Annotated in this window: 60 protein-coding genes, 6 pseudogenes and 1 riboswitch (2 of these 67 running past the window's edge); of the genes and pseudogenes, 25 read left to right on the top strand and 41 right to left on the bottom strand. The window is 69.3% G+C overall.

All coding sequences use genetic code 11. From position 1 onward, the window contains the following. Positions 1-16 carry the 5' portion of a GNAT family N-acetyltransferase gene (locus AC1UKG_RS08325; protein ID WP_029124549.1) on the bottom strand. Its footprint begins 872 nt before the window's first position, so 16 of the gene's 888 nt are visible here — the first part of the coding sequence; it begins with the start codon at positions 14-16; the stop codon falls past the left edge of the window. Between the two features lie 185 nt (positions 17-201). Here AC1UKG_RS08325 and AC1UKG_RS08320 point away from each other — a divergent pair, with 185 nt between their 5' ends. The 3 genes from AC1UKG_RS08320 to AC1UKG_RS08310 are packed head-to-tail and all read left to right on the top strand — an operon-like array spanning position 202 to position 1,414. Next, a complete protein-coding gene (locus tag AC1UKG_RS08320) occupies positions 202-537 on the top strand; it encodes an ArsR/SmtB family transcription factor (RefSeq protein ID WP_018724890.1) in 336 nt (111 codons plus the stop codon). Beyond that, the gene (locus tag AC1UKG_RS08315) at positions 537-1,280 is read left to right on the top strand and encodes a cation efflux transmembrane domain-containing protein (RefSeq protein ID WP_018742470.1); all 744 of its coding nucleotides are present in this window, start codon (positions 537-539) and stop codon (positions 1,278-1,280) included. The genes AC1UKG_RS08320 and AC1UKG_RS08315 overlap by 1 nt, the downstream gene beginning before the upstream one ends. Beyond that, the gene (locus AC1UKG_RS08310; protein WP_482642582.1) at positions 1,280-1,414 is read left to right on the top strand and encodes a hypothetical protein; all 135 of its coding nucleotides are present in this window, start codon (positions 1,280-1,282) and stop codon (positions 1,412-1,414) included. The genes AC1UKG_RS08315 and AC1UKG_RS08310 overlap by 1 nt, the downstream gene beginning before the upstream one ends. Before the next feature lie 9 nt (positions 1,415-1,423). Here AC1UKG_RS08310 and AC1UKG_RS08305 read toward each other — a convergent pair whose 3' ends face one another. After that, positions 1,424-1,693, bottom strand: coding sequence for a hypothetical protein (locus AC1UKG_RS08305; protein ID WP_482643199.1), 270 nt, complete (start codon positions 1,691-1,693; stop codon positions 1,424-1,426). Between AC1UKG_RS08305 and AC1UKG_RS08300 the strand changes: the two genes are divergently transcribed. The 4 genes from AC1UKG_RS08300 to AC1UKG_RS08285 all read left to right on the top strand — a co-directional run bounded on the left by AC1UKG_RS08300 (position 1,602) and on the right by AC1UKG_RS08285 (position 4,047). Continuing rightward, positions 1,602-1,832 (top strand): methyltransferase family protein, encoded by a 231-nt coding sequence (locus AC1UKG_RS08300; RefSeq protein ID WP_482643198.1) that lies wholly within the window; start codon positions 1,602-1,604, stop codon positions 1,830-1,832. The two genes, AC1UKG_RS08305 and AC1UKG_RS08300, sit on opposite strands and share 92 nt — an antisense overlap. 299 nt (positions 1,833-2,131) lie before the next feature. Beyond that, positions 2,132-2,740 (top strand): NADAR family protein, encoded by a 609-nt coding sequence (locus AC1UKG_RS08295; protein ID WP_482642583.1) that lies wholly within the window; start codon positions 2,132-2,134, stop codon positions 2,738-2,740. Between the two features lie 559 nt (positions 2,741-3,299). After that, a complete protein-coding gene (locus AC1UKG_RS08290; RefSeq protein WP_018742466.1) occupies positions 3,300-3,668 on the top strand; it encodes a cyclic-phosphate processing receiver domain-containing protein in 369 nt (122 codons plus the stop codon). A gap of 166 nt (positions 3,669-3,834) precedes the next feature. Continuing rightward, positions 3,835-4,047 carry a hypothetical protein gene (locus AC1UKG_RS08285; RefSeq protein ID WP_482642584.1) on the top strand — a complete coding sequence of 71 codons (213 nt, stop codon included), beginning with the start codon at positions 3,835-3,837 and terminating at the stop codon, positions 4,045-4,047. Between the two features lie 83 nt (positions 4,048-4,130). Here AC1UKG_RS08285 and AC1UKG_RS08280 read toward each other — a convergent pair whose 3' ends face one another. Further along, positions 4,131-4,511: a hypothetical protein gene (locus AC1UKG_RS08280; RefSeq protein ID WP_482642672.1), complete on the bottom strand. Its 381-nt coding sequence runs from the start codon at positions 4,509-4,511 to the stop codon at positions 4,131-4,133. On the opposite strand from AC1UKG_RS08280, the pseudogene AC1UKG_RS08275 reads away from it, so the two are divergent. Next, positions 4,398-5,124, top strand: a pseudogene (locus AC1UKG_RS08275) (hypothetical protein). The gene AC1UKG_RS08280 and the pseudogene AC1UKG_RS08275 sit on opposite strands and share 114 nt — an antisense overlap. Before the next feature lie 246 nt (positions 5,125-5,370). On the opposite strand, the gene AC1UKG_RS08270 reads toward AC1UKG_RS08275, so the two are convergent. Next, entirely contained in the window at positions 5,371-5,568 is a 198-nt protein-coding gene (locus AC1UKG_RS08270; RefSeq protein WP_018742463.1) for a hypothetical protein, read from the bottom strand. 30 nt (positions 5,569-5,598) lie between these two features. Here AC1UKG_RS08270 and AC1UKG_RS08265 point away from each other — a divergent pair. Then, positions 5,599-6,309, top strand: a pseudogene (locus AC1UKG_RS08265) (IS3 family transposase); the annotation flags it as partial. Between the two features lie 85 nt (positions 6,310-6,394). On the opposite strand, the gene AC1UKG_RS08260 reads toward AC1UKG_RS08265, so the two are convergent. Further along, entirely contained in the window at positions 6,395-7,624 is a 1,230-nt protein-coding gene (locus tag AC1UKG_RS08260) for a chorismate-binding protein (protein ID WP_080641879.1), read from the bottom strand. A gap of 97 nt (positions 7,625-7,721) precedes the next feature. Between AC1UKG_RS08260 and AC1UKG_RS08255 the strand changes: the two genes are divergently transcribed. Then, positions 7,722-7,922 (top strand): DUF5999 family protein, encoded by a 201-nt coding sequence (locus AC1UKG_RS08255; RefSeq protein WP_012013604.1) that lies wholly within the window; start codon positions 7,722-7,724, stop codon positions 7,920-7,922. A 123-nt stretch (positions 7,923-8,045) separates the two neighbouring features. On the opposite strand, the gene gcvP is transcribed toward AC1UKG_RS08255, so the two are convergent. From gcvP to clsA, 11 genes are all read right to left on the bottom strand, one after another. Further along, entirely contained in the window at positions 8,046-10,862 is a 2,817-nt protein-coding gene (gene gcvP / locus AC1UKG_RS08250; RefSeq protein ID WP_018742461.1) for an aminomethyl-transferring glycine dehydrogenase, read from the bottom strand. Positions 10,863-10,933: 71 nt separating this feature from the next. Further along, a riboswitch (glycine riboswitch) is annotated at positions 10,934-11,033 on the bottom strand. 86 nt (positions 11,034-11,119) lie between these two features. Continuing rightward, complete coding sequence (locus tag AC1UKG_RS08245; protein ID WP_482642585.1) at positions 11,120-12,022, bottom strand: NAD-dependent protein deacetylase; 903 nt, start codon at positions 12,020-12,022, stop codon at positions 11,120-11,122. Between the two features lie 37 nt (positions 12,023-12,059). After that, entirely contained in the window at positions 12,060-12,620 is a 561-nt protein-coding gene (locus AC1UKG_RS08240; RefSeq protein ID WP_026271098.1) for a MerR family transcriptional regulator, read from the bottom strand. A gap of 199 nt (positions 12,621-12,819) precedes the next feature. Then, positions 12,820-13,284, bottom strand: a complete 465-nt coding sequence (locus tag AC1UKG_RS08235; RefSeq protein WP_018724884.1) for a bifunctional nuclease family protein — start codon at positions 13,282-13,284, stop codon at positions 12,820-12,822. Between the two features lie 182 nt (positions 13,285-13,466). Continuing rightward, positions 13,467-14,162: a transcriptional regulator FtsR gene (ftsR, locus tag AC1UKG_RS08230; protein ID WP_018742458.1), complete on the bottom strand. Its 696-nt coding sequence runs from the start codon at positions 14,160-14,162 to the stop codon at positions 13,467-13,469. Between the two features lie 50 nt (positions 14,163-14,212). Next, positions 14,213-14,665, bottom strand: coding sequence for an oxoglutarate dehydrogenase inhibitor Odhl (odhI, locus tag AC1UKG_RS08225; protein WP_018742457.1), 453 nt, complete (start codon positions 14,663-14,665; stop codon positions 14,213-14,215). Positions 14,666-14,881: 216 nt separating this feature from the next. Further along, on the bottom strand, positions 14,882-15,262 hold the full coding sequence (gcvH, locus tag AC1UKG_RS08220; RefSeq protein WP_018742456.1) for a glycine cleavage system protein GcvH: 381 nt from the start codon (positions 15,260-15,262) through the stop codon (positions 14,882-14,884). Between the two features lie 61 nt (positions 15,263-15,323). Further along, the gene (locus AC1UKG_RS08215; RefSeq protein ID WP_482642586.1) at positions 15,324-16,268 is read right to left on the bottom strand and encodes a DUF881 domain-containing protein; all 945 of its coding nucleotides are present in this window, start codon (positions 16,266-16,268) and stop codon (positions 15,324-15,326) included. Positions 16,269-16,277: 9 nt separating this feature from the next. Beyond that, positions 16,278-16,610 (bottom strand): small basic family protein, encoded by a 333-nt coding sequence (locus AC1UKG_RS08210; protein WP_018732229.1) that lies wholly within the window; start codon positions 16,608-16,610, stop codon positions 16,278-16,280. Then, positions 16,607-17,518 carry a DUF881 domain-containing protein gene (locus tag AC1UKG_RS08205; protein WP_475888946.1) on the bottom strand — a complete coding sequence of 304 codons (912 nt, stop codon included), beginning with the start codon at positions 17,516-17,518 and terminating at the stop codon, positions 16,607-16,609. The genes AC1UKG_RS08210 and AC1UKG_RS08205 overlap by 4 nt, the downstream gene beginning before the upstream one ends. Further along, positions 17,515-18,123, bottom strand: coding sequence for a cardiolipin synthase ClsA (gene clsA / locus AC1UKG_RS08200; protein WP_482642587.1), 609 nt, complete (start codon positions 18,121-18,123; stop codon positions 17,515-17,517). Before clsA ends, AC1UKG_RS08205 begins: the two co-directional genes overlap by 4 nt. 367 nt (positions 18,124-18,490) lie before the next feature. Between clsA and AC1UKG_RS08195 the strand changes: the two genes are divergently transcribed. The 3 genes from AC1UKG_RS08195 (at position 18,491) to AC1UKG_RS08185 (ending at position 20,998) form a co-directional block, all read left to right on the top strand. After that, the gene (locus AC1UKG_RS08195) at positions 18,491-19,372 is read left to right on the top strand and encodes a universal stress protein (protein WP_482642588.1); all 882 of its coding nucleotides are present in this window, start codon (positions 18,491-18,493) and stop codon (positions 19,370-19,372) included. Positions 19,373-19,515: 143 nt separating this feature from the next. Beyond that, positions 19,516-19,983 carry a hypothetical protein gene (locus AC1UKG_RS08190; RefSeq protein WP_482642589.1) on the top strand — a complete coding sequence of 156 codons (468 nt, stop codon included), beginning with the start codon at positions 19,516-19,518 and terminating at the stop codon, positions 19,981-19,983. 322 nt (positions 19,984-20,305) lie between these two features. Beyond that, positions 20,306-20,998 (top strand): hypothetical protein, encoded by a 693-nt coding sequence (locus AC1UKG_RS08185; RefSeq protein WP_482642661.1) that lies wholly within the window; start codon positions 20,306-20,308, stop codon positions 20,996-20,998. Between the two features lie 4 nt (positions 20,999-21,002). Here AC1UKG_RS08185 and AC1UKG_RS08180 read toward each other — a convergent pair whose 3' ends face one another. The 3 genes from AC1UKG_RS08180 to AC1UKG_RS08170 form a co-directional block, all read right to left on the bottom strand. Continuing rightward, positions 21,003-21,161, bottom strand: coding sequence for a hypothetical protein (locus tag AC1UKG_RS08180; RefSeq protein ID WP_018732235.1), 159 nt, complete (start codon positions 21,159-21,161; stop codon positions 21,003-21,005). Positions 21,162-21,253: 92 nt separating this feature from the next. Next, entirely contained in the window at positions 21,254-21,451 is a 198-nt protein-coding gene (locus tag AC1UKG_RS08175) for a hypothetical protein (protein ID WP_018215551.1), read from the bottom strand. Positions 21,452-21,935: 484 nt separating this feature from the next. After that, positions 21,936-23,084, bottom strand: coding sequence for a geranylgeranyl reductase family protein (locus tag AC1UKG_RS08170; RefSeq protein WP_482642590.1), 1,149 nt, complete (start codon positions 23,082-23,084; stop codon positions 21,936-21,938). A 218-nt stretch (positions 23,085-23,302) separates the two neighbouring features. Here AC1UKG_RS08170 and AC1UKG_RS08165 point away from each other — a divergent pair, with 218 nt between their 5' ends. From AC1UKG_RS08165 to AC1UKG_RS08155, 3 genes are all read left to right on the top strand, one after another. After that, positions 23,303-23,539 (top strand): hypothetical protein, encoded by a 237-nt coding sequence (locus AC1UKG_RS08165; protein WP_018742448.1) that lies wholly within the window; start codon positions 23,303-23,305, stop codon positions 23,537-23,539. A 39-nt stretch (positions 23,540-23,578) separates the two neighbouring features. Beyond that, positions 23,579-25,051 carry an MFS transporter gene (locus AC1UKG_RS08160; protein WP_026271101.1) on the top strand — a complete coding sequence of 491 codons (1,473 nt, stop codon included), beginning with the start codon at positions 23,579-23,581 and terminating at the stop codon, positions 25,049-25,051. Between the two features lie 88 nt (positions 25,052-25,139). Next, positions 25,140-26,762: an alkaline phosphatase D family protein gene (locus tag AC1UKG_RS08155; RefSeq protein WP_018742446.1), complete on the top strand. Its 1,623-nt coding sequence runs from the start codon at positions 25,140-25,142 to the stop codon at positions 26,760-26,762. Positions 26,763-26,807: 45 nt separating this feature from the next. Here the strand turns inward: AC1UKG_RS08155 and AC1UKG_RS08150 are convergent, their stop codons facing one another. The 4 genes from AC1UKG_RS08150 to AC1UKG_RS08135 form a co-directional block, all read right to left on the bottom strand. Next, positions 26,808-27,611, bottom strand: coding sequence for a hypothetical protein (locus AC1UKG_RS08150; protein ID WP_018742445.1), 804 nt, complete (start codon positions 27,609-27,611; stop codon positions 26,808-26,810). A gap of 298 nt (positions 27,612-27,909) precedes the next feature. Beyond that, entirely contained in the window at positions 27,910-28,101 is a 192-nt protein-coding gene (locus AC1UKG_RS08145; RefSeq protein ID WP_482642662.1) for a hypothetical protein, read from the bottom strand. A gap of 153 nt (positions 28,102-28,254) precedes the next feature. After that, positions 28,255-29,184, bottom strand: coding sequence for an SDR family NAD(P)-dependent oxidoreductase (locus tag AC1UKG_RS08140; RefSeq protein WP_018742443.1), 930 nt, complete (start codon positions 29,182-29,184; stop codon positions 28,255-28,257). Further along, positions 29,177-30,661 (bottom strand): flavin-containing monooxygenase, encoded by a 1,485-nt coding sequence (locus tag AC1UKG_RS08135; RefSeq protein ID WP_482642591.1) that lies wholly within the window; start codon positions 30,659-30,661, stop codon positions 29,177-29,179. The genes AC1UKG_RS08140 and AC1UKG_RS08135 overlap by 8 nt, the downstream gene beginning before the upstream one ends. A gap of 170 nt (positions 30,662-30,831) precedes the next feature. Here AC1UKG_RS08135 and AC1UKG_RS08130 point away from each other — a divergent pair, with 170 nt between their 5' ends. Further along, entirely contained in the window at positions 30,832-31,272 is a 441-nt protein-coding gene (locus AC1UKG_RS08130; protein WP_029124455.1) for an archease, read from the top strand. Between the two features lie 42 nt (positions 31,273-31,314). Here the strand turns inward: AC1UKG_RS08130 and AC1UKG_RS08125 are convergent, their stop codons facing one another. The 3 genes and pseudogenes from AC1UKG_RS08125 to AC1UKG_RS08115 form a co-directional block, all read right to left on the bottom strand. Then, entirely contained in the window at positions 31,315-32,733 is a 1,419-nt protein-coding gene (locus AC1UKG_RS08125) for an RtcB family protein (protein WP_482642592.1), read from the bottom strand. A gap of 28 nt (positions 32,734-32,761) precedes the next feature. Further along, positions 32,762-33,364, bottom strand: a complete 603-nt coding sequence (locus tag AC1UKG_RS08120) for a GNAT family N-acetyltransferase (RefSeq protein WP_018732244.1) — start codon at positions 33,362-33,364, stop codon at positions 32,762-32,764. Positions 33,365-33,487: 123 nt separating this feature from the next. Beyond that, a pseudogene (locus AC1UKG_RS08115) lies at positions 33,488-33,640 on the bottom strand (Gfo/Idh/MocA family oxidoreductase); the annotation flags it as partial. 95 nt (positions 33,641-33,735) lie between these two features. On the opposite strand from AC1UKG_RS08115, the pseudogene AC1UKG_RS08110 reads away from it, so the two are divergent. From AC1UKG_RS08110 to AC1UKG_RS08095, 4 genes and pseudogenes are all read left to right on the top strand, one after another. After that, positions 33,736-34,215: pseudogene (locus AC1UKG_RS08110) on the top strand (DUF5753 domain-containing protein); the annotation flags it as partial. Then, on the top strand, positions 34,208-34,408 hold the full coding sequence (locus tag AC1UKG_RS08105) for a DUF397 domain-containing protein (protein ID WP_482642593.1): 201 nt from the start codon (positions 34,208-34,210) through the stop codon (positions 34,406-34,408). The pseudogene AC1UKG_RS08110 and the gene AC1UKG_RS08105, both read left to right, overlap by 8 nt. 304 nt (positions 34,409-34,712) lie before the next feature. Beyond that, complete coding sequence (locus AC1UKG_RS08100) at positions 34,713-36,047, top strand: hypothetical protein (protein ID WP_482642594.1); 1,335 nt, start codon at positions 34,713-34,715, stop codon at positions 36,045-36,047. Then, entirely contained in the window at positions 36,044-36,613 is a 570-nt protein-coding gene (locus AC1UKG_RS08095) for a flavoprotein (RefSeq protein ID WP_482642595.1), read from the top strand. Before AC1UKG_RS08100 ends, AC1UKG_RS08095 begins: the two co-directional genes overlap by 4 nt. Here AC1UKG_RS08095 and AC1UKG_RS08090 read toward each other — a convergent pair. After that, positions 36,558-37,016 carry an NUDIX domain-containing protein gene (locus tag AC1UKG_RS08090; RefSeq protein WP_482642596.1) on the bottom strand — a complete coding sequence of 153 codons (459 nt, stop codon included), beginning with the start codon at positions 37,014-37,016 and terminating at the stop codon, positions 36,558-36,560. The genes AC1UKG_RS08095 and AC1UKG_RS08090 overlap by 56 nt on opposite strands. A gap of 545 nt (positions 37,017-37,561) precedes the next feature. Between AC1UKG_RS08090 and AC1UKG_RS08085 the strand changes: the two genes are divergently transcribed. The 3 genes from AC1UKG_RS08085 to AC1UKG_RS08075 are packed head-to-tail and all read left to right on the top strand — an operon-like array spanning position 37,562 to position 41,435. Then, positions 37,562-38,287, top strand: a complete 726-nt coding sequence (locus AC1UKG_RS08085; RefSeq protein WP_482642597.1) for an NUDIX hydrolase — start codon at positions 37,562-37,564, stop codon at positions 38,285-38,287. After that, positions 38,284-39,438 (top strand): 5'-methylthioadenosine/S-adenosylhomocysteine nucleosidase family protein, encoded by a 1,155-nt coding sequence (locus AC1UKG_RS08080; RefSeq protein ID WP_482642598.1) that lies wholly within the window; start codon positions 38,284-38,286, stop codon positions 39,436-39,438. Before AC1UKG_RS08085 ends, AC1UKG_RS08080 begins: the two co-directional genes overlap by 4 nt. After that, positions 39,435-41,435 (top strand): hypothetical protein, encoded by a 2,001-nt coding sequence (locus tag AC1UKG_RS08075; protein WP_482642599.1) that lies wholly within the window; start codon positions 39,435-39,437, stop codon positions 41,433-41,435. Before AC1UKG_RS08080 ends, AC1UKG_RS08075 begins: the two co-directional genes overlap by 4 nt. Before the next feature lie 54 nt (positions 41,436-41,489). Here the strand turns inward: AC1UKG_RS08075 and AC1UKG_RS08070 are convergent. From AC1UKG_RS08070 to amcA (AC1UKG_RS08035), 8 genes and pseudogenes are all read right to left on the bottom strand, one after another. Then, positions 41,490-41,720: pseudogene (locus AC1UKG_RS08070) on the bottom strand (hypothetical protein); the annotation flags it as partial. Positions 41,721-41,753: 33 nt separating this feature from the next. Further along, a complete protein-coding gene (locus AC1UKG_RS08065; protein ID WP_482642600.1) occupies positions 41,754-42,482 on the bottom strand; it encodes a coenzyme F420-0:L-glutamate ligase in 729 nt (242 codons plus the stop codon). A 99-nt stretch (positions 42,483-42,581) separates the two neighbouring features. Then, entirely contained in the window at positions 42,582-43,151 is a 570-nt protein-coding gene (locus AC1UKG_RS08060) for a kinase (RefSeq protein WP_029124729.1), read from the bottom strand. 15 nt (positions 43,152-43,166) lie between these two features. Further along, the gene (locus AC1UKG_RS08055) at positions 43,167-43,829 is read right to left on the bottom strand and encodes a pentapeptide repeat-containing protein (protein ID WP_029124728.1); all 663 of its coding nucleotides are present in this window, start codon (positions 43,827-43,829) and stop codon (positions 43,167-43,169) included. Between the two features lie 58 nt (positions 43,830-43,887). Continuing rightward, a pseudogene (gene amcA, locus AC1UKG_RS08050) lies at positions 43,888-44,070 on the bottom strand (multiple cyclophane-containing RiPP AmcA). Continuing rightward, the gene (gene amcB / locus AC1UKG_RS08045; RefSeq protein WP_482642601.1) at positions 44,067-45,203 is read right to left on the bottom strand and encodes a cyclophane-forming radical SAM peptide maturase AmcB; all 1,137 of its coding nucleotides are present in this window, start codon (positions 45,201-45,203) and stop codon (positions 44,067-44,069) included. The pseudogene amcA (AC1UKG_RS08050) and the gene amcB overlap by 4 nt, the downstream one beginning before the upstream one ends. Beyond that, positions 45,200-45,547 (bottom strand): hypothetical protein, encoded by a 348-nt coding sequence (locus AC1UKG_RS08040; protein WP_482642602.1) that lies wholly within the window; start codon positions 45,545-45,547, stop codon positions 45,200-45,202. The genes amcB and AC1UKG_RS08040 overlap by 4 nt, the downstream gene beginning before the upstream one ends. Further along, complete coding sequence (amcA, locus tag AC1UKG_RS08035; RefSeq protein WP_482642603.1) at positions 45,544-45,708, bottom strand: multiple cyclophane-containing RiPP AmcA; 165 nt, start codon at positions 45,706-45,708, stop codon at positions 45,544-45,546. The genes AC1UKG_RS08040 and amcA (AC1UKG_RS08035) overlap by 4 nt, the downstream gene beginning before the upstream one ends. A gap of 368 nt (positions 45,709-46,076) precedes the next feature. On the opposite strand from amcA (AC1UKG_RS08035), the gene AC1UKG_RS08030 reads away from it, so the two are divergent. Then, positions 46,077-47,303 (top strand): helix-turn-helix domain-containing protein, encoded by a 1,227-nt coding sequence (locus tag AC1UKG_RS08030; protein ID WP_482642604.1) that lies wholly within the window; start codon positions 46,077-46,079, stop codon positions 47,301-47,303. Positions 47,304-47,309: 6 nt separating this feature from the next. Here AC1UKG_RS08030 and AC1UKG_RS08025 read toward each other — a convergent pair whose 3' ends face one another. From AC1UKG_RS08025 to AC1UKG_RS08000, 6 genes are all read right to left on the bottom strand, one after another. Then, positions 47,310-47,990, bottom strand: a complete 681-nt coding sequence (locus AC1UKG_RS08025; protein WP_482642605.1) for a YdcF family protein — start codon at positions 47,988-47,990, stop codon at positions 47,310-47,312. Positions 47,991-48,306: 316 nt separating this feature from the next. Continuing rightward, positions 48,307-49,176, bottom strand: a complete 870-nt coding sequence (locus AC1UKG_RS08020) for a carbohydrate ABC transporter permease (protein ID WP_033662556.1) — start codon at positions 49,174-49,176, stop codon at positions 48,307-48,309. Positions 49,177-49,244: 68 nt separating this feature from the next. Then, positions 49,245-50,300 (bottom strand): ABC transporter ATP-binding protein, encoded by a 1,056-nt coding sequence (locus AC1UKG_RS08015; RefSeq protein ID WP_482642606.1) that lies wholly within the window; start codon positions 50,298-50,300, stop codon positions 49,245-49,247. Further along, a complete protein-coding gene (locus tag AC1UKG_RS08010; protein ID WP_482642607.1) occupies positions 50,297-51,622 on the bottom strand; it encodes an ABC transporter substrate-binding protein in 1,326 nt (441 codons plus the stop codon). The genes AC1UKG_RS08015 and AC1UKG_RS08010 overlap by 4 nt, the downstream gene beginning before the upstream one ends. Beyond that, positions 51,619-52,482, bottom strand: coding sequence for a carbohydrate ABC transporter permease (locus AC1UKG_RS08005; RefSeq protein WP_018813293.1), 864 nt, complete (start codon positions 52,480-52,482; stop codon positions 51,619-51,621). Before AC1UKG_RS08005 ends, AC1UKG_RS08010 begins: the two co-directional genes overlap by 4 nt. A gap of 25 nt (positions 52,483-52,507) precedes the next feature. Beyond that, a protein-coding gene (locus AC1UKG_RS08000) for a WD40/YVTN/BNR-like repeat-containing protein (RefSeq protein ID WP_475889136.1) crosses the window boundary here: on the bottom strand, positions 52,508-54,545 show its 3' portion. Its footprint extends 758 nt past the window's final position; the window shows 2,038 of its 2,796 coding nt (coding positions 759-2,796); its start codon lies off the right edge, out of view; it ends in the stop codon at positions 52,508-52,510.

The raw sequence follows: 54,545 nt of genomic DNA, 5'->3' as shown, positions 1-54,545 counted from the left end.
TCAGAATGATGCTCATGGTGCACCCAAACCCAAAGTGCGGCCTGGCACCTTCGATTTTCGAAGCAGCCGGCGATCGTCACGGTCGCGGAATGTCCGTGTCCAGGTCGTCACCAGGGCTGAGCGGCTGCTGGGGGTTCCTGGGGGTTCCCTGTGAGGCAGTACGCATCCCACTGCCGTTAGTACAGCATCTGATGTACTGTTGTGGGTGTGGAGACGTTGACGTACGGGCAAGTGCTGGCCCGCTTCGGCCACGCGCTGTCGGATCCGATCCGGGCGCGGCTGCTGCTGGCGCTGCGCGACGGGCCCGGATATCCGGCGGAGCTGGCCGAGCTGCTGGGCACGACCCGGCAGAACCTGTCCAACCATCTCACCTGCCTGCGTGGCTGCGGCCTGGTGGTCGCCGCGCCGGAGGGCCGACGTACCCGCTACGAGTTGGCCGACCCGCGGCTGGCGCACGCCCTGGGTGACCTGCTCGGCCTGGTCCTGGCCGTGGACCCGGCCGCGTGCCCGGACTCCGACTCGAAGGGCTGCTGCTGATGAGCCTGCCCCTGATCCAGCTCACCCCGGCCGGACCGACACGCACCCGGCGGGCGGTGCTCGCCCGCCGGGTGCGGCTGTTCGTCGCCGCGACGATCAGCTACAACGTGATCGAGGCGGTCGTGGCGATCACCGCCGGCACCCTCGCCTCGTCGACGGCGCTGATCGGCTTCGGCCTGGACTCGATCATCGAGGTGGCCTCCGCGGCCGCGGTGGCGTGGCAGTTCGCTGGCCGAGACCCCGAAGCGCGGGAGAAGACAGCGCTGCGCATCATCGCCGTGTCGTTCTTCGTCCTCGCCGCGTACATCACCGTGGAGTCGGTACGCGCGCTGCTCGGTGGCGCCGAGGCTGAGCACTCCAGCGTCGGCCTGGTGCTGGCCACGGTGTCGCTACTGGTGATGCCGGTGCTGTCGTACGCGCAGCGCCGGGCCGGCCGCGAACTCGGTTCCCGCACGGCGGTGGCCGACTCCAAGCAGACCCTGCTGTGCACCTACCTGTCCGCGGTCCTACTCGTCGGCCTGGCGGTCAACAGCCTGTTCGGCTGGTCCTGGGCCGACCCGATCGCCGCCCTGGTTATCGCCGCCGTCGCCGTCAAGGAAGGCCGCGAGGCGTGGAAGGGCGACACCTGCTGCGCGCCCAACGCCGCCCTGCACGCCACCCCGGCCGTCGCTACCACTGGTGACGCGACCGCCGGTGGCTGCGGCGACGGCTGCGGCGACACGACCGAGCCCGGGGCGCGGTGATGGCCGCAGCCGCTCTGAGCATCTACCTGGCCGGGCTGGCGCTGGCGTTCGGATGGCGCATCGTCGTGCAATGGCGCCGCACCGGCGACACCGGGCTGCGCCTGGACGCTGGGCCGGCCGGCACCCTCCGATGATGGGCGAAGCTACTGTTCGCCGCCGCGTTGCTGCTCGGCCCGGCTGGCTCGGTCGCCGCGATCGCAGGCCTGCCCCCGCTCGGCGTGCTCGACCGCCGGGTGGCGGCCACAGCCGGACTTGTCCTGGCTGTGGCCGGGGTGCTGGCCACCCTCGTCTCGCAGTTGCAGATGGGGCACCTCCTGGCGCATCGGGGTCGACCCCGGCGAGCGCACCGCGCTCGTCACCACCGGCGTCTTTGCCCTCGCCCGCAACCCGATCTTCACCGCGATGACCGTCACCAGCCTCGGCATCACCCTGATGACGCCCAACTTGATCTCCCTAGCCGCCACACTGATGCTGGTCGTGTCGGTGCAGCTGCAGGTCCGCGCCGCCGTTGATTTTCGGTCGATTACTACAACCGCCGCGTATTCAGTCTGATGCGAAAACAAGACAGTCTGCGTGCTACCTATGGCCAAGGTTGGCGCTGCTGGTCGCGCGAGTAGCGGTTTCGACGACTGTAGACCTGGTGGAGATGGCTCCCTGCTGCGAGGGGGGGGGCGAATCCGCCCACCCTGACCTGCATGTTCGATAGGTGGGTCGCATCGGATGTGAGATGCGGGAGGTTACCGGGCCCACCGCACCCGTCCTGAGCTGCAAGATCAGCTTGGAAGGGGCTCAGTGGCTCCTACTGCGGGAACGGGTACGCAGCCTGGAGACACGCATGGCAGGCAAACCTGATGGCGCGTGACCGCCCGAATCTGGCACCCTGCGGGACATGCCCGAAGACCGCCTCCCCGCCGCGGAGCCTGTCTGAGTTGCGGGCGCGCGCCGCTGCGGGCGGTCGGGTCAAGTACCTGTTGTTCTGGGGGCACCAGCCCCAATCGGACGGCAGCATCGGACCGGGGTGCCTGAGCCAGTGGTGGCTGGCTCCATTCGTCGTCGACGGGATCCGGTACGCCACGGCCGAGCACTACATGATGGTCGGCAAGGCCCGCCTGTTCGGCGACGAAGCGATTGCCGCGCGGATACTCACGACGCCGCACCCGGGGGCGGTCAAGGCTCTGGGCCGGCAGGTCCGCGGCTTCGACCAGGCCACCTGGGATGCGCACTGCTTCGACCTGGTCGTCGCCGGCAACGTGGCCAAGTTCAGCCAGCACCCTGACCTCGGGCAGTACTTGTCTCGCACGGGCAACCGGGTACTGGTGGAAGCCAGTCCGGTGGATCGTGTCTGGGGCATCGGCCTGTCCGCCACGGACCCCCGCGCACACGATCCTGCCCGATGGCGTGGGCGCAACCTTCTCGGGTTCGCGCTGATGCACGCACGCACGCAGCTCGCCACCGGATAACCCTCAAGGTCCGGGTACATCAGGGACGGCTCGGCACCGAACAGTACCGCGTCATCCGCCCAGCCAACCCCGTGACCGGCCCGGTGCTGGGCTACAACCCATGGTTCGTCCTGGGAACTCAACGCCGACGCCGCGTTGACGTCCTGTTCGCCATGCTCCGCGACAAGGTCCCCTACCAGCACAGACCCGTAACCGCCCTAACATCGCCAGCGTGATGGAACTGGACCTCGACGACTTCGCCGCCACCGTGGACGCCCGCGCCCCGCAACTGCACAACATTGGCATCCAATGGCATCGTGGATGCAGATTTCGCTGCCAGCACCATACTCGGCGTAACTCACCGTGATTACTGGACGAGCCCTAACACGAATACAAGACACTTAGTTTACGCGACCCTGCCAGTCGACTAGGCCGACGAGGACGACGAGGACGACCTCGAACCGCTGTGAGAGAGCACGGCCCCGGACCCGCGCGGCCACACAGCGCGTGACGCTACGTAGCGAGCGGATCGCGGCAGATCCGGATGGCGGATCGTGACGGTGTCAGTCATCATCATCGCGTGGACGCCCGCCGAACGATCGTTCTGGTCGATGACCTTCGTTCGTTCGTGGATGGTCGCGAAGCGGAGGTGGCCCGTACGAGTGCAGCCGGAGTCAAGCTCCTCGGCCGGTACCGGGACGGGCGCCTGGACGAGCTGTGGCTGGACCACGACTTGGGCGGTGACGACACGATCTGGCCGGTCGTGAGGATCCTGGAACAGGCCTCCTTCGAGAAGCGCCCCTTCGACATCGGCGTTGTCAATGTCCATTCCTCCAACCCGGGCGGCGCTGCGAAGATCGCACAGGTCTTACGGCACTGGGGCTATCGCGTCCATGTCGCATCGGGTTCCGCGGAGGTCGGCTATCTCGACGGCCCTGCGGTGAGCTGATCGGTTCGAACACGTCGTCGGCCGGCCACCACACTCGGCCTGCGGCAGAAGAGTGCACCTGGCAGTGCTCTCGACCGGGTCGTCCGTGCCTCCGTGATCTATTGTGCGCACCGCCACGAATCGTGATTCCCCCTGGCTGTTCCCCGGCCGCCGCGCCGGCCAGCCATTGACCACAAGCACGATCGGGCCACTCATCCGAGACCTCGGCGTCCCCTCCATTCCCGGTCGCCTGGCGGCACTACACCAACTTGTCCTCCAGGCCCCGGCACCGGTCGTCGCCCACGCCCTCGGCTTCCACTACACCACCACCCACCGCCATCACGCCGCCGCTGGCGGAACCTGGAACCGCTACACCGGAGGCCGTAACGCTGAACCGTAACCCGCCTGCTCAAACGATGTCGATCGCCTACTGTCCCACGGTGGTCTCGGTCGTCATCTGGCGTCTCTCCCTTGATCGGTCGATCAGCCGTTAGTTGTTGTACACACCCGCAGGTGGAGATCGAGATTCGGCCCTACACCAACGACGACGACTAGGATGCGATCGCGCGCATTCACAACGCCGCCGGTCTCGATGCTGGTCGGACCAGGGCTGACGATGCCGACCGGCGGCATGGTGGTAAGTGACAGCAGTAATTCGATAGGGAGCGATTTGTGGCGAAGTCCAAGCCGTTGTTCGGGATGCAGGCGATGCTCCGGCTGGAACGCGGCACCGCGAGCGCCATCGAAACGCTGCGGCGATACGCCCCCCTCGCCGACGAGATCGGCGCCGACGGGATAGATGTCGATGACGAACGCGCGTACCTGCTGCTGTCGGAATCTCTCGTCGCGGTGAGCGAGGAACACGCCATGCACGCCATGGCACGCCCACTACTGCACCGCTTCGGCTGGGCTGAACAGGACTTCGTCTACTCGCCGAACGTCCGCTACGCGAAGACCTACGTCCGGCCCGCCGGCCACCCGCCTGGTGATCGACCGAGCCGACCAGGAGATGGGCTGGGAAGGCGCCACCCACGGCACCGGCCGCACCCCCGACCGCACCCTGGACATCGGGCCGGCCGAATCCGACATTGTCGGCCGGCTCTTCGTCACCGTCCCGGCCACCACCATCACCGGAACCGTGGCGGCGCTGGAGCCGTGGCTGCCCCACGTCGAGCCCAGCGGCGCCTGCGTGGATCCGGGCCGGGCCGCCCTGCTGCATGTCGCCCGCAGCGGCCTACGAACCGAGGCGGAGCGGCTCGGCCTGGGCCCGGTCGAGACCGGCCGCATCGAGGGGGACGCCGACCATGTCATCGAGACCGCGACGGCCGCCGACGGCACGACCCTCTGGCTACGCCGTGGCACCGACCCGGTCGACCGACGCTGGCCCGGAATCATCGAGATCCAGGAGATGGACCCTCCGTTACCTTGTTATGGTCCCGACTGGCCGGGGCCTGCTCGGTCGCCCGGCCCGGTATGACCTACCGCCCTGTCGTTCGGATGATCCGGGGGTGCTGTCGCCGGGTCAGGATGTCCGGCAGGGCACCCGCCACGTCATGAACCGTCACCGGCACATCTAACCTCGACGAGCTCACCACCCGCCGCCGGCACGAAGAGTCACCAAGCCTTGGCTCGTTGATCGGAATACCAGACGGTTGGATTACACGACTCTGCCAGTCGGACAGGCCTCTACGGATGGCCAGCCGGGGGAACTGCGGAAACTCGGCTACCGGGTAGGGCTGCTGGGCAGCCGATCCAGGTCGCTGTCGCAGTCGACACTGCGCACGACGGTGTCCGCTCGTAGGTAATGGAGAACCTGATCGAGTAGGCCGTTCAGGTCGTTCGCCTGTTCGGGGATCGTTACTCGGTTGGCGGCCTCCCAGAATGCTCGGTTGTCCCGAGCCCCCTGGTCGGGTCTGTGCATCGTGAAGCCGTCGCGGTGGTCGTAGTGGGGTACGGAGCGCCACGGGTCACCGCCGAACTCCGCGACGCCGGCCTGGCGATCAACCGTAAACGGGTCGTACGGGTGATGCGCCGCTTCGGCGTGCAAGGACTACGGCTACGCCGACGAGCGCGTACGACGGTGCCGGATCCGGCTGCGGCGAAGGCTGCGGACCTGATCGGGCGGGACTTCACCGCCGGGCAGCCGAATCAGCGCTACGTCGGTGACATCACCTACCTACCAGTCGGGGACCGCGGCTTCCTCTACCTGGCCACCGTCCTGGACCTGCACTCTCGGCGCCTCGCGGGCTGGGCGATCGCCGATCACATGCGCACCGACCTGGTCATCGACGCCCTGCACGCCGCCCAGCGCACCGAGGCAGCCTGCGCGCGGCGCGCATGCACACCGACCACGGAGCTCAGGCAGTACACCTCTCGGGCCTTCGCCGAAGCCTGCACCGCAGCCGGGGTCCGGCAGTCGATGAGCGCGGTCGGTAGCTCCGCCGACAACGCCGCTGCGGAGTCGTTCAACGCCACCTTCAAACGCGAGACCCTGCAGGGCCGCCGCGCCTTCACTGACGAACGCGAGGCCCGACTGACCTCATTCCGGTGGCTACACCGCTACAACACCGTCCGACGCCACTCACGGCTCGGACAGCAATCGCCGATCACCTACGAGAAGAGCACCCGGCCAGCGCCAGCTACGCTGGCCCCGGCCGCATAGACCCCGTGTCCAGGATCAGGGGTCTGCGCCGCCCAGCGGGCCGGGCGGCGCGGACATCCCTGGGCGAGGAGCCGAAGGCTCGCCGTCAGGGTCCGGCGGCCAGTACGGCGCGAACCGGGGCTGCCTTCGCCGCCGCCTCCGCGACCTCGGCCTCCGGGTCGCTGCCCCAGGTGATCCCACCGCCGGCCCACACGTGCAGGTGATCGTCGTCAGCCGCGGCGGTGCGAATGGTCAAACCCAGGTCGACCCGGCCGGAGGTGACCCAGCCCAACGCGCCCATGCTGGCCCCACGACCGACCGGCTCCAGGGCGGCGATGTGGTCCAGGGCGGCGAGCTTCGGGGCCCCGGTGACCGACCCGCCGGGGCAGATGGCGCGTAGCAGGTCCGCTACGCCGAGCCCCTCCCCGACCGCCGCGGAGATGGTCGACTCCGCCTGCCACAGGTCGCACCAGCGACGGACGGCAAACAGGTCATCAACAGTGACGGTGCCGGTACGGGCGAGGCGGGCCAGATCATTGCGCTGCAGGTCAACGATCATCACATGCTCCGCGCGTTCCTTCGTGCTGGACAGCAGCGCCGCCCGGCCAGCCGAGGTGGCCGGGCGGGTGCCCTTGATCGGCCGGGTGATCATCCGCCCGTCGGTGACCTCCACGAGGGTCTCCGGGGAGGCGCAGCCAATCGCCCACCCGGTACCGGTGAGTACGCCCCCGTACCGGGCGCCGGGCAGCGAACCGAGGCGGGCAAGGGCGGGCAGCGGATCCCCGGCATAGCGGGCGGCGGCGTGTCCCACCAGGTTGGCCTGGTAGACATCCCCGCGGCCGATTGCCGCGCGCACGGCACGCACCGCGTCGGCGTGCTGCTGTGGGGTCCAACTCTCCGCCCAGGCGCCGAGCCACCAGGCCGACGGCCGGCGGTGGGCCGGGCGGCGGTGGGCCGTGGCAGCGTGGCCGTAGACGACGACAGCCACGTCGGGCAGGGCGGGAGCCGGTGTGGCCGGGCCGGGGCCGCGGCCGACCCCCAGCGCGCCGGCCGCGGCCGAGACGTAGAGGGCGGCCCCGCAGACCCGCTCTGGGGTGCGCGCCGCCGGCCGAGCGAGGTCATCCAGGGTGAGGCCGTGGGCGGCGAGGAACTCCTGGACGCGCACCATCGGGTCACCGCCGTCACCGACGCGCCACTCCCAGCGGGCGCGTTCGACGTGGGCGCGCCGGCAGTCCGGCGGCGCCCCCGGCGGGGCAGCTGTCACCTTCGCTGGAAGCGTTTCCACGCTCTCCGGTCCATTCCGCCTCCACCGTTTAGTGGATTTTCCACGCGGCACGCGCACACCCGCTCGATGCTGGTCACTCGAACTTGGTACTGTGCGTCACTGGCCATGTGAACCATCACACAGTTCCCCCACCCTCCGGAGAACCCCGATGTGCCAGCACCAACCCACCTGCCCCTCTGCCGACGCCACCGACCGGGACGCCGCCAAAGTCATCGCTTGCTTCCCTGAACAGGGCTGGAGCTTGCTCTGCAACGGGGTCATCAGTTTCGAGGACACCGGCGAGATACTCCCCGACGGACGCAGCATCGCCCCGCACCGCGGCCCCGCCCGCCACGCCCTGGTCGCCTGACGACAACTCACAGTAATCATCTGGTTCCGTCGCCCCAGGCTAGCCGCCCGAACAGGTCACCGGCCTGGGAGTCGACACCAACCGGCCGGGCGGCCACACCCCGCCCGGCCCGTCGGCCGCGTCTCACTCCTCGAATGCCTGCGGTGCGGGACAAGAACACACCAGGTTCCGGTCACCGTACGCGCCGTCGATCCGCCGCACCGGCGGCCAGTACTTCCCCAGCCGATTCCCCGCCGGGTAGGCCCCGACCGACCGCGGATACGGATGCGACCACTGGTCGGCCGAGACCATCGCCGCCGTGTGCGGGGCGTTCACCAACGGGTTGTCCTCCGCCGGCCACTCCCCCGACCCCACCTTGTCGATCTCGGCCCGGATCGCGATCAGCGCGTCGCAGAACCGATCCAGCTCGGTGAGATCCTCGCTCTCCGTCGGCTCCACCATCAATGTTCCCGCCACCGGGAACGACATCGTCGGCGCGTGAAAACCGTAGTCGATCAGCCGCTTGGCCACATCATCGACGCTGACGCCCGTCGCCTTCGTCAACGGCCGCAGGTCCAGAATGCACTCGTGCGCCACCAGGCCCTTGTTACCCGCGTACAACACCGGGAAAGCGCCCCGCAGCCGCGCCGCCACATAGTTCGCCGCCAGCACCGCCACTCCCGTGGCCCGGGTCAGCCCCGCCGCACCCATCATCCGCAGGTACATCCACGGAATCGGCAGGATCCCCGCCGACCCGTACCGGGCCGCCGACACCGCCGGCCGAGGCGAATCCCCCGCGAGCGGATCACCGGGCAAAAACGGCGCCAGATGCGAACGCACCGCCACCGGCCCCACGCCCGGCCCGCCACCACCGTGCGGGATGCAGAACGTCTTGTGCAGGTTCAGGTGCGACACGTCCGCACCGAACCGTCCCGGCTTGGCGAACCCGACCAGGGCGTTGAGATTCGCCCCATCGACATACACCTGCCCACCCGCGTCGTGCACCTTCGCGCACACCTGCGCGATACCCGTCTCATACACTCCATGCGTCGACGGATACGTCACCATGATCGCGGCGAGCGTCTCCCGATGCGCATCGATCTTGGCATCGAGGTCAACCAGGTCGATGTTGCCGTCGGCGTCACAGCCGACCACCACCACCCGCATCCCCGCCATCACCGCCGACGCGGCGTTCGTGCCGTGCGCCGACGACGGAATCAGGCACACGTTGCGGAGCCCCGCATCCCGTGACCGGTGATACGCACGGATCGCCAACAGCCCCGCCAACTCCCCCTGCGATCCGGCGTTGGGCTGCACACTGACCGCGTCGTACCCGGTCACCTCCGCCAGCCAGCCCTCCAACTGGGCGATCAACTCCCGGTAGCCGGCGGTCTGCGACTCGGGCGCCAACGGATGCACCTGCGCGAACTGCGCCCAGCTCACCGGTTCCATCTCGGTGGTCGCGTTCAGCTTCATCGTGCACGACCCCAACGGGATCATGCCCCGATCCAAGGCATAGTCGAGGTCCGCCAACCGCCGCAGATACCGCAGCATCGCCGTCTCCGACCGATGGGCGCTAAACACCGGGTGGGTGAGGAAATCCGACGTACGGGCCAGCGCCGCCGGCAACGCCGTATCCACCGCGCCGGTGAAGACCGGCACCCCGAATGCCGCCCACACCGCCGCGAGATGCGCCTCCGTCGTGGTCTCGTCACAGGAAACACCGACCCGGTCGGCGTCCACCAGCCGCAGACTCACCCCCCGCCGCGCGGCTGCCTCCACCACCTCGGCCGCCCGACCCGGCACCACCGCCGAGACAGTGTCGAAGAACAGAACATCCGCAACATCCACCCCACCCGCACGCAACCCGGCCGCCAACCGTGCCGCCATCGCATGGGTCCGCGCCCCGATCGCCCGCAACCCGTCCGGGCCGTGGTAGACCGCGTACATCCCGGCCATCACCGCGAGCAGAACCTGCGCGGTGCAGATGTTGCTCGTCGCCTTCTCCCGACGGATGTGCTGCTCCCGAGTCTGCAACGCCAACCGGTACGCCGACTCCCCGTCCGCGTCCCGCGACACACCGACCAACCGTCCCGGCAGCATCCGCTGCAAGCCCGCGCGGACCGCCAGATAGCCAGCGTGCGGGCCACCGAAGCCCATCGGCACCCCGAACCGTTGGGTCGTGCCGACAGCGATGTCACCACCGATCTCCCCCGGCGGACGCAGCAGCGTCAACGCCAACAGGTCGGCGGCCACGGTCACCAACGCCCCCGCGGCATGGGCGGCGTCAACCACCGCCGCGTGGTCCCGCACCGCCCCGGACGCCCCCGGATACTGCACGTGCAGGCCGAAAAACTCCGCCGGCAGCTCCGCACCATCCAGGTCAACCACCTGGACGTCGATACCGAGCGGCTCGGCCCGACCCGCGATCACCGCCACCGTCTGCGGCAACGTGTCCGCATCCACCACATACACCTGGCTCCGGCTGCGGCTCGCCCGCCGCGCCAGCGTCATCGCCTCGGCCGCCGCGGTGCCCTCATCGAGCATCGACGCGTTGGCGGTCGCCAACCCAGTCAGATCGGTGACCATGGTCTGGAAATTCAGCAACGCCTCCAGCCGTCCCTGGCTGATCTCCGGCTGGTACGGCGTGTACGCGGTGTACCAGCCGGGATTCTCCAACACGTTGCGCCGGATCACCGCCGGCGTGTGCGTGTCGTAGTAGCCAAGACCGATCATCGACACCGCAGCGGTGTTGCGCTCGGCCAGCGCCCGCAGCTGCGCCAACGCCTCCGACTCGCTGGCCGGCGCCGGCAGGTCCAGGGTGCCCGACCAACGGATAGCTTCCGGAATCGCCGCATCCATCAGCTCGTCAACAGAGCCGTAGCCGACGACCTCCAACATTCGGCGTTCGTCCTGCGGATCCGGACCGATATGACGGGCGGCGAACTGCTCAAGGGACATGGGGCGCTCCCCGGGGATGAGGTCGACAGGTCGGCCTCCCCCTCTGTCGCGCCCGCAGACGCTCCACAGTGCCTACCCGTGAGGTCCTTTTGCCTGAGAGGTTCCGGGGAGGATTTGCCCCTTCGGCGCCGCACCGGGTGGTTTCCGGGCGGTCTCTCCCACACGGGTGCGACCGGCACGACCAACGCTACCAGCGGCCATCCCCACCCGGGCGTCCCCACCCGGGCCACTACCGACCGCACAACAGCCCACCACGGTCAGCCCACCACCACCGATCCCCCCGCGCTGTCCTGGGCGGCACCGAAGTGATCCGCGCCGTCTTGGACGGCACCCACGTGATCGGCCAATGCCGGCAGCACGTGCCCCAGTGGGGCATCCACCGTCACCGCCGCATACGCATCGCCACGCGTCGCGCCCTGGTTAACAATCGCCACCGGAATACCCAAACTCGCTGCCCGCACCACAAACCGCCGCCCCGACATGACCGTCAGCGACGAACCAAGGACCAACAGCATCCGCGCGGACTCCACCATCGCGAAACACCGGGCCACCCGCGCCGCCGGCACCGACTCACCAAAGAACACCACGTTCGGTTTCAACGTCCCCGTACCACACTGGGCGCAATCGACCGTACGGAAGCCCGCCACCGCCGAATCATCGAGATTCACGTCACCGTCCGGATTAACCGCCGACACCCGCGCCGCGAACCCAGGATTCGCCTCCGCCAACCGCTGATGCAGCTCCCACCGCGACGCCCCAACCCCACAATCCAGGCACACCACCTCATCCAGGCGGCCATGCAACTCCACCACGCCGCTGCTACCCGCCGCCGTGTGCAACCCGTCCACGTTCTGCGTCACGACCCCATCAACCACGCCGGCCTGCTGCAAGCGAGCCACCGCCCGATGCCCGGCGTTGGGGACCGCCCGGGCAACCGTGCGCCACCCCAGGTGACTACGCGCCCAGTACCGTCGCCGCGCCAACGGATCCCGCGTGAACACCTGATACGTCATCGGAGAGTGCCGCCGAGCCGCACCACTGGGCCCCCGGTAGTCCGGGATCCCCGACTCGGTGGACAGGCCAGCACCGCTGAGCACCACCACCCCACCAGCCGAGACCAGCCCCGCCAGCAATTCCACCTGTTCGCTCACCAGAACCATGCTGCCGCGTCCACGGCCACCTGCCCACTCGCGCCGCTCAGCTCACCCGCCGCCGTGCCCGCCGCGCCGCCAACTCATCCCCCGCCACCTGCACCGGAGCCGGAACCGCCGGCTGCGGTGCCACCGACTCCGCCGGCAGATGCGACAACGACCCCTGGATCTCCTTGAACGCCCCACCGATCGCGATCCCAAACACGCCCTGACCGCCCTGCAGCAGGTCAACCACCTCCTCCGGCGACCGGCACTCGTACACCGTCGTCCCGTCGGAAATCAACGTGATGCCCGCCAGGTCCGCCACCCCCCGCGACCGCAACGCCTCGATCGCCTTCCGGATGTTCTGCAACGACACCCCAGCGTCCAACAGCCGCTTGACCACCTTCAACACCACCAGGTCCCGGAACGAGTACAACCGCTGCGTCCCCGAACCCGACGCATCCCGCACTCCCGGCACGACCAGACCAGTCCGCGCCCAGTAATCCAACTGCCGGTAACTGATACCCACCGCATGGCAGGCCGTCACACCCCGGTAGCCGACCTCGCCGTCACCGTCGATCGCCGGCACACCCGGCCCCGAATCGGAATCCCACGGCTCCTGCATCCGGATAACCTCCCCGCCGTGCGGTACCACGTCCACCTTGAGACGAGCACCCCTCGATACGGTCACCCTAACGCCGCACCCGACGGTTACCAGGCAACAACAACGCGACACGCCGTGCGCACAACACGCCAAAGAGACCGTCACCAACCGTGACGGCGGCACGACAGCCCATGACCACCGGATCAACCGGTCAGCCGAGTCAGCCGGCGAAGTCCTCCGGACTCACCTGGTCCAAGAACTCCCGGAACTTCTCCACCTCGTCCTCCTGCTCGTCCGGAATCACAATCCCGGCCTCGCTGAGAACCTCGTCAGCACACCGAATCGGCGCCCCCACCCGCAACGCCAACGCAATGGAATCACTCGGCCGCGCCGACACCCGCACCCCGTCACCGAGCAACAGATCAGCGAAGAAGACATTCTCCTTCAACTCGGTGATCTCCACCGCCTGCAACGGCGCTTCCAACGCCGCCAACACATCCCGAAGAAGATCATGCGTCAACGGCCGCGTCGGCTTGACCCCCTGCTGCTCGTAGGCGATCGCCGTCGCCTCGACCGCGCCGATCCAAATCGGCAGATAGCGGTCCCCCTCGACCTCCCGAAGCAGGACGATCGGCTGGTTGCCCGGCAGCTCCACCCGAACCCCGACCACACTCAGCTCGCGCACCGCCGCCTCCGTGTCGTTGTCACCTACGCCGCACCCCTTCTGCACCGTACACGGACCGCGACCCGGCCGTCCCACGCGCGGCACGCACCGCAAAGGGGTTACCCCGGCAAGCCTACGGCACGCATCAACAGACAGATCTTTCCGCACACACCCACCCGGCCAGACACCACCGGGTGGCGGTCTCACCGCCCCAACGTCGAGCGCAACCCCACCCGCACCAACGCCGCGTGCAACCGCTGCGACAACGCCACCAACTCCCGCGCCGTCTCCGCCGCCCGCGCCCGCGCCGCCGGATCACTCTGCCGCGCCAACGGCGTCACCAACTGGGCAAACAACCCCACCTCACGGTCCGCCGCCAACCGATACCCCCGCAGATGCCGCGGCTCCAACCCATACGCCGCCAGACCCGCCACCGCCTGCGCGATGATCAACGCATCCCCGTCATACCAGCCCGGCGGATCCGGCACCATCACACCCAGCCGCTCCAGCTCCGCCAGCGTCGCCTCATCCACACCGCTGCGGGCAATCAACTCGGCCCGATCCAACCGCACCCGCGACGACTCGGCCTCCGCCGGCTGCCCCGGCACCTCACCACCCGGGCCCACCGCCACCAACGCCGGCCGAGAACGACCCGGCTGCTCACCGGTCGCATCCCAGACCGCCAGCTGCTCACGGATCACCCGCAGCGGCAGGTACTGATCTCGCTGCGCGGTCAACACAAACCGCAACCGCGCCACATCATCCCAGCTGTACTTCCGGTACCCCGCCGCCGTCCGCTGCGGTTCCACCAAGCCTTCAGCCTCGAGGAACCGCAACTTCGACAACGTGGCATCCGGAAAGTCCACCCGCAACTGGGCCAGCACCTCACCGATGCTCATCAACGGCTGCGGCCGGGGTGACCCCGGCGCAGCGGACGCCGCAGGCTCACTCACCCCCGGCCGGCCCCCTCCTCGGGCCGCGGACCCGCAAGGAACACCACCCGGAACTTGCCGATCTGCACCTCGTCACCGTTGCTCAACGTGGCCGCCTCGACCCGCTCCCGGTTCACATACGTCCCATTCAGGCTCCCCACGTCCCGCACCGTGAACGTCCCACCATCCCGGTGGAACTCCGCGTGCCGCCGTGACACCGTCACGTCATCCAGGAAAATGTCACTGTCCGGATGACGCCCACTGGTCGTCACATCGTGGTCCAGCAAGAACCGGGCACCCGCATTCGGCCCCCGCCGCACCACCAGCAGAGCCATCCCCGGCGGCAACGAACCGGACACCCGGTTCGGCATCACATCGGGATCCGGCCCCTCCAGGGCCTCTTCGAGCGAGCCGAGATTGAGCGTCGAAGTGACGTCGAGTGGGGGAAACTCGTCGTCTGGGCGCGTCATGGGACCACCTCACGGATCTATTCGGTCAGCGTCGGGTAAGAGCGGGTTTGGCCGCCGGGCATTCTCGCACCCGGCGGCTGGCTCCCCGTGCCAGGAAGGCAACTACACAACGCTCAACTATCGGATTCTCGGTCGACTGGGCGAGCCTAGCCAGCGCCGAAAAGCAGGGCAACCGGACGCGCGGAACCAACCCCCGCACCGGCATAAGGGCACCACTCAGCCCTCGGTGAGCTCGCGATACGTACCCGCCGACAGCAGGCCGTCCAGCCCGCCCTGATCAGCCACGGTGACCTCGAACAGCCAACCCGCAGCATACGGATCACTGTTGATCAACTCGGGAGTGTCGCCCAGCGCCTCATTGCGCGCCGACACCGTCCCGGCGACCGGAGCGTAGATCTCCGACACACTCTTCGTCGACTCGATCTCACCCACCGAATCACCAGCGGACACCGCCGCCCCCACCTCGGGCAGTTGGACGAAGACGATGTCACCCAGCGCGTCCTGCGCGAAATGCGTGATACCAACCCGCACCACGCCGTCGCCACCACCCGCAACCCACTCGTGCTCGGCGGTATACCGTAGATCCTCAGGAATCACCAGCTGCGTCCTTCATCCCATCGTGCGCCAACCCCACATGACGGCGCAGCCGCGCCACCAGTCACGTGATCGGACGGGCGTGTTCCAGCTCGATCGGGGCGTGCAGCGCCGAAACCTCGGTCACCTCACGATCCTCGACGATCACCGTACCGCCGTCACCGTCGACCGTCGCCACCACCCCGCCAGGAATGTTCAACGCCGTACGCATCGTCGCTGGATCCCCGATCACCGTGATCGTGTACGGGCCCGTCAACAACCGCCCATCCACGAACAGGGAACCATTCTCCCCATCCAGGAAATACGTCGAGGCGATGATCCGCACCGTCACCCCGTCCGCACCGGAAATCTGCATCGCCTCCGCGCCTGAGCCCCGCAGCTCCTGCACCGCATCCAGCACCCGCATCGCCGAAATCGCCCCCGCGCCACCGGGCTCGAACCGCACCACCAACCCCGGACCCCGCGCCGGCAACGTCCCCGCCAAGATCCCCAACTCGTCCGCCCGCCGCGCCGCCTCCTCCAACGCGGCCTGCCGGCCCTGCTCCCCCGACAACAGCTGACGTTGGCTGTCCTCCAACGCCGCGATGTCCTGCCGCAGCCGGTCCTCCCGAGAGTTCAGGTCGTAGAGAATCCGCACCAGATCCTCCTGCCGCGCCGCCGAGGTAGTCGGGTCCGTTGATGTCGTCCGCAACTGCTCCACCAGCGTGAACCCCAGCAACGCCAGCAATACGAAGATCATCACGGTGGCCGGGCTCGTCCGTCGCCAGCCCCCGAACAGGGCACGAACGGAGGTGAACGGACGCCCCGCCGCGCGGTCCAGCCTCGATTCACCCGCCGTGGTCGGCGGCGGCTCCGGATCCACCTCCACCTCCGGCGCCAGCGGACTCAACTCGTCCGGGTCCGGCGCGTCCGGACGCGGATCCGGCTCCCCCGCGGGCCCCGTCGGAGGCTGCGTCCCCGGCTGCTTCGGCCAGCCCGTCCCCGTCTCGGTGTGCTCGTCACCACTCATCACGACAACCTACGCCCGGAACAGGTGCCGACGGATCGCCGCCACATTCCCGAAGATTCGAACCCCCAACACCACCACGACACCCGTGGAGAGTTGGCTACCCACCCCCAACTGGTCCCCCACATACACGATCAGCGCAGCCACCAACACGTTGGAGATAAAAGACACCACGAACTGCTTGTCATCGAAAATCCGGTCCAGCTTCGCGCGCACCCCACCGAACACTGCATCCAGCGCCGCCACCACGGCGATCGGCAGATACGGCTGCAACGCCCCCGGCACCGTTGGATCGAGCCACAGCCCGAGCAGCATGCCCGCAACCAACGCCAACGCCGCAATCATCGACCACCTCCGGAATTGGGAGCAGACGTCCCAGAACTGACCGGCCGGCCCGACGGCGTCGAACTGGCCGGTGGCTGCGCGTACTCTAGCCGTGGATCCGGCGCAGCGGGCAGTATCAGGTCGTCGGCGTCCCGCACCTCGAACGCCACCCCGGTATCCGCCGCGACCTGCCGCATCGTCGCCGTAATCCGGGTCTTCGCGAACCGCTCCCGCAACGCGTCCGGCCCGATCGCCGACACCTCGTACGGTCCCGTCACCGGCCTGAAATCAACCAGAATCGCCTGCCCTGCCGATCGAATCGTGGACGTTGCCGTCAACCGCTGCCCGTTGATCGAGATTGCCTCCGCCCCCGACGCCCACAGCCCGTTCGCGACCCCCTGAAGGTCGATGTAGATCACCCGCGACGGCCCCAGAGCCGGATCCGGCACCATCTGCTCGTCGGGCGGCGCATCGGCCAACCGCACCACCACACCATCCCCACTCACTCGGCCCAAGCCGGTGCCCGCCTCCAACTCGTGCAGCAGCGCCGCCTCCGTCCCCAGCGCAGCGGCCCGCTGCCGGGCCACCTCCGCCCGCAACTCGTCGGCCCGCTCGGAGAGCTGGTCGGTCTCGCCCTCCCGCTGCTCGATCTGCGCCACCAGACCCTCCCGGGCCTGCTGGCGCCCCGGTGCCGCCGCCACCGTCTGGCGGTACGCCACCGCAAACAGAAACCCGAGCACCACGATGACGACGAGGCTCACGGCCCGGACCGACCGGCGCCACCTCACCCTGGCCCCCTGCCGCCGGCGTGCCGCCGCGTCGCCGTACCCCGGATCAAGCGGATTGCGAAACAGTTCGGTGAGGAAGTCCGGCGCGTATGTGCGGCCGGTCGGCTCCCGGCTCTCTGGTCGAAGCTGCGAGCCGGTCATCGTGCCCTCGCTGCCCGCACCAGCCGCCCGGCCTGCACCACGTACATCGCGCCAGCGACCCAGTACAAGGTCAGGCCCCACCCGGCCAGGCTCCAACCAACCGCGCTGATAGCTGTTGCTGGCACCGCCTTCGCCAGCAACAGGACTGGAAACGCGGCCAACAACAGAAACGTCGCCGTCTTGCCGACGTAATGCACCGGCGGCGGCCCGTATCCGTAGCGACGTAGCGTGCCGAGGGAACCCAACAGCAGCACTTCACGGGCGAGTAGCGCCACCGTGAACTGCCACGGCACCACCTCACGGACGGTAAACGCGACGAGTGTGGCCAAGATGTAGAGGCGGTCGACGAACGGATCGAGTAGCTCGCCCAGCCGGCTCACCTGCCGGAGCCGCCGGGCGACCCAGCCATCCACCCAGTCGGTGGTGCCGCCGACCGCCAGCACCGCGATCGCGGCGACATCGGCGCGGGCCACCAGGAGGAGATAGAGGAAGACCGGCACACCGAGGAGCCGGACGAAACTGATCACATTCGGCAGCGTGAAGACCCGGTCGGTGAGATGGCCGGAGGCCTGCGGAGTGCCAACTCGAGCTGGCCGCTGCGACACCGGACCTCCTCCACCGCGCGCCTCGGCGCCCGACCCAACATCTGCCAGCCGCGCTGCCGGGTCGGCGGGCACCGACACTGCGACCCCAGCGCGGGACCGACCCGTTGGACCGGCCCGCGATCATCTGGGATCGCGGGCCGGTCCAGTTTGCGCTGCCACTATATCCGCCCTGTCCTGGCGTTGATGCGCTGTGTCAGGGCGGATACGTGCAGTGTCCGGGTGTGTGATGACCCACGTCGTCTAGGGCAACCTAGGATACTAGGGCTAATTCACCGGCGGCGCTGGGCTGCCGCCCAGCTGGGGCGAACCCACTGGTTACGGCTCCCGGCCATCCCACGGCCGCGATACTGACCGCGGGGGTGAAGGGGTGAACTCGTCGAACGGTGCCGCGGTGGTAGTCGGCGTGGACGGATCCGAGCAGGCGCTGCGGGCCGTACGCCTCGCGGCCGCCGAGGCCGTCCGCCGTAACCGAATGCTGCGGATCGTCCACGGCTTCATCTGGCCGCTCCTCCACGTACCGGTGGGAGCACCACCCGGCGGACCACCCGGATCGGGCCTCCGCCACCAAGCGGAGCAGCTCGTCGCCGACGCGGTCGCCGAAGCCGAAGCGACCGCGCCCGGCCTCCGCGTCGGCGGTGAGATCATCGACGGCGAGGCCGCCGCCGTGCTGGTCGGCGAAGCACCGAACGCCGCGCTGATCGTGTTGGGTGACCGGGGTATGGGCGGTTTCGCGGCCTTGGTCGTCGGCTCCGTGGCGATACAGGTCGCCACCCACGCCGACTGCCCGGTCCTGGTCGCCCGCGGCACGGACCGCACCGCAGGGCCGGTGGTCGTCGGGGTGGACGGATCCGCGGTGTCCCCTCCCGCCATCGAATTCGCCGCCGAGCAGGCATCGCTGCGCAGCAGCGACCTCATCGCGATACACGCCTACCTACACCCGGTCGCCAGCGAACCCGGCGACATGCAGCCTCTCGTCTACGACGAGGAGAAGCTACGCCACGAGGAACGCCAGATACTCGCCGAGTCCGTCGCCGGGCTGGCCGAGAGATGGCCGGATCTGACCGTCCAGCAACGAGTCGTCCGCGGCCGGCCCGCGCCGGCCCTCACCGAAGCGTCCCAGCAGGCTCAGCTACTGGTAGTCGGCGGGCACGGACGCAGTGCGCTCACCGGCCTACTGCTGGGCTCGGTCAGCCAATCCGCGCTGCACCACGCCGACTGCCCCGTCGCGATTGTCCGTGCTTCCGGCTGATCCGCTCGACGCGGTTGGTTGGTCACCACCCGGGACGGGTAGACGCCCGGCGGACAACCCTGGTGAGCGGAGCGAGGAGGTACCCAGATGCCAGCACCACGACCAGCGAGCGACGCGTGCGGCCGACCCGGCGGCGACCCGATATGAGAGCCGGAGTCCTAGCCGACGGAGCGATCGCCGGCGCGGCCGGCACCACCGCCCTCAACGTCGTCACTTATCTGGACATGACGCTACGAGCCCGGCCGGCGAGTAACACCCCAGAACGCAGCGCCGGCCGGGTCGCCGAGGTGGCCCACCTCAACCTCGGCCCCGAACCCCAGGCGACCAACCGCCGCTCGGGACTCGGCCCGCTACTCGGGTACGGCATCGGAATCGCCGCCGGAGTCGGCTTCGCCCTGCTGACCCGGGGCCGACCAATGCCGCCGGCCCTGGCCAGTGGACTGCTCGGCGGCGGGGTGATGACCGCCTCCGGCGGCTCGTACGCCGTCTTCGGAGTCAGCGACCCACGGACCTGGAGCCGTGGAGACTGGCTGTCCGACCTCATCCCGCACCTGGCCTACGGCCTGGTCGCCGCGACGACCTGGAACCGACTCCGGATGCCACCCACCTGAGGCTCAACCACCGGGCCGCCCGCCCTTCACACGCAGGGCGGGCGGCCCGGATCAGCTGTCGTCCTCAGCAACCGGCTCGCCCGAGGGCCCATAGCCCGAGACTTGACCCCGGGGCACCGGACGCCCCCGGTCGCCCTGCGACGAGCCACGGTTACGAGGATGACCCGTCGGACCGGGTCCCTTGGTGTCCTGCACGTTCGAGCCCCGGGCGCTACGCCGGGCCTCCTGCTGCTGCGGGTTCGTCACCGCTGTCTCCTTCCGCTGGGTGGCAACGTACGTGGCGGTTGCCGCCACGTGTGAATACCCACGGACGTCACCGGACATGCAGCGGGCTAACTCGGCCTACGACGGGTACCCCCCGCGGGTGGGAGACAGTCACGAAACAGCACGGGTGCTGCTGGAACGACGAGGACAGACCTACACCGAGGAGGCCGGGATCCGGCTGGCCGACCGGCCCGGCCCGCTCTATCAGCTGTTGGTGCTCGCCACCCTGCTGAGTGCACGAATCCGCGCCGGCGTCGCGGTGGCCGCGGCCCGGGAGCTCTTCGCCGCCGGCTACCGCACCCCGTCGGCGATGGAGGCAGCGACCTGGCAGGACCGGGTTGATGCGCTCGGTCGCGGGCACTACCGGCGCTACGACGAGCGGACCGCCACGCTGCTCGGCACGGGAGCACGACTCTGTCTGGACCGCTGGCAGGGAGACTTACGCCGGCTACACCACGCCGCGCAGGGCCAGCCGGCGCAGCTACGCCGCCTGCTCACCGCTTTTCCGGGCATCGGGCCCGCCGGTGCGGACATCTTCCTCCGCGAGGCCCAGGCGGTCTGGCCGGACCTGCGTCCCTTCGCCGACCGGCGTGCCCTCAGCGGCGCGGAGAGATTGGGCCTGCCGCAAACCCCGCGGCGGCTCGCCGACCTGGTGGCGGAGGCGGAGTTCGGCCGCTTCGCCTCCGCTCTGGTGCGGGTCGCGCTCGGCGAGGAATCCGCTGGTGCGGTGACGCGAGCAGCGCGCCGGTGACCGGTCACTTCGTCGCGTCGCCGCGAGGCCGGGTGAGGTACCACACCAGCAGCGCAGCGAGCACGGCCAGCGCGATCAGGCCGCTGGTGACGCCCTCACCGTCCGGTTGATCCCGGCCTGTCGTTCCAAAGTAGATCACTGCTAGCCCGGCCAGTACCGCCACGGCGGTACGTACTCCTCGGTCTCTCACACTCGGTGACCCTAGCCAGCGCCGCCCACAAAGGGTGGCAAACTACTTTTTTCCCCTGAACAAGGTCAGTCGACCTCCAGGTCGTCGAGCGAAATCTTGTGGCTCATCAGCCAGCGCGCCAACGCCGACATTCCGAACAGCCACAGCGGCGCCGACTCGGTCGTCCCACTGGTAGCAAAGATCGCGAACCGGAGGTCGGGCGCGCGGTAGGCCTCAATCCGCCACCGGTGTTGCCGGTCCCGCCAGATCGCTGAAGGGTCCATGCTCAGACGCTACCGAGCTGGCCACGCGGGTGGGGCCAGCTCCGGGACCGGCCGGCAGCCCAGCACGGCTTCGGCTTCGGCTTCGGCTTCGGCGAAAAGAGCACCGCCCCCGAAGCCTGGGCTTCGGGGGCGGTGCGGGTTGCCGATGTGCAGGTCGCCTCTCGGCGCGTGGCGCGTGGCGGCTCCAGCCGAACGGTATTCCGCGACGGCTTATTGGTGAGGCCCGGGGACACTGGACACACCGACACCCGTCTCAACAGCGTACCCGCCCCGACCCTTCCCGCTGGGCCCGTGACCGCGATCACCGCCGGAACCGGCACCCGGGGCGACAGCACGGGTCAGTCGCCACCGTTGCGGGTGCCGAACAACAGGTTGGGGTGCTCCCCCGCTGGTCTCGGTGGGCTTCAGCACTACCGCTAAAGCATCCTAGGATCCTGGATGGGTGAGGAGGCGGAGGTGCCCGCGAGACACGGACACCACAGCGTCAACGCGGGCGGGCGCTACTGCGCCGGGGCGGCCTCGCGAGCACTCCCAGTGCCATCCGCACCGGCACCCGCGAGAGCAGGTCATCGAAGCCAATCCGCCCCTGACAGAAGGCAACAAAGGTCCGCCAACCCGGCGGCGTGGCCAACAGTCCGTGAAACAACCCCGGCCGGCGAGCGAACGTCTCCAGCAGCCGCTGGCCCGCCCGCATCGACGGGATCAACTCCCCCGCAACCGCCAACTCGTACCGGCCCAGATCGTCAGCGGCGACCGCCGACCCCGCCAGCGCACCGGAACGCAGGGCGTAGCTGATCCCCTCCCGGCTCCACGGCTCCAGCAGCCCCGCCGCATCCCCCGCCACCAGCACCCGCCCGCGGCGCAGCGGCGAGTCCTCCCGCCGACACCGGGTCAGGTGCCCGGAATCGTGCGCTGGCTCGACCCCGGCCAGACCCAGCCGATCCACGAACGACCGCAGGTAAGCCCGGGTCTGCTCCCCCGTCCCCCGTGCCGCGATCACCCCCACCGTCAGCAGGTCGTCCTTCGGAAACACCCAGGCGTACGAGCCGGGTAGCGGGCCCCAGTCCAGCAGCACCCGACCCCGCCAGCGGGCCCGTTGGGCCGGTGCCACCGGCAGCTCCAACTCCAGCCCCAGGTCGACCTGCCGGTGTCGTACCCCCACGTGCCGTGCGGTCACCCCCGAGGACCCGTCGGCGCCAATCACCGCCCGCGCGGTCACCGTCGCCCCGTCGGCCAGCCGCAGGCGGACCCGGTCGGGGTCCGACTCCACCGCCCGGACCGCGACTCGCTGACGCAGCTTGGCCCCGGCGGCGACCGCAGCGGCCCGTAGCCGGTCGTCAAACTCGTCCCGGCGCACCATGATCACCAGCGGGCCGGTCGCGCTCCGCCGGGTGAACGCCCGCCGCCCATCCAGGGTGAAGGTCACCCGCTCCGCCCGATCCTGCGCGGGCACCTCGATCCGGTCCGCCAGTGCGGCCAACGAGGTGCCGATCAGGCCGCCACCACAGGTCTTATAACGCGGATGCACAGCCCGCTCCAGCACGAGGGTCGCCAGACCCGCCCGCGCCGCGACGTAGGCGGCGGACAGGCCAGCCGGGCCCGCACCCACCACCGCAAGATCCCAGACCGTCACCGTTGCCAGCCTAGGGCTCACGTCAACGTTCTTGGCCGAGGCGCGGGCGGGTTCCCGGCACCGTCGCGGCCCGGCGACCAGGGCTCGGCGCAGGTCCCGCCCCAACCGACCGTCGGACCTGGGCGACATACCCGATCGGGGGAGCATCTTCGGTCGCCAGCCGGGTATCCACCGCCCAGGCCGACCGCCCCGCGAGGCGGTTTCCGAAGGAGGACGACATGCAGCAGGTGCAACTGTCGGAACTCGAGGAACGGGTGTACGACGCGGTCGCGGTCCTGGAGGCCCGCGGCCAGGTACCGTACCCGGACCTGATCGCCGAGGAGACCGGGTTGACCGAGGAGCAACTGATCGCTCCCCTACACCAACTCACCGAGAAGAACCTGCTGCACCGCGAGGACTCGCCGATGGCCGGCCTGGACTTCGGCCCTCGGTTCTGCGCCCAACAGCTGACGTGAGGCCGCGGCACCCCGGCGCGGGCGGGCAACCGCCGCCGGATGGATGACCACCCTTCCCGGGGTCCGCGGACCTCCCGGCCCGGTGCTGCCCGGGTCGGGCGACAGGACCGCGGGGCGGCGCTCGGTGTCGGCTTGGTGGCAGTGTTCATGACGGTGCTCGACGTGAGCATTGTGAACGTTGCTATCCCGTCGATGGAGCGGGCACTCGATGTCGCTCCCAGTGACGTTCAGTGGGTCCTCTCCGGCTACACGCTGATGTTCGGGTTGATGCTGGTGCCCGGTGGCCGGTTCGGCGACGGGCATGGGCGGCGGACCGTCTTCGTCGTCGGCGTCGCGCTGTTCACCATTACCAGCGTGGCAGCCGGGCTGGCTCCTACCGCCCCCTGGCTGATCGCTTCCCGCCTGCTCCAGGGTGCCGCCGCCGGACTGATCAACCCACAGGTCACCGGATTGATCCAGGAACTCTTTCAGAGTGTCGAGCGGGGCCGCCCGTTCGGGCTGCTCGGGGCAGCGGTCGCCATCTCCACCGCGGTCGGGCCACTACTCGGCGGCCTCCTCATCCACATCGGCGGCGCCGAGCACGGGTGGCGGTGGGTCTTCTTCGTCAACGTGCCGATCGGTGTGTTCGCCGCCGTCCTCGGCTGGCGCCTTCTCCCACACCGCCCCCAGAGAGCCCCCGACCGGCACCGACTCGATCCGGTCGGGCTGCTGCTGTTCGGCGCGGGTGTCCTGCTTGTCCTGCTGCCCCTGGTCCAACAGCACTGGCAGGGTCCGGCAAGGTGGCTGACGCTCCCGGCCGGTCTGCTGACGTTGGCCGCCTTCGCCGCCTGGGAGCGGTGGTACGGCCGCCGCCGCGAGCCCCTGTTCGACCCGCGCCTACTCGGCATTCGCTCGTACCGGTTCGGTGTCCTGATCGCTTTGCTGTACTTCGGCGGGTTCACCTCCATCTTCTTCGTCCTCACCGTGTACCTGCAGAACGGCCTCGGGCACAGTGCACTCGCCGCCGGGCTGGCCAGCACCCCGTTCACGGCTGGCTTCGCCATCGCCTCCGTGGTGGGCGGCCGGATCGTCAGCCGAGTCGGTCGGCCGCTGGTCGCCCTCGGTCTGGCCACCGTCGCCGTCAGCCTCGTCGTCGTGGTCCTCGTCGTGAACCGGGTCCCCACGGGCGCCACCGTCTCGTGGTGGACCGCCACACCGTTGCTGGTGGCGGGGCTCGGCAGTGGACTGGTGGTCACCCCGAACCAGGCTCTCACCCTCGCCCAGGTGCCCGTGTCGCGTGCCGGCAGCGGCGCGGGCATGCTGCAGACCGGCCAGCGCATCGGGTCTGCCGCCGGCATCGCCACGGTCGGCAGCGTCATCTTCGCGGCACAGGGGGCCACCGGGGACTGGTCGGTCGCCTTCCACCACGCGATGCTCCTGATCAGCGGAATCACCATTCTCGCGCTCTTCCTGGCGCTGACCGACATCGCCCTCGGCCGTCGCGGAACGGCGAAGATCGATACCCCAGATTGAAAAAGTACGACACCCGATTGAAAAAATTTACGAAACACGCTGAGGCGATGCAGCGGCCAGACCCCACTGGCAGGTAGAAACAGTGTCCATGACGAACACCCTCGACCGTCGTACCCTCCTGCGCATCGCCGGTGCCTCCGCCGGCACCGCCGTCCTCGCCAGTGCCGCCCTCGCCAACCCGGCCGGGGCCACCGGCAGTGCCTTCCGGCACGGCGTTGCCTCCGGTGATCCGCTGCCCGACGGCATTCTGCTCTGGACCCGGCTCACCCCGACCGAGGATTCCCAGCCGGGCTCGGGAGTCGGGCCGGAGGCGACGGTGACCTGGCAGGTGGCCACCGACCCGGACTTCGCCGCGCTGGCGGCGCAGGGCACCCTCGTTACCGGCCCGGCTCGGGACCACACGGTGAAGGTTCCCGTCAGCGGGCTCGCGCCGGCCACCACGTACTGGTTCCGCTTCGGTCACGCCGGCACCTGGTCGCCCACCGGTCGGACGATGACCGCCCCGGAGGCGGACGCCGACATCGACCGGATCCGGCTCGGCGTGGTGTCATGTGCGAACTGGGAGGCGGGCTACTTCGCCGCCTACCGGCACCTCGCCGAACGCGGCGACCTGAACCTGGTGGTGCACCTCGGCGACTACCTCTACGAGTACGGCACCGGGGAGTTCGCCGCCGGGGGAACCGTGGTGCGGGAGGTCCAACCGACGCACGAAACGCTGACGCTGCAGGACTACCGCGTCCGGCACGCCCTGTACAAGACCGACCCTGACCTCCAGGCCCTGCACGCGTCGGTGCCGTGGGCGATCACCTGGGACGACCACGAGGTCGCCAACGACCAGTGGTCGGGCGGCGCGGAGAACCACACCCCCGGCACCGAGGGTAGCTTCACCGATCGGGTGGCGGCAGCGCGCCGGGCCTACGCGGAGTGGATGCCGGTGCGCACCGGGGCGGACGGCGCGATCTATCGGCGGCTGCGTTTCGGCCGACTCGCCGACCTGTCCATGCTGGACCTGCGGACGTACCGGTCCGAGCCGGCATCGGGTCTGGACATTGACGACCCAGAGCGAACGATCACCGGCGCGGCGCAGATGGCCTGGCTCAAGACGGGCTTGGCCACCTCGGACGCCCAGTGGAAGCTGGTCGGTAACCCCATCATGATCTCCCGGCTGGACGTGGGCGCCCTCCCCGCCTGGCTACTCGGGCCGCTGGGCACGTTGCTGGGAATACCGCAGAACGGCGCGGTACTCAACACCGACCAGTGGGACGGCTACAACGCCGACCGCAACGAGCTGATTGACCACCTGCTGGCGAACGACACCCGGGATGTGGTCTTCCTGACCGGTGACATCCACACCTCGTGGGCGAGCGAGCTGACGACGAAGTCGACCGGGCGGGACACCCCGGCCGCTGCGGAGTTCGTAGTGCCGTCGATGACCAGCGACAACATCAACGACTTCCTGGGAATGCGGGAAGGCAACGCGCTCAGTGAGCTGGCGTCGGGCGTGATCCGTTCGACCAACCCACACGTGCGCTGGACCGAACTCGACGGGCACGGCTACGGGGTGTTGGAGGTGACGCCGCAGCAGTGCCGGATGGACTGGTTCCACCTGATCGACCGGACCCAGCGCAGCACCGGTAGCCGCTTTGTGGCGGGCTGGTCGGTGTCCGCCGGCTCGTCCCGGCTGCAATCGGAGAGTTCGCCGCTGAGCTGACCGCAGCGCCGGCCGTTGCCCGCGTGGGCAACGGCCGGCCGGTTGTCACCAGAGTTCGGCGACGAGCTCCGCTGCCAGCTCCTCCCACTGCGCGTAGTGGAACGGGTACGCCGACACCTGCACCGTCTGGGCCGCGACGGTCAGCGGCAGTTCCTGCCAGCCGTTGACGTTCTTGAGCGCCTCGAAGAACACCGTCGCGGCGTACTGCGGGTCGGTGATTTGCTCGGGCGTGCCCCATCCCGTCGACGGGCGCTGCTGGAACAGGCCCTGCGAGTCGTGGTCGTTGTAGTAGCCCAGATGGCCGAGGTTGTACAGCTTCGACTCCTGCAGCGCGGTCGCCACGCCGATGACCGCACCCCGCTCGCCGACCCCGGTCGCCTTGGCGACCTCGATGATCTCCTTGGCGTTCGCACGCTGGGCGTCGTCAACCTGGATGTAGGACTGGGCGCCCTGCACACCGTGGGGGATCAGTTGTTCCCGGGTGGGCGAATCGGTGCTGTCGGTGTCGCTCGCTGCCGTCTCGGGGCTCCGGTCCGGGTCCGGGGTCGACTCGGTCGGGCCCGACTCGACGTCCGGGTCGGTGGTCGACTCGGTCGGGTCCGGCTGGAGGTCCGGGTCCGACTCACCGTCTCCGGCCTGCTGGCCGGTGGCCAGCTCGATGGCGGCTACGGCGCCGGGATGCGGTCCGCTGGTCACCGATGCCGCGGCGGTGGTCGGCGCGAGCGCGAGACCTCCGATCGCTGCGACGCCGGCCACGCTCAGGACGAGCTTGCGGTTCGGCTCGGTCGAGAGCCATTGGTACGGGGTCTTCGCAATGGCCGGGAGCCATCGGGTGAAGTCATCCTTCACGATGTGCCCTTTCGGTCAGGCGAAGCGCTCCGGGTGAGCACTCCTCGGGGAACCGCCACACGGGGTTTGGGTTCCGGCGGTACCGGGGACACAACCCGGTCGCCATGTCCGTCATTCCGGGATCGCCCTGAATGAGAGCAGCTGCGGCCCAGGTCACAGGCGATCGGCGATATCCCCGCAGCAAATCGGGCAAGGGACGCAACAGCACCTTGCGGGCCCCAAAACCGCCGTACCGGACGTTTTGCCACGGAAGGCCAGACCGTCCTGCGGCCGTCGCGGCAGCTTCGGTTGATCGCGGTCAGCTCTCCGCCAACGCCCCCGCCTTTGACTGCGGTGGGAGCGGCGCGGCGGCGCGCGGGTCGTCCTGCCGGCCCGCACGCCGCCAGCCAAACAGCTCCCTGCTAACCGCCAACAGCAGCGCGCAGAGGCCGGCCAGCAGAATCCAGCGCACGCCGGCCTGCGCGATCAAGAACCCGGAGGCCACGATCATCAGGGTGTCCTGCCATGGCACCACCCAGCCCCGACCCGGCCAGACCTCCCACTCCGTAGGCGGCCATGGCAAAACTGACGTGGCGACGTCCCCGAACTCGGCGATTCCCATGCCCAGCGAGGAGTAGCGGCTGCCCGCGCCAGACGTCGGCGGTCACACCCGGTCGTCCGCCGGGGGTGACGGCGACGCCGGCGGCTGGTCGGCCGGCTGCGGTGTCGGCGCGGCCCCGGTGGTCAGCCGACGAGTCGGCGCACCGGCGGTCTGGTTGAGCCCGACCCACAGCAGCCTCCCGTACGAGGCCGGCGCGATTCGGGCGACCAGGTCGGGCAGCTTCGCCGACCAGCCGATGAGCACCCGGGGCCGGCGGCGTGCCACGCCGCGCAGGATCACCTCGGCGGCCCGGGCGGGTGGGATGCGGAGCAGGCGATGGAACTGCCGCCGGCCCACCTCGTAGTCGTCCCGGTTGACCTCGCTGCCGACCCGCGCGTTCTCGATGATCCGGGTGGCGATCCCCCCGGGGTGCACGGAGGTGACACCGACACCGTCGGCGATCAGTTCGTGCCGCAGCGCCTCGGTGAAGCCACGGACGGCGAACTTGGTCGCCGAGTAGGCGGCCTGCCCGGGCGGGGCGATCAGCCCGAACAGGCTGGAGACGTTTACCAGGTGCGAGCCGGGCTCCGCCTTCAAGGCGGGCAGCAACGCGTGCGTGAGCTGCACGACCGCCCGGAAGTTGATGTCGACCACCCACTGGAACTCGTCCAGGGTTACCTGGTCGAACCGACCGCCCAGTGCCACGCCGGCGTTGTTGACCAGGAGCCGGATTCGGGGATGGCGGACGAGGATCTGCTCGGCTGCCCCCGCCGTGGCCGCCGCGTCGGCGAGGTCCACGACGACCGGGTCCACCCGCCGGTCGGGGTACGCGGCGCGGATCGCGCTCACGACGGTGGCCAGGCGTTCCGCGTCGCGATCGAGCAGGACCAGGTCACTGCCGCGCGCCGCCAGGCCATGGGCGAGGGCGGCGCCGATCCCGCTGGCGGCACCGGTGACCACGGCGGTCGCGCGGTGGTAGTCATACCTACGCACGCGCGGGACTCCGTTCCGGCCTGCCCGCCCGAGAGAACCGGACTCCCGCGTCGGTGAGCCGGCCGTACCGCATCAGCAACAGGTCCCGCGGGTAGTTCTGGGGCAGCCGCCAGGGCGCGCGGACCCCCTGCCGAGGCAGGGCGGCGAGGTCGCGCAGCACGTAGCCGGCGTTCAGGTCAAGAAGAGGGCGCCGCTCGTCGTCGGGCGGGGGCAACGGGGTGACGACCTGCTGTCCGGTGCGGTCGAGGTGAGTGAGGAGCCGACACACGTAACGAGCGATCAGGTCGGCCCGGAGCGTCCAGGAGGCGTTGACGTAGCCGATGGTCATCGCGAAGTTCGGCACGCCCGAGAGCATCATCCCCTTGTAGGCGACCGAGTTGGCCAGATCGATCGGCGCACCGTCCACGGTGAGCTGGGCGTCGCCGAGCGCAAGCAACTCCAGGCCGGTGGCGGTGACGATCACGTCAGCGGCCAACTCCTCGCCGGAGGCCAGCCGGAGCCCGGTCTCGGTGAAGGTGTCGATGGTGTCGGTGACGACCGAGGCCCGGCCCGCCGCGATCGCCTGGAACAGGTCACCGTCGGGAACAACGCAGAGGCGCTGGTCCCACGGGTTGTAGCGGGGCGCGAAGTGCCGGTCGAGGTCGTACCCGGCCGGGAGTCGGCCTCGCGCGGCGCGCCGCAGCAGACGCCGGACCAGGTTGGGGGCCCGTCGGCTGAGCTGGTAGTTCGCCGTGAGCAGCAGGATGTTCTTCCAGCGCACCACCGGATAGACCACCCCCTCCGGCAGCACCCGGCGCAGCGCGGCGGCGGCCGTGTCCCGTGCCGGCAGCGCCAGGATGTAGGTGGGTGAGCGTTGCAGCATCGTCACGTGGGCGGCTTGCTCGGCCAACGCGGGCACCAGGGTCACCGCGGTGGCGCCGCTGCCGATCACCACCACCCGCTGGCCGGTGTGGTCGAGGTCGGCGGGCCAGTGCTGCGGGTGCACGATCCGGCCGGCGAACCGTTCCGCCCCGGGCAGTTGGGGGGTGTAGCCCCGGTCGTAGCGGTAGTAGCCGGCACAGGTGTGCAGGAACGAGCAGGTGACGGCGACCTCCTCGCCACCTGCCCGGCGGGCGTACACCGTCCACCGGGCGGTACTGCTGTCCCAGTCGGCGCGGACGACCCGGTGCTGGAAGCGGATGTGCTCGGTGACGCCGTACTCGCGGGCGGTGTCCCGGACGTAGTCCCGAATAGACGGGCCGTCGGCGAGGGCCGTGGGGTCGCTCCAGGGCCGGAACGAGTAGCCGAGAGTGAACATATCCGAGTCCGACCGGATGCCTGGATAACGAAACAGATCCCAGGTGCCGCCGATGGCGTCACGCGCCTCGAACACGGCGTACGTCTTCTCGGGACACTCCCGGGCCAGGTGGCAGGCCGCACCGATGCCGGAGAGACCAGCACCAACAATGAGCACGTCAACATGGTCGGTCGTCGCCATGGTGTCTCCCGTCAACGAGCCGGTGCACTCGACCCTATCCACCACCATCAACGCATTCAACACATTGAACAGGTCTGATATGTCGCCTCCGCGACGACGAGCCGGCAGCGCCACCCCGGCCCCGGCAGCCAACCGCGACGAACCGGGTCCGGAGCAAGCGGTCGTAGCGGATGATCGGGGGCGTGGAATCACGACCCGAACGCGGCCACCACTGCCTGCCGCACACCGCCGACGTACGGATCGAGGCGTGGGCGCCGACGCGGGGGGAGTGCGTGGCCGAGGCGGTCACCGCCCTGGTCGACACCTTCGTCGACCCGGGCCCCGCGCGACCCACCGCCGAACGGGTATACCACGCCACCGCCGACGAGGACGCAGACCTCCTGGTGAACATCCTCGAGGAGGTGATCTTCCGGATGGAGACCAGGGGCGAACTGCCACTACGGACCGAGATCCGCGACGACGGTGCCGGCGGGCTACACATACGTTGGCAGACCACCGACGCCGACGCGGTGGAGCTGATCGGCGCCGTGCCGAAGGCCATCTCCCTGCACGAGCTGCGCTTCGGCCCCGAAGGTCCCCGCTGGTCCTGCGCGCTCACCGTGGACGTGTGAGCCGGCACAACCGCCAGCTCCGCGCGACCCCCCGAGCGGGCATCAGCCCTTGACGACGCCGATCGGCACCAACCGGGCGACCTTGCGGCACAGCCCGGCGCCCTCGGTAGCCTCGACCACGGCGTCGATGTCCTTGTACGCCGCCGGCATCTCCTCGGCCAGACCACGCCGGGAAGCACCGCGTACGGCGATGTCCCGCGCGACGAGCTGCTCGCGCGGATCCTGGCCGCGCTCGTCCCGCACCGCCTGCTTCCGGCTGCGCACCCGCCCGGCCCCGTGACAGCTGGAGGCGAAGGCCGGGGCACCGGAGACCCCGGTCAGCACGTAGGACGCGGTGCCCATCGACCCGGGGATGAGCACCGGCTGCCCGACCTCAGCCAGCTCCGCCGGCAGGTCCGGGTGCCCCGGAGGCAGCGCTCGGGTGGCACCCTTGCGGTGCACACAGAGCGAACGCCGCTCGCCATCCACCCCGTGGGTCTCGATCTTCGCCTGGTTGTGTGAGACGTCGTAGACCAGGTCGAGGTTCGCGCCGGTGACCCGACGAAAGACCAGCCGGCTCACGTGGGTGAGCAGCTGACGATTCGCCCGGGCGTAGTTGGCGGCGGCGGCCATCGCACCGAGATAGGCGTGCCCCTCCGGAGACGAGACCGGGGCGCAGGCGAGCTGCCGGTCCGGCACCTCGATGCCGTAGCGGCGCATCGCCTTCTCCATCCGGCGCACGTAGTCGGCGCAGATCTGGTGCCCCAGCCCCCGAGAGCCACAATGGATCATCACGCAGACCTGGCCGGATCGGAGCCCGAACACCTCCGCGACGCGCTGGTCATACACCTCCGTGACGGCCTGCACCTCGAGGAAGTGGTTGCCCGAGCCGAGACTGCCCACCTGCTTCGCGCCGCGCGCGATCGCCCGTGCACCGACCGCCTCCGGGTCGGCGTCGCCCAGCGCACCCTGGTCCTCGCAGCGTTCCAGGTCCCGCTCGACGCCGAAGCCGCGCTGCACCGCGTACCGCGACCCGTCGCGCAGCACCCCGTCCACGTCCGCGCGGCTCGCCAGGTGCCACGCCGCGCCCCGTCCCGCCCCCCGCGGCGTCGCCTCCGCCAGCCCATCCATGACCGCGTCGAGCCGGGGACGAAGCCCCGCCAGATCGAGGTCGGCCGTGAGCAGCCGCACACCGCACGAGATATCGAAGCCCACCCCGCCCGGAGACACCACCCCGCCCGCCGCCACATCGGTGGCGGCCACCCCACCGATCGGAAAGCCGTAGCCCAGGTGCACATCCGGCATGGCGAACGAGGCATCGACGATGCCGGGCAGCGTGGCGACGGCCGCGACCTGCTCCAACGACCCGTCCGCCCCGATCTCCGGCAGCAGCGCCTCGGCCGCGAAGACCACTCCGGAAACCCGCATCGGGTCCCGCCGATCGATCCGGAAACGGTACGGCGACTCCTCGACCAGCTCCACCCGCGCGACCTACCCGGTCCGGTCCGGCTTACACGCGGGCCGGAGGACGACGCATCGCCCACACCCGCGGTCCCCCGCCCGGCACGGTCACCTCCCCGGTCACCTCGAACCCACACCGTCGGTAGAACCGCAGATTCGCCGAAGCGGACGTCTCCAGCGTCGCGGGCAGGCCGGCCCGGTCCGCCTCGACCAGGCCGGGACGCAGCAGCCGCGAGCCGACTCCCCCGCCCTGGCCCGCAGGGCGCACCCCCACCGTGGCCAGTAGGAACGCCGGCTCCGCGGCCCGCAGCGGGGCACAGGCGGCCTCCGCGGCGAGCATCGCCGCGTGGCGGTCCCCGGCATGCTCCGCGTTCCCGGCGGCCACCTCGGCCCAGACCTCGTCGGGCACCGACCGGTCCGACCGCAGCCACACCGCCACCGCCTGCGGGTGGCCGTGGGTGTCCAGCGCCGCCCAGACATCCCCGTACGGCAGACCAACCGTGGTCAGGGTCATCGCGAAGAGGTGTGCCAGCCGTTCCCGATGCCGATCCGCGCCGACCGTCCACGCGGTCCAGGAATAGCCGTCAAACGCCTCGGCCAACACCCCGGCCGCCGCCTCGACCTGCTCCGGCCCGATCCGCCGTACCTCCACGAACGTCCTCCCCATCCGTCCCGATCCGAACGGCGATCCTCGCATTACCGCAGCATCCGCCGCCGGGAATATTCGCGTCTCCCGGAGGCTCGCCAGCCCCGGACCCCCGAGCCGCACCAGGGCCGCCGGCTCGGTGGTGCAGGGCTTCTCCACGAGCACGGCGGCTCCGATCTGGGCTGCTTCCCGGGCTGCACAAAGCGCGGTCCCCGGCGGGGTGGCCACCACAACCAGATCCGGCGTCGCGGCGCTCAGCGCCGCCCGCCACGAAGCAAACACCGGCACGCCCCTGAGGACATCGACGCACGGGTCGGGGTCAGCGACCCCGGCGACTGGCACGCCGGGTACGCCGGAGAGCGCGGCCGGGTGCCACAATGGACGATTCCAACGGTGCCACCTACAGCCACACCCGAGCACTCGAAGCACGCGCCGGCCGCCAACGCATGCTGGAGCGGCCGGGCGGCCCTCGGTATGAGGTGATCATCGACGAACTGGCCATCCGCCGTTTTGCCGCGCCCGCGCCGGTGATCGCCGATCAACTGGACCACCTAACGCTCGTCGGACACCACCGCCGAACCATCAGCATCCGAGTACTGCCAATCGCCGCCAAGATCCGCCAGCATTCTGTCCCCCGCTCGGCGTTTTTCACCTACCGGTACCCGGACCCGCACGACCCCGTGGTCGTTGCCGTTGACACAGCCACCGACGACCTCGTACTGACAGAGGTAGCAGACGTCAACCGCTACCTCGACCTGTACGGCAGGCTGACGGACGCCGCCATGCCACCGGGCGAAAGCCTCGACTTCCTCACCGCAACGGCCGAAGAAATCAGGAGGAATATTCACGATGAATGACAGGCAGTTCTGCCCGTGGCGGAAGTCCACCCGAAGCGGTGGTGCCGACAACTGTGTCGAAGTCGCGACCGCTACGGACCTGCAGGTCGGCGTCCGGGACTCCAAAAACCCCGACGACGGTGTCCTTGTGTTCGGCCCGGATGGCTGGTTCGAGTTCATCCAGGGGGTTCGCAACGGCGAATTCGACGCCTGACCGGCACGGGTTGCAGCCGCCAGCCGCGCTCGCGGGGTGGCGGCCCCACCGCGGCACCCAGCCCTGCGGCGCCGACCGCAAGGCCAGGAAGTGGCCCACGCCGCCGACGACCATCGGTATCGCTTGAACCGGGCAGGGACGCACTGGGACCATGTAGGAGCGTAGTGCTGCGACAATGTGACGCAAGGGCACGTCATTGCTGGGTCGATCCTGGGGGCAGATCGTGGGGAGGGACAGCGTCCCGAACAGTCACCTCAGGGCTGCCCGCAAGGCGCTACGGTCCCCCTCTGGTTCCGGCCGCCCGATGTCTCGCCAGGAGTTGGCCGACGCCTGCAACGCCGAACTGGCCTCGATGCACGGCAGGCAAGGTCGCAGGCCGCGCTGGGCAGGACTCACCGAGAAGGCCATTGGCGCGCTGGAACGCGGCGAGATCCGGTGGCCCAATGAGGATTACCGATGGGCACTCTGCACGGTTCTGCAAACCGACAAGCGTTCGCTCGGGCTCTACATCGACCGGCCCGACAACGCCAAGAATGACGAACTCCCGGAACCCACAGAGCCGCACTCTCGTCACCAACACAAGGGGATGGCCCCCACCCACCCACGGCCCGAGATATACGAGCCCGAGTCGCCACAGACCAGCCAATCGCTCGATGCCTCCGGCTCGCCCAGCCAATGGCGTGCGGGGCTGCGGCGCGCGGTCCTCGCTCGCGACAACGGGCAGGTCCTGCTGCCGTTACCTGAGCTGGAAGCCGCCCTACAGATCGGCAACCTCGCCTACCAGGGCGCTCAGTACAGCAAACTGCGGCAGCTACCCATCCTTATCAACGGGGCCGAGTCCTTGTTCGCCGAACAGCCGAAGGCTGTGGAGATGCCCAGGGTTGCCCGAGCCGCTAGCGGCGTTTACCTGCTGGCGTCAAAACTGGCTGCCAAACTCGGTGACGGCGAACTCGCCTGGACCACCGCAGACCGCGCCCGATGCTTCGGCCTGATAGCCGCTGATCCAGCACGGACCGCCATCGCGGCCTACCAGACCGCATGCGCGCTCGCCAAGCAGCCAGGCCGTGCCGCCGAAGCGGAAGAGGTCGCGGTAGCCGCAGCCGAGGCCATCGCCGGCCACCAGTTGTACCGCACCCCCGCCTACCTCTCGGCGTATGGAGCGCTCCTGCTCCACGCGGCCGTGGCGGCAGCCCGCCAGGCAGACACTCGCAGCGCATTGCGCCACCTGCGAGCCGCTGAATCAGCCGCCGATGAACTCGGCCGCAACGGTAACGAACTGTGGACAGCCTTCGGACCCACCAACGTCCGGCTACACCACATCTCCGTCGCGGTCGCCCTACACGAGAACACACAGGCACTCCGGCTCGCCGACCAGCTCGACACCGCACAGCTCCCACTGACGCTAGCCAGCCGGCGCGCTCAAGCGCACCTCGACCTTGCCGTGGCGCACAGCGCGACGGACAGCTCAGCCCCCCAAGCGATGCTCCACCTCCTGGAGTACGAACGCCTCGTCCCTGAGGCGATCAAGCTCAACGCCACCGCCGCTGGGCTCATCACGAAGCTGCTCCGGCGGGAACACCCCAGCCGCACCCCCGGGCTACGAGCCCTCGCCGACCGAGCAGGAGTCCAAGACGCATGACCAAGGCCACCCCCGTCCTCCTGCTCGTCGTGTGCGCCGCCCCACCGGCCGCGAAAGTAACCGAGCTGGCCGAACGACTCCGCCACGACGGCTGGGACGTGCACCCCGTCGTCACCGAGGCCGCCACCGCATGGGTTGACCTCCCAGCCCTGCAACAGACAACCGGCCACCCCGTCCGGAGCGAACCGCGCGGACCACAGGAGCCGAAGTCACTACCACGGCCTGACGCCATCATCGTCGCCCCGGCCACCTTCAACACGATCAACCAATGGGCCGCCGGCATCAACAACACCGCAGCCCTGGGCACCCTCAACGAAGCCCTCGGAGCCGGAACACCGATCATCGTCTCGCCCTACGCCAAGGCAGCGCTCGCCGCACACCCAGCCTTCCACCGCAACCTCGAACTACTCGCCAACGCCGGCGTTCACTTCACCGCCACCGAAGCCCTACGACCCGACACCCCAGACGGACCTTTCCACTGGGACAGCGTGCTCGACCTTCTCAACCGCACTACCCTGCATGATCGCCGCGGACCGAGAGCAACGCCTCCTCGTTGGCGACAATGAACTCCCTGAGCACATCCGGCTTCAACTCCACCGCGTGCAGCTCGTCAATCGCCACCCGGTCCAGCTGATACTCACCCCGCGCGGGATCAGCGAACTCCGGCCCACTACGCGCCTCCACCCGCAACCGAAGCAAACGACCCGCGAAGAAGTGCTGCACCGAAACACCCGCACCAACCGGAGCAGTGAACAGGAACACCGGAACCAGCCGACCGGCCTCGCCACCAAGCTCCTCACGCAACTCACGACGCAGCGCAGCCTCCAGACAAACATCCGTCGACTCCACCCCACCACCCGGCGTCGTCCAGTACGGCACCTGCCCGGGCCTGATCCGCTTGATCAGCACAAGACGGCCGTCACCATCGACAAGGATGGCCCGCACCGACCTATGCACGATCCGCCGCACAACCGACCCTAACCACGCCCGGACCCCGCGACCGGACAGCGGCGCACCCGATTAATCCATGGATCCGACCGGCTGGCATCGCACCCCGTCCCACCGACACCAACCCGGTCCAACGGCTCCCGAGCACCCACCGAGCCACCAGCCACCACCGCCGTACGCGAAAAGGCCTCTGACCGGCACGGAAGTACCAGGGCAAGGCCCCGCTCGTTGGTGCGCCGCCAGGGACTCGAACCCCGAACCCGCGGATTAAGAGCCGGCGTTGATCCATGCTTCGCCGTCCCTGCGTGTCCCATCGGTCCCTGCACCGGCAGGTTTCGGCCGGTGCTACCGGACGCACGTACCGCACGATCCACCCGCCGCCGGCCCTGTCCACGGCGACCGAGCACCCGCTGAGCACCCACGCCCACCCTGATCCTGGGAGCGTCAGCCATGACGATCGATCTCCCATCGCCTATGCACGTCCGACACAGACACTCGACAACGCGAAGAAAACTTTCCACCGCAGGCACTTCTTGTCGATCTGACAAGAAGGTAGCGTAAGCACCATGCGAGATCGATGGCAATCATCAGGGGTGCTGCTCACAGTGGACCTGGTGATCCTGACCCTGCGCGAAGACCGTCTCCGAGTTCTGCTGGTGGAGCGCGGTCACGAGCCGTACCAGGGGGCGTTCGCCCTACCCGGCGGCTTCCTCCGGGACCGCTCGGAGGGCATCCTCGCCGCGGCAGCGAGGGAGTTGTCCGAGGAGGCCGGTCTCGACGCCGGGACGCTGCACCTTGAGCAACTCGCGGTGTACGGCGACCCGGGTCGTGACCCCCGTGGTCGGGTTGTCTCCGTAGCTCACCTGGCGGTTGCTCCCCGACTTCCGGAACCGGTAGCGGGTACAGATGCCGCAGACGCCCGCTGGATACCCGTTGACCATGTGCTCGACGAATCAACCCCCCTCGCCTTCGACCATCTCCAGATCGTGATCGATGGGGTAGAACGCGCCCGCGCAAAGTTGGAGAGCACCGCCCTCGCCACCGCTTTCTGCGGGCAGACCTTCACCCTTTCCGAGCTGCAACGGGTCTACGAAGTCGTGTGGGACACCCGCCTCGACGCCCGCAATTTCTACCGCAAGATACAGGGAGTACGCGGTTTCGTGATGCCGGCAGGGCCCATCAGAAAGACAGAAGGCGGGCGACCCGCCCGGCTCTTCCGTGCCGGCCCGACCACTGTCCTGTATCCGCCCTTGGTCCGCCCGGACCGGACTGCACAAGGAGAAGACCGGTGACAGATGACATCGTGGTGATCCTGACCGCACTCGACCTGGAATACCAGGCGGTCCGCGAGAAACTGACCGACCCGCAGCTGCACCGGCACCGGGCGGGGACCCGGTTCGAGACCGGCTGGCTGGCCGGCCGTCGTTGCCAGGTGGCCCTCGGCCTCGTCGGCAAGGGCAACCATCCGGCGGCCGTGCTGGCCGAACGGGCGATCGCCGAGTTCGATCCGGTCGCCGTGCTGTTTGTCGGTGTGGCGGGGGCGCTGCGACCAAAACTCGCGCTCGGCGACGTCGTCGTCGCCACGCACGTCTACGCCTACCACGGTGGGACGAGCGAGGACGACGGCCTCAAGGCGCGGCCCCGGGTGTGGGAGATCCCCCATGGCCCGGACCAGATCGCACGGCACCTGGGGCGGACCGGCGCCTGGACCAGGCAACCAGCCTCGGGGGGTACGGCTCCCCGGGTGCACTTCGGGCCGATCGCCGCAGGTGAGGTGGTGCAGGACTCCACGGTGTCCGACCATGCCCGGTGGGTGCGGCAGCACTACAACGATGCGCTGGCAATCGAGATGGAAGCCGCCGGCGTCGCCCAGGCCGGCCACCTCAACCGCTCACCGGTCGTCGTGGTGCGCGGCATCAGCGACCGCGCCGACGGCACGAAGACCAATACCGACGGCGCCAACTGGCAGCCGAAGGCGGTGGCCAACGCCGCCGCTTTCGCCACCACCCTCGCCGTCGAACTGCTACGGGAGACACACACCAGTTCACCCCGACCCCAGGCCGAGCCGAGGAGAACCCCAATGACGATCCCGACGGTGAACAATTCTGCCAGTAGCGCGGCCCAGGTGGGCGTACAGGCCGGACACATTCACGGCAACGTCTGGGTCGGTGGCCCGCCGCTGTCGGCGTCCTCGGATCTGTCCAGCCACCTCGCCGAGCTGCGAGAGCAGCTGTGGCGGGCGCACCGGTCGGGGCACCTTGACCAGCCGACCTACGAGGCGGCCGAGACCGAACTCACCGCCGCCGACAAAGCACTCGACGACCCGCGCGACGGCAGCAAACTGGTGGTGGCACTCAAGCGGCTCCGCGGGCTGGTCGGGGACGTGGCCGAACTGGCCGCGAAGGTCGCCGCCATTATCGCAGTAAGCCGGGGCGTGCTATGACGGTACGGCAGGTCACCATGCCCATCCACGACAACGCCGCGAACGTAGGCGTCCAGGCCGAGTCGGTGCACGGTGATATCACCGTCTACTTCCTCCCACCTGGTGCCGGGCCGGAGGAGAAGCTCCGGGTCGGTGTGAACTACCTCAACGGCGGGATGCCCAGCAAGGCCGGAGAGCTCATCTACGACGTCCTGATGAGCGGACACACCAGCAGCGAGGCGTGGTTTCACTGGCTGCTGGCCGTGATGAGCGGGCGAACCCTGCGTCAGCTGTCCGAGGAGGACATTGCCAAACTGAGCGTTGCCCGCAGCCGGCTCCCGCTGCACAGGCAGGACGTCTGGGCGGATGGTCTACGGGTCATCAGCCGGCTCTTGGACGCCCTGGGTTCCCAGCAAGCGGAGCTGCGCCGGCTCGTCCGCAAGGAGCTCGCCGGTCTGGACCCGCTGCTCCGGGAAAAGATCGTGCGGCATCTTCAGCTGTTCCTCAGCGGCCCAGTTGAGGACGAGATGTGGACGGTCAGCGTCGCCGAAGCCAGGAATGCGCAACGCGCAAACGGTCGCTCTGAGCGGGTGTGGCGGTTCTTCTACCCGGCACCCGCGAGCCCCCGCGCCCGGAAGCCCGTTCCCGCGGCCACGACCGGCTGGGACGTCGCCTTAGCGGCCGTCGCGACAGCGGTGGCCGCCACGGCGGCTGGCTGGCTCTGTTGGGTCGTTCTCACCTCAGGCCGGGTCGTACCGACGGTGGCTCTGCTGCTGTCGATCGGAGCCGGCTACCTCTGCGCAGTCCACGGTGTTACGTGGCGCTTCAACATGGAACGGCGGCGGGCCAAGGACGCCCTGCACCGGCCGCCCCAGCAGCGGAAGGCGGCGCCATCCGGCGGCTTCGCCAACCGGGTCGACCGCCTCTTCAAGCAGTACGCCGGACGATACGTTCCCGATAGGGTCGACCGATCCGAATGGCTGAAGGTGACCGCCGGCATTCGCCGCCACCTCAGGGACGAGATCGTCGAGGCATACCGGGAGACCCGGGTTGGTGACAAGCAGATCGCCTGGCTGATCCGCCACCGCGTCGGCGACCTCAAGACCCGGTGGACCAACGGCACCCTGTGGGCCTACCGCGAGCAGCTGCGCACCCCGATCCGCACCCGCGCCCTCGTCGTCTTCAGCGGCCTCGTCGCTGCGGCGTGCTGGCTACTCGTGATCGCCACCGCGGTGCCGCAGAAACCTCTCACCGCTATCGCCGCCACAGTCGTCTTGCTCGTCGCCGCCTGGCCCGCGTTGCGGGGATGGTTGCGGATCGTACTCGAGGCTCGACGTTCCGCCGCCGACCAGGCGGAGTACGACCAGCGGATGGCCGATAGTTGGGCGGCCCACGAGCGGTGGACCCGCAAACTCGACAGCAAGCCCGAGGACGCGGAGATGGCGGCCTGGCTGGACTGCGACTGCCGCCTCCTGATCGACAAGGCAATGGCGCACTACAAGCTCTGCCCGACCGACGTGATCGCCTACGCGGTCATCGAGGCACCCGCCAAGCCCTACATGAAACGGGGCCGGGTTCGTAACGGCCCCTGGCGGTACGGCCGGTACGAGCTGCTAGTGTTTCTACTCACCCCGGACGGTGTGCGGCAGATGAGTGCCCAGCTCAACTTCGAGCAGGCGACCTTCCACAACCTGCGCCGGGCCAATTACCGGTTCGAGGCCGTGGCCGCCGTACGGGTGGCCGAATCCGACAAACATGCCCGGACCTTCGAGTTGGCGCTGGTCAACGGCGAACTCACCGAGGTCAACGTGACCGAGGCCAGCACGGACAAGCTGCAGGAGGGTGAAAGCCCGTTGACCCTGTCGGAAGCGGCCCTGGACGCCAGCGGCCTCACGACCACCCTGCACGTCCTCGAGGGTGTCGCCGCGGAGGGCAAGGAATGGATCCAACGGGAACGGCAACGCGGCCGGAAGCGGGAAGAAGGGTTCATCACCGCCATGCGGAACCTGCTCGACTGAACGGAAACAACGCCCACCGACCGCACCGACGGTGTCGAAGCCCGGAGCGCCGGTTTACGTCCCATCGAGGATCTGCCGACGACGGGTTGCGGCCTCCGGGTCTACCGCCGGCTTCGTCGCGCCGCCGCTCCGAGGGACGACCGCAGCGGTGGCTTCGGCGGCGGCGTGGGATAGCTCGGGTAGGACGTCACCGTAGTACTTGGCGGTGACGTGTGGGCTGGAGTGGCGGAGTCGGTTGGAGACGACTTTCATCTGGACGCCGGCGGCGAGGCCCATGCCGGGTGCCGAGGCTCCCGGCGGCGCCCGTGAGCAGCAGCCTCACGGCCGGCGTTGAAGCATCGACACCACGCCCGCATCACTGCTCTCGTAGCCGACGCCGCGCAGGACGGCGGCCGGGGCCCCACGACCCCGCTGCCCGAGGATGATCCCGGCTGCCGCGGCGATCAGGTCGGTGAAAGTCTCCTCCTGCCGCTTACCGCCGTACTCCGTCACACGCAGCGGCCCCACACCCGCCGCGCCGATTGAGATGACAGTCGCCCCACGCCGGTCGGCACGACCGTCGGAGTCCGCGACCACCACCGCCACCTCCGCGCCCGCGTGAGCGATCAACGTATCCCGCAGGGCGCGGGCGGAGGCGTCCGGATCCACCGGCAACAGCCACGCACCCTCGGCGCCGGCCCGGTCAATCCCGGCGGAGGTGAGCTGGAAGCCGAGCCTGTGCCGCGCGATGATCGGGCCCTTGTCGGTGGCCAGAAAATAGCTGTCACTGGAATCCACGATCAGCTGCACGACCTCGGCGGGCTTGCCCGTGCGAGCCGACAACTCCAGCGCCTCCGGACCCGGGACGACACCGGCCAGATCCACGTACCGCTTCTCCGCGACACTCACGGCCTTGGAAGCCACCACCACCACGTCCCCGTCCTGCAACTCGATGCCAGTACAGGCCAAAACGCCGGTGATGGCACCCGCCAGGTCCACACCCGGCTGAAGCTCGGGAAAAGGTTCCAGCGCGAAAGCGGAGAAACCAGAAGTCGGGACAGCGGTCATCATCGGGCTCCCGCGGGAGTGAGGACAGCGGTGCACAGGCGGGCGTGTCCGGCGGCCAGCCTCGCTACAACGGCGGAACCCTTGGCCGGCTGGGCTGCACTATGGGAATGGAGCGTGTGGAAGTAGGTCATCGTCGCGTCCGGTCTGGGGAAGATGGGCGGCAGCGGCGATGGCCTCGACGGCATCGTTCAGTCCCGTGGTTTCGGGCAGGACGAGTTCGCCGGGCCAGCCCAAGACGTCATGGGCGGTGTACAGGCCGCTCATCTGCTCGGCGGTGAACTCGCTGGCCTGCGGGCGCATGAGATGACGGCGCAGCGTCTCGGGCAGGGACACATCGAGATAGCAGAACAGCGACCGGCCACTGTGGCCGTATCGCAGGGCCGTCAGCATGCTGCGGTAGCGGCTGGTGTGCATGCTGCCCTCCAGCACCACGTGATAGCCGTGGTCAAGAGCGAACCGAACGGTCTGCCCAATCAGGGCCGGTGCCGCGCCGCCAGGCTTGTCCCGCTCGCGTAGCAGGATGCGGCGCAGGTAGTCCTGCTCGACCAGGGCGCAACCCCGGCCGTGCCGGCGTCGCAGCTCACCGGCGATGCTGCTCTTACCCGAGCCGGAGTTACCCCGCACGCAAACAAGGATCGTGTCCGGCCTACCCGTGATTTCAGCGGGCACGATGCCTCCTCGGCTTCAGTCGTTGCGGACGGTCAGATTGACGGCGGCGATGGCCAGCCGGGTGAAGTCAGGAAGTTGGTCCTCGCCGAGGGTGACGCCGCGCAGATTCTCCAACGGCGCCCTGAGCCCGTGGAGGCGACTTCCGCGAAGATCGGCACCGTCGAGGTGGCAGGCGTCCAACTCCAGATCGACAAGGTCACAGGAGCGCAGCGCGATACGCGGCAGCCGACAGGAAGACCACTCGCCGTTGCTGAGAGTGCAGTCGGTGAACGCGACCGAGCCGGCGGCGGCGACGCGGTGGAAGGTGGCGTAGTCGAAGCGGCAGCCGTCGAACAGGACATCCTTGAGACGTACGTCGGTGAACCTGGTGCCGGTGAACCGGGAGCCGGTGATCGCGCATCGTTCGATGGTGATGCCGGTCAGGGTGGCTCCGGAGAAGTCTGTCCGGGTGACCTCGCAGCCAAACAGCCTCCCCGCCTCCCAGGTGCACTCGCCTAGGTCAACGCCGGTGAGCAGGCTGCTGCGGATGCTGACATCCGCAAGCTGCGAACCGCGCCACGCCGTACCCTCGACCAATGCCTCGGTCAGATCGCCGTCCAGGTCTGTCGTGGCATCAAGGTCATCCGGATCGAGGTCCGGCAGCAAGACCTGCACCTCGCCGACCGTGGTGGTACGCATATGTCCTCAACCTATGCAGGCGCGGGATGGGCACGCCCCCGCGCCTCCCGTAGTAGGGCTACTTTCTCTTGTTCCAGTTGTCCCAGCCGGGCCGACTGTCGAATCTTCCTCGGTTGTCCCAGGTGGGGCGGTTGTCAAACTTCGCCGCATCGATAGACGCTATCGACCACTGCGGGTCGACGCCGAGGCGGGCTAGTTACTCGGGTGCGGCGTTGACGAGGACCGCGAGAGCACTGGTCATGGCGCTTCTCCTTGAGGGGTGAGCTGGGCCGCGGCGGCGCGGACCAGAGCCTGTCGCGTGGTTCGGCAGTAGGTGGTCTCGCGGGCGGTGAACGTCGCGTGCTCGAAGTAGCGGTTGCCGGCCTGGGCACCACGGCAAAAGTCGTAGAAGGCGCAGTGGTCGGCACAGTCGTTGAGGGCCGTGACGAACTCGGCGACGTAGCCCAGGTCGCCGGCGCCAGCGAGCATGCCGGTGATGGGTTGCTGGAGAACGTTGCCGGCGATGAAGTCGCCGTATCGCGGCTCGGTGATGCCCAGCAACTCCGGTGACAGCAGCACCACCTGCCCATCCCAAGAAACGGTCGGAATCGGCTCGTACGGCGCATGGTCAACGCGCCCGGCGCGGGTAGCGGCTAGATAGTCAACCAGCCGATCCACATCGCGGATCCGCAGCGGGCTACCACCGACACGACGTGCAATGAGAAGCTGCCAAAACCGGTACGCGGCATCCACCGACACCGGTACCCGGTCGGCGCCCTCCTGCTCTTCGATGTTGAAGCCGACCGACTCGCAGCCGGGCAGGCCGGTGAAGAAGTCGACGAGGGCTCCCGCGTGGTCGATGGTTTCCGGGGTGACCACACAGATCACCGAGTACCCCAGCCCCGCTTCCGCCAGGGTCTGCAGGCCGCGCAGGGTACGGGCATCCGTCGCGTTACCGGCCCGGTCTAGGCGGTTACGGTTCAACGCGCCCGGTCCGTCGATGCTGACCCCGACCTCGAACCCGTAGGTGGTGAACAGCTCGCACCACTGGCGGTTGATCAGTGTGCCGTTGGTCTGGATCTCGTGACGCACCAGCCCCACGCGCCGCAGCTGCTCGAACGGGGCCAGCAGGCCCCGGAACAGCCCGATGGGTGTGGCGGTGGGTTCGCCCCCGTGCCATACGACGCTCACCGGATGACCGCTGTTCTGCTGGGCTATCGACTCGGCACAGGCCTGCGCGACCGCGCCGCCCATCAGACGGAGGGATCTCCGGTCGGGCAGGTAGCAGTAGGTGCAGTCAAGGTTGCAGAAGCTCGTTGGCTGCACGACCAACGTGTGGAAGCTGCCGGCGACCGCCGGCTGACCGGTGGCGTTGATCAGGCCGATGCCGTTCACGAGGTGGCCTCCGCGATCCTGACGGCCGTGGTGGTACTGACGCGGTAGGCGGGAGTGTGGCAGGTGGGCCAGCCGAGGAACCGGTCGAACATGTCGCCGGTGCTGCCCGTGACGCTCGGGTTGAGCCGGTGTAGGTCGTCGATCGCGTCGTGCAGGCAGCCGGCCAGGTAGAGGAACAGGCTCACCGGAGCGTCCCGGTACTCGGCCAGGAGCGCGAGCTTCGCCGCGCCGCAGGGCCACGGCTGCCCGCACCGGCGGCACAGCCACAGCGGGCGCATCGGCAGGTGTTCGACCTCGGCTGGCGCGAGCCGATTCGTCGCGAGGCGGCGCTGCGGCCCGGTCACCGGCGACCGCCCTCGCGGGCCTGCTGCGCGAACAGCCGACGCCACACGAAGGTGAGCAGCGGCGGATCAGCGGGCCACACCTGCCCCGGCGAGGCCGTCCACCCAGGCTCGGGGTGCCGGGACTGGCTGGCCATGGCGTGACGCGAGACGTACACCGTCATGCCGCCATCTCCACCAGGGACGATGGGCGGCGGGCTCGCCGGGGGAAGGGCGAGCCCGCCGCCGCACCACGGCGGCTGGGAGCAGACCGCCGATCACCCACCCGCGCAGCCCTCATGGCGGTACGCAGGCGGGGAAAGCCTCGAGACAGTTCACTCTCGGACGGGTCGGGCCAGCGGCCCAAGCCGTGGTGTGGTGCGCCGCTCATCGATCCCTCCATCTGCAGTTCCCTGTCAGTCACCCACCATCAGCATCGACACAGGCCGGTGATCGGGGGTGAACTGAACGTAGGGGCGGTCCGTGCGGAGGACCGGGAAAATCCGTACCGGGTCCAGCGGGCTTCAGCGGGCAGGGTGATGGTGTGCGAGGGATGACGGACGACATGACGATCGGCCAGCGCGTCGCCTTCTACCGGCGTCGGCGCGGGCTCTCCCAGGAGGTGCTGGCCGGTCTGGTCGGCAAGACGCAGGAGTGGTTACGCAAGGTCGAGACGAACCGGGCCGACCTGGACCGGCTGTCGGTCATCCGCGCGATCGCCAAGGCCCTCGACGTGTCCCTCGGCGACCTCATCGGTGCACCAAGCCTGTTCGAGTGGTCGGACGACTCAGGACGCGAGACCATCCCGGCCTTGCGAGCCGCGCTTCACGACTATCGTCACCTCGCGCCAGCTCTGGCCAGCGCGGGGAATGTCGAGGCTCCTGCGCTGCGCGAGATCGAGAACGACGTCGCCGAGATCTGGACCGCCTACCAGCACTCGCGGTACGGCCTCCTCGCCCGCCGGTTGCCCCACCTCATCCATGACTGCCTCACCGCTACCGAGGCGTACGACGGAGACGACGGTCGGCGCGCGCATGCGATGACCGCCTACGCGCACCAACTCGCCGCGTTGTTCCTTACCAAGCTGGGTGAAGGTGACCTCGCGTGGACCGCCGCCAGCCGAGGGCTGGCCGCCGCCAACGCCAGCCAGGACCACGTCGTCATCGGCTCGCTCAGTCGCTCCGCCGCGCACGCGCTGGCAGCTATCGGTGAGTACGCCCAAGCCCGCGGCCTCGCCGCCACGGCGGCGCAGTTCCTGGCACCACGGCTGGGCAAGCCGACTCCGCAGCTCCTGTCGGTCTACGGGAGCCTGCACCTCGTCTGCGCGCTGGCCGCCGCCGGAAGCGACGACCGCGCATCCGCCGACACCCACATCGCCGAGGCCGATGCCGCCGCGCAGCGGCTCGGCGCCGATGGCAACCACCTGTGGACCGCGTTCGGGCCGACCAACGTGTCGATCCACAAGACAACCATCGCGATAGAACTCGGTGACGCACAACGCGCCATCGCCCTCGGCGCCCCACTCGACACCAGCACCGTGCCCGTCGAGCGGCAGGTCCGCCACACCATCGAAACCGCCCGAGCCCTCGCCCGGTGGAACCGCATCGACGACGCGCTCGCCACGCTTCTGGGCGCCGAGGTCATCGGCCCCGACCAGGTGCGCTACCACCGGCTCTCCCGCGACCTGGTCCGGGACATCCTCACCCGCCCCCGGCCACCTCGACTCGCCGTCGAACTCAGCGACCGGATGGGCGTCCGGCCAGCAGGGCCGCGCTGGTAGCCCGGCTCAGACCAGCCGGCTCGTGTAACCGGCCGCCACCAGACGCTCGAACGCCGCCCGCACCGCATCCGGCACCTCCTGCCGGATCGCGAACCCACGCTGCGCGTACACCTCGATCCGCTGCGTGTCGCCGACCAGCATGTCCACCACCCGCCGCGCATCGCCGATACTGCGCACGTAGTCATCCAGGTCGAGTGGATTCGACGCGCACACCACCTCGACCTCCGGCCACACCAGCCGGCACGTCGCATAAGCCCGACGCTGCTGGTAGGGCCGCGACATGATCAGCACCGACTCCACCGGGATCCGGCGTTCGGCCAGCAGCGCACGGGAGAACTTTAGGTTCTCGGCGGTGTTCGTGGCACGCGGCTCCACCAGAATCGCTCCCGCCGGTACGCCCTGCTCGACGGCGTACTCGCGGTAGTGCACCGCCTCTCCGCGCGGGAACCGCCCAACCGTCGTCGGAGCATTCGCGCCGGTAAACAGGATCCTTGGGAACAGGCCCTCGTGGAACAGACGGGTCGCGACGACCGCCACCCCAAGGTCATGACTGCCCAGCCCGATCCCCACATCACACGAACGCAACTCGTGACGCAGGTCGTGGTAGCGCCACAGCGCCACCACGTCCGCCCGAACAGCGTCGGGAATCACCTCGGCAGCAGCTGCCGCCCGCCGGTCCATCAGCACCTACCAGTCCGGTCCGCTGGATCCCCTCATACCGCCAGCGTAGGGGGAGCAGCGCAACACGACACCGCCGACTCCAGCACCACGCCACCGGCCACCACAAGACCAGGAGGTTGGCGACGGCCAGGACGATCGCGAAGTCCAACGGCTGCCGAGCACCCACTGAGCGACCAGCACCACCGCCGTACGCGAAAAGGCCCCGACCGGCACATAAGTACCAGGTCAGGGCCTTGCTCGTTGGTGCGCCGCCAGGGACTCGAACCCGAACCCGCGGATGAAGAGTCCCACGGAAGCCACGGAACCGACAGGCCCTGAGTGATCACAGCCGATAAAAGGCTCGGTAGCGGCGGAACAGCCGCCACTGCAGCACCACCGCCGCCACCGTCAGCAGCATCATCACCAACGTCGCGGCGGCGGCATAGCCGTAGCGCAGGTACTCGAACCCGGTGCGGTAGATGAACAACGACAGGTAGGTGGTGGCATACGGCGGTGGGCCACCGTCGGTCACCACGAACGCCGGCACAAAGGAGAAGTGCAGGCTGGCGATCAGATCCCGCACCACCAGCAGCGCCAACACCGGCGCCATCAGCGGCAGGGTGACCCGCCGGAAGACGTCCCAACCGGTCGCGTCCTCCAGGGCCGCCACCTCATAGACATCCGCTGGCAGGGCCCGCCGGGCGGCGAGCAACACCACGAAGGTCTCCCCCATGGTGAAGACGCTCATCAGGATGATCGCGGCGCGGGCGTCAGTGGGGTCGGTGAGCCACTGCGGCGGGGTACGACCGAGCACGGTCAACCCGTTCTCGCCACCGACCCGCAACAGCTGGTTGATCGGGCCATACAAGGGGTTGAACAGCCAGAGCCAGAGCAGGCCATAGGCGATCTCGGGTACCGCGGTCGGCAGCAGCGCCGCGACCCGTGCGGGACGGCTCCCGAACGACCGGCGATGCAGCAGCAGCGCCAGGCCCAGTGCGAGCAGCACCCGAAGCGGCACGGCCACCAACGCGAACACCAGCGAGTTGGTCAGCGCGACCCGGAACACCGGGTCCGTCACCAACTCGGAGACGTTCGCCAACCCGGCCCAGCTCGGCGGATTGACCAGGTCGTACTCGGTGAAGGCCAGGGCGAGCGTGACCGCGGCGGGGAACAACACCAGACCGACCAGGCCGACCAGATACGGCGCGAGCATCACCGCCACCTGCCGGTGCCCGCGCGCCGCCGGCCCCACCCCGGCGCGCGACCGCTCCCTGCTCGCCCTCAAGCGGCACACCGGAGCCCGGTGGTGGCGTCAAAGACGTGCGTATCGGCCCAGTGGACCCCGACTCGAACCGCGTCGCCGCGTGCCGGCCGGTGGGCGGCGGGCACCCGGGCCACCACCGGGTTGCCGGCGCGGAGGGTGAGGTAGGCGTAGGCGTCCGTGCCGACCACCTCCACCCGGTCAACGGTCGCCGCCGCGCCGTCGGGCTCCCCCAACACCACCGCCTCCGGGCGGAACCCGATCTCGCGGTCGCCGGCCACCTCCGCCGGCGGAGCACCGGACGGGTGGATCGGGCCGGAGCCGGGAAGCACATTCATCGCCGGGGAGCCGACAAAGCCAGCGACGAACCGGCTCGCCGGGGTGTGCCAGATCTCGTCCGGCGTACCGACCTGCTCCACCCGGCCGTCGCGCAGCACCGCGATCCGGTCGGCCAGCACCAGCGCCTCGGTTTGATCGTGGGTGACGTGCACCATCGTGGCGCCGAGCCGGTCGTGCAGGGCCCGCAACTCGGCCCGCATCTGCACCCGCAGCGCAAGGTCGAGGTTGGACAGCGGCTCGTCGAGGAGGAAGACGTCCGGCTCCCGCACCAACGCCCGGGCCAACGCGACCCGCTGTCGCTCACCACCGGAGAGCTGCCCGGGGCGCCGGCCGAGCAGGTGCGCCGCGCCGACCTGCTCGGCGGCGGTCCGGGCCCGCTCCCGGGCCGCCGCCTTCGGGACGTCCCGCACCACCAGGCCGAACGCGATGTTCTCGGCGACGGTCAGGTGGGGGAAGAGCGCGTACGACTGGAAGACCATCGACACGTTGCGCCGGCCCGGACGGTCGGCGGTGACATCCCGGCCGGCGATCCGGACCCGCCCGGTGGTGACCGGCTCCAGGCCGGCCACCACCCGCAACAGCGTCGACTTGCCGGCACCGGAGGGGCCGAGTACCACCAGGAGTTCTCCCCGCGCCACGGTCAGCCGCAGCTGCTGCAGCACGGTGACGCCCCGGTAGGCGGCACTCACTGCGTCCAGAGTCAGTCCGGCGTCGTGGGTCAGACCGACCTCGCTCACCCGTGCTCACCACGGGCGAACAGCGGGCGGGTCTGCTCATCGAGGGCGCGGATGACCTCGTCCAACCGGTCGCCCCGGTACAGCGCGTTCTCCAGGATCCCGGCGGTCACGTCCTCCACCTCCGGCCAGGTGGAGATGGTCGGCAACGTCCGGAGAGTGGGAATCGTGTCGAGGAAGACCGTCGCGTTGCGGGGCGGCTGGGCGGAGTCGAGGAATACCGGGGACTGCGAGACACCGACATGCGACGGCACCGTCCGCCCGGTGGCGGCGATGATCTGCTGTCCCTCGGCGGAGATGGCGAACTCCAGGAACCGCCACGCCGCGTCCTTACGCTTGGCGCCCCGGGTCATGCAGTACGCGTCCGAGTGCAGCACCCCGACCTGGTCCTGGTAGACGGGCAGTGGAGCGACGTCCCACTCGAAGTCGGTGATCGAGCGAAAGGTGGTGGTGGAGCGCCGCGAGGACATCAGCATGGCGAGTCGGCCGTTGGCGAAGCGGGACTCGTCATCCTCCGCCTCGACCTCCTCGTCGGTGGGCACCACCCCGTACGCCTGGCGGAGGTCAACCAGGTTCTTCAGCGCCTCCCGGCCGATCGGGGTGTCCAGGGTGAGCCGCGTCGGTCGGTCCGGGTCATCGACGATCTCACCGCCGGCGGACCAGGTGAACGGGGCTACCCGGATGATCGACGGCTCGATGCCGAGCCCGTGCACGGCCGGGCGGGCGACGGCCCCCTCGCTCTCGGTGCCCTTGACCACCACCCCACGGTCGTCCCGGGTCATCGCGATGGCGGTCCCGACCATGTCGTTCCAGGTCCAGCCCGCCTTCGGCTCGGGGACCTGGTATTGGGCGAAGAGGCTGCGGTTGTAGTAGACGGCGAGACTGGAGACGTTCTGCGGCAGGCAGAGCTGTTTGCCGCCCCAGCTGAAGGCCTCCATCGCCACCGGATAGTAGTCAGCGGGATCCACCTTCTCGGAGGCGGCGATCCGCTCGTCCAAGGGCTCCACCACGTTTTTCGCGGCGAACTGGCCATAGAAGCGGTAGTTCATCAGGAACAGGTCCGGTGGGGCGCCCCCGGCGACCGAGGTGGCGAGCCGGGCCAGTAGGTCCTTGCGGTCGCTGGCCTCGATCAGCTGCACCTCGTTCCCGGGCCTCGCCTGACCGTACGCCTCGATCAGCGTGCGATACGCGGCCAGTTCCTCCGGCGCGCCGAAAACCAACAGCCGCACCGGCCCGTCGGCGGCGGCCCCGGATCCGGCCCCGCAGCCGGACCCGAGGAGCACAGTCGCGAGCAGCGCCGCCAGCAGCGCCTTGGGTCTTCTCATGGCCGGTTCCGTCCTGTCGTCTGGTCGTCGTGGTGGAAAAATCGGCGCTGGGCTAACCCGAAGACCAGCACGGCGGGGCCGGTTGCCAGGACCGCCCCGGCCAGGAACACCGGGAAGTTCGTCGGATCCAGCACCGACAGCGAACGCAGCGCCAAGGGCAGGGTGAACAGGTCACGGTCGTACACATAGATCAGTGGATCGAGGAAGTTCGACCAGGTGAACACGAAGGTTAGGGCGGTGATCGCGGCGGTGACCGGACGCACCATCGGGAGCGCGACCCGCCACCAGATGCCCATCGGCGTCATGTCCTCCACCAGGCAGGCGTCGTAGAGGTCCCGCGGCAACGCCCGGAAGGCCAGGTAGTAGACCAGGACGTAGAGCGGGGAGGTACCCAACAGCGCCGGAGCGATCAAGGGCACCAGCGTATCGGTCAGCCCGAGCACGCGGAAGATCGCGAACCGGGGTACCAGCAGTGCGGTGGCCGGCACCATCAGGGCTACCAGGGAGGCCACCACGATGAGCGCGGCCCGCCGGGGTGCGAGCCGGGCCAACGCGAAGCCGGCCAGCGCGGCGACCACCACACTCAGCGGCACGGCGACGACCGCGACCAGCAGCGAGTTCAGCGCGGCCCGCAGCACCCCGCCGACCGCCAGGGCCTGTCGGTAGCCGGCGGTGGAGACGGGATCGGGGATCACCTGCGGGGTGGGCGACGGTGGCAGGCCGGGCTCGGTGAGCGAGCCCGAGACCAGTAGCAGGAGCGGCGGGACGAAGACGAGCAGGACGAAGAGCGAGCCCAGGGCGCGCCAGATCCGACCGATCCTCCCGGACAGCGGTGGGGGGCCGCTGGCGCGGCCCCCCACCCGGTTGGTGGTGTGAATGATCGACCTACTTCAGGTTGAGCCGCCAGGCGCCGAGGCCGTGTGAGGCCGCGTAGAGGACCCGCTCGCCCGGCACGATGGTCAGCCCGGCGACCTCCACATTCGGCATGCCACCACCAGCCTTGGTCCAGCTGGTCCGCCCCTCGACCAGCCGCAACACACCGAAGTCGGTCGAGGCGTACAGGTCACCGGTGACATCGTCTCGGACCAGGTCGGTGATCGGCTGGTCACCGAAGTCGTACGAACGGTCGGTCCAGGTCGCCGTCGTGCCGGCGGTCGTCACCTCGAAGGCGTGCCCGAGCGTCTCCGGCGTGTTCGAGTTGAAGCCGCTGTAGGAGACCCACGCGCGGTTCGGGTCAGCCGGGTCGATGTGGACACTGGTGACGAAGCGGTTCGGAGTCTCCGCGTTGTCGATCCGGGTCCAGGTCACCTCGGCGGCCGACTCGGCGTCAACGTTGTGGCTGACAAAGACCCGACCCGTGCTGGTGGCCGCGTAGGCGGTGGCGGAGTCGGTGTCGACCCGCTGCACCACCGAGACCGCGCCGCCGGCCCGGTCCCCCCACGCCCCGTCGGTGAGCGGCGTGGAGCCCAACTCCTCCCAGTCCCCGCACTGCTCCTCGAAGGTGCCGGTCCAGGTGTTGCAGATCCGGTTGGCCTCCTCGATGCTGCGGTCGCCCAGACCGAAGGTCTTCGTCCGGTACACCGAGCGACCGGTGCCGGCGAACATCGTGCCGCTGACCACCGGGTCGCTGATCACCGGCGCGTAGAAGAGGGTGCCCGGCTGGCCGTAGATCGGATCCGCGGTCCAGATCCACTCGGCGATGTCACCACCGGCGAAGTTCACCTCCGGTGACGCGTCGAAGAAGGTGTGGAAGCGGAAATCGGGCTTGCCGACGTCGAAGCCGGAGGCGCCGCCGTCACCGATCATCGTGTTCGACCAGCGCCGCCGCTCGCCGTTGTTCTCCCAGGTCCCGTTGTCCTGGGTGCCGCCCTGCAGCAGGTTCACGTCGTGCGGGCTGACCGACAGGCTGATGAACTGCAGCGTGTTCATGCCCTTGTTGACGCTCTCCAGCTTGCTCGGAATCCGGGAGAGCATCTGCTTGCAGCGATCCTGCTGGGCCGCCGTGGTCAGGTTGCGGTCCGGGTTGTCACACCAGGCGGACCGATCGACGAAGTCACCGCTGGAGCGCATGATCCCGCCGTCGTTGGCCTCGAAGAACTGGTACGGGTCCCGCGGGTTGGTCACGATCGCGTGCTGGTCCGGGTGCAGACCGTTCGGGTGCAGCTCGTCGGTGCCGTCGAAGGTCATGTCGGTGCCGCTGACCCCGGCGTCGGTGGAGAGGACGACCGCCCGCTTGTGCGCGACCGTCTCACCGTAGACGTAGGAGCCACCGGTGTAGACGATGTCCGGATGCCCCGCCGGGGTGTGCACGAACATGTCGTACCAGCACTGGCCGGTGCACTGGTTGTAGGTGGCGTACCCGGGGTCTGCCGGGTTCGAGCTGCTCAGGTCGGTGAACGTGGGGGTTCCGCCGGCCACGTCGTCGCTGCGCAGCAACCGCGAGTACGGGTTGCCGAAGTTACCCTCGTAGACGTACATCCGGGTCTTGCCGTCGGGCAGGGCGGTGACGTCGATGGCGGCCCGGGTCTGGAACAGGTCCGGGTTGAGCGACGGCTTGATCTGCGTCCAGCTGGCTCCGGCGTCCGGGGAGCGCCAGACACCACGGGCGTACGACGAGGCGTACACGATGTCGGAGTTCTTGGGGTCGAGCTTGACGTAGCGGACGCCGCGCGGCGAGCAGACCGCATTGTTGCCGAACTCCTCGGCGTCGCCGGTGCAGTCGGTGGCGGCGGCCGAACCGTTGTGGATGAAGTTCCAGTTCTCGCCACCGTCGGTGGTCTTGTAGAGACCCCACTTCTCGGCGTCGGGCACCGGCCGGGTCACGCCCGTGCAGCAGGCGCTGGACATACCGCGCAGCGCGGTGGTGGTGGCGACGTAGATGGTCTTGGGGTCGTCCGGCTCGATGGTGATCTCGGCGATGCCC

The organism is Salinispora sp. CH2A1_6 (assembly GCF_056820975.1).
The sequence above is the reverse complement of the archived record's forward strand: the minus strand, read 5'-3'. Positions and strand labels throughout refer to the sequence as shown.

What these genes read in the sequence shown, in the direction of transcription:
- AC1UKG_RS08190 (WP_482642589.1), top strand. Translation starts at nt 19,516, where the DNA reads ATGAGAGCCGGAGTCCTAGCCGACGGAGCGATCGCCGGCGCGGCCGGC.
- AC1UKG_RS08175 (WP_018215551.1), bottom strand. Translation starts at nt 21,451, where the DNA reads ATGGACCCTTCAGCGATCTGGCGGGACCGGCAACACCGGTGGCGGATT.
- gcvP (WP_018742461.1), bottom strand. Translation starts at nt 10,862, where the DNA reads ATGTCCCTTGAGCAGTTCGCCGCCCGTCATATCGGTCCGGATCCGCAG.
- AC1UKG_RS08310 (WP_482642582.1), top strand. Translation starts at nt 1,280, where the DNA reads ATGGCCGCAGCCGCTCTGAGCATCTACCTGGCCGGGCTGGCGCTGGCG.
- AC1UKG_RS08105 (WP_482642593.1), top strand. Translation starts at nt 34,208, where the DNA reads ATGAATGACAGGCAGTTCTGCCCGTGGCGGAAGTCCACCCGAAGCGGT.
- AC1UKG_RS08210 (WP_018732229.1), bottom strand. Translation starts at nt 16,610, where the DNA reads ATGATTGCGGCGTTGGCGTTGGTTGCGGGCATGCTGCTCGGGCTGTGG.
- AC1UKG_RS08155 (WP_018742446.1), top strand. Translation starts at nt 25,140, where the DNA reads ATGACGAACACCCTCGACCGTCGTACCCTCCTGCGCATCGCCGGTGCC.
- AC1UKG_RS08295 (WP_482642583.1), top strand. Translation starts at nt 2,132, where the DNA reads ATGGCGCGTGACCGCCCGAATCTGGCACCCTGCGGGACATGCCCGAAG.
- AC1UKG_RS08165 (WP_018742448.1), top strand. Translation starts at nt 23,303, where the DNA reads ATGCAGCAGGTGCAACTGTCGGAACTCGAGGAACGGGTGTACGACGCG.
- AC1UKG_RS08255 (WP_012013604.1), top strand. Translation starts at nt 7,722, where the DNA reads ATGTGCCAGCACCAACCCACCTGCCCCTCTGCCGACGCCACCGACCGG.
- AC1UKG_RS08145 (WP_482642662.1), bottom strand. Translation starts at nt 28,101, where the DNA reads ATGATCGTGGCCTCCGGGTTCTTGATCGCGCAGGCCGGCGTGCGCTGG.
- AC1UKG_RS08215 (WP_482642586.1), bottom strand. Translation starts at nt 16,268, where the DNA reads ATGAGTGGTGACGAGCACACCGAGACGGGGACGGGCTGGCCGAAGCAG.
- AC1UKG_RS08160 (WP_026271101.1), top strand. Translation starts at nt 23,579, where the DNA reads ATGGATGACCACCCTTCCCGGGGTCCGCGGACCTCCCGGCCCGGTGCT.
- AC1UKG_RS08205 (WP_475888946.1), bottom strand. Translation starts at nt 17,518, where the DNA reads ATGACCGGCTCGCAGCTTCGACCAGAGAGCCGGGAGCCGACCGGCCGC.
- AC1UKG_RS08130 (WP_029124455.1), top strand. Translation starts at nt 30,832, where the DNA reads ATGATCGGGGGCGTGGAATCACGACCCGAACGCGGCCACCACTGCCTG.
- AC1UKG_RS08135 (WP_482642591.1), bottom strand. Translation starts at nt 30,661, where the DNA reads ATGGCGACGACCGACCATGTTGACGTGCTCATTGTTGGTGCTGGTCTC.
- AC1UKG_RS08075 (WP_482642599.1), top strand. Translation starts at nt 39,435, where the DNA reads ATGACGGTACGGCAGGTCACCATGCCCATCCACGACAACGCCGCGAAC.
- AC1UKG_RS08100 (WP_482642594.1), top strand. Translation starts at nt 34,713, where the DNA reads ATGTCTCGCCAGGAGTTGGCCGACGCCTGCAACGCCGAACTGGCCTCG.
- AC1UKG_RS08270 (WP_018742463.1), bottom strand. Translation starts at nt 5,568, where the DNA reads ATGCACAGACCCGACCAGGGGGCTCGGGACAACCGAGCATTCTGGGAG.
- AC1UKG_RS08065 (WP_482642600.1), bottom strand. Translation starts at nt 42,482, where the DNA reads ATGACCGCTGTCCCGACTTCTGGTTTCTCCGCTTTCGCGCTGGAACCT.
- AC1UKG_RS08055 (WP_029124728.1), bottom strand. Translation starts at nt 43,829, where the DNA reads ATGCGTACCACCACGGTCGGCGAGGTGCAGGTCTTGCTGCCGGACCTC.
- AC1UKG_RS08085 (WP_482642597.1), top strand. Translation starts at nt 37,562, where the DNA reads ATGCGAGATCGATGGCAATCATCAGGGGTGCTGCTCACAGTGGACCTG.
- AC1UKG_RS08315 (WP_018742470.1), top strand. Translation starts at nt 537, where the DNA reads ATGAGCCTGCCCCTGATCCAGCTCACCCCGGCCGGACCGACACGCACC.
- ftsR (WP_018742458.1), bottom strand. Translation starts at nt 14,162, where the DNA reads ATGAGCATCGGTGAGGTGCTGGCCCAGTTGCGGGTGGACTTTCCGGAT.
- AC1UKG_RS08010 (WP_482642607.1), bottom strand. Translation starts at nt 51,622, where the DNA reads ATGAGAAGACCCAAGGCGCTGCTGGCGGCGCTGCTCGCGACTGTGCTC.
- AC1UKG_RS08020 (WP_033662556.1), bottom strand. Translation starts at nt 49,176, where the DNA reads ATGCTCGCGCCGTATCTGGTCGGCCTGGTCGGTCTGGTGTTGTTCCCC.
- AC1UKG_RS08030 (WP_482642604.1), top strand. Translation starts at nt 46,077, where the DNA reads ATGACGGACGACATGACGATCGGCCAGCGCGTCGCCTTCTACCGGCGT.
- odhI (WP_018742457.1), bottom strand. Translation starts at nt 14,665, where the DNA reads ATGACGCGCCCAGACGACGAGTTTCCCCCACTCGACGTCACTTCGACG.
- AC1UKG_RS08240 (WP_026271098.1), bottom strand. Translation starts at nt 12,620, where the DNA reads ATGCAGGAGCCGTGGGATTCCGATTCGGGGCCGGGTGTGCCGGCGATC.
- AC1UKG_RS08095 (WP_482642595.1), top strand. Translation starts at nt 36,044, where the DNA reads ATGACCAAGGCCACCCCCGTCCTCCTGCTCGTCGTGTGCGCCGCCCCA.
- AC1UKG_RS08245 (WP_482642585.1), bottom strand. Translation starts at nt 12,022, where the DNA reads ATGGTTCTGGTGAGCGAACAGGTGGAATTGCTGGCGGGGCTGGTCTCG.
- amcA (WP_482642603.1), bottom strand. Translation starts at nt 45,708, where the DNA reads ATGACGGTGTACGTCTCGCGTCACGCCATGGCCAGCCAGTCCCGGCAC.
- AC1UKG_RS08185 (WP_482642661.1), top strand. Translation starts at nt 20,306, where the DNA reads ATGCAGCGGGCTAACTCGGCCTACGACGGGTACCCCCCGCGGGTGGGA.